This is a genomic window from Kitasatospora sp. NPDC023118 (assembly GCF_055560875.1).
The window spans coordinates 228,206-280,324 of record NZ_JBVHHW010000010.1; the positions used below are offsets into that span (position 1 = coordinate 228,206).

54 protein-coding genes and 1 pseudogene are annotated in these 52,119 nt (G+C 72.6%); 30 read left to right on the forward strand and 25 right to left on the reverse strand.

The window, feature by feature from the left end; all coding sequences use genetic code 11:
• Nucleotides 1–190 precede the first annotated feature (190 nt).
• Entirely contained in the window at nt 191–877 is a 687-nt protein-coding gene (locus ACZ3UD_RS15790) for a hypothetical protein (protein ID WP_465586832.1), read from the reverse strand.
• A 141-nt stretch (nt 878–1,018) separates the two neighbouring features.
• On the reverse strand, nt 1,019–2,179 hold the full coding sequence (locus ACZ3UD_RS15795; protein WP_465586835.1) for a hypothetical protein: 1,161 nt from the start codon (nt 2,177–2,179) through the stop codon (nt 1,019–1,021).
• Between the two features lie 495 nt (nt 2,180–2,674).
• Here ACZ3UD_RS15795 and ACZ3UD_RS15800 point away from each other — a divergent pair, with 495 nt between their 5' ends.
• Together ACZ3UD_RS15800 and ACZ3UD_RS15805 are read left to right on the forward strand one after the other, a co-directional pair.
• Nucleotides 2,675–3,844, forward strand: coding sequence for an exonuclease SbcCD subunit D (locus tag ACZ3UD_RS15800; RefSeq protein ID WP_465586838.1), 1,170 nt, complete (start codon nt 2,675–2,677; stop codon nt 3,842–3,844).
• Complete coding sequence (locus ACZ3UD_RS15805) at nt 3,841–6,963, forward strand: AAA family ATPase (RefSeq protein WP_465586840.1); 3,123 nt, start codon at nt 3,841–3,843, stop codon at nt 6,961–6,963. The genes ACZ3UD_RS15800 and ACZ3UD_RS15805 overlap by 4 nt, the downstream gene beginning before the upstream one ends.
• Before the next feature lie 59 nt (nt 6,964–7,022).
• Here the strand turns inward: ACZ3UD_RS15805 and ACZ3UD_RS15810 are convergent, their stop codons facing one another.
• Nucleotides 7,023–7,253 carry a hypothetical protein gene (locus tag ACZ3UD_RS15810; protein ID WP_465586843.1) on the reverse strand — a complete coding sequence of 77 codons (231 nt, stop codon included), beginning with the start codon at nt 7,251–7,253 and terminating at the stop codon, nt 7,023–7,025.
• A gap of 338 nt (nt 7,254–7,591) precedes the next feature.
• Here ACZ3UD_RS15810 and ACZ3UD_RS15815 point away from each other — a divergent pair, with 338 nt between their 5' ends.
• Entirely contained in the window at nt 7,592–8,149 is a 558-nt protein-coding gene (locus tag ACZ3UD_RS15815) for a DUF1990 family protein (protein ID WP_465586846.1), read from the forward strand.
• Here the strand turns inward: ACZ3UD_RS15815 and ACZ3UD_RS15820 are convergent.
• Together ACZ3UD_RS15820 and ACZ3UD_RS15825 are read right to left on the reverse strand one after the other, a co-directional pair.
• Nucleotides 8,146–8,601, reverse strand: a complete 456-nt coding sequence (locus ACZ3UD_RS15820; protein WP_465586853.1) for a YjbQ family protein — start codon at nt 8,599–8,601, stop codon at nt 8,146–8,148. The genes ACZ3UD_RS15815 and ACZ3UD_RS15820 overlap by 4 nt on opposite strands.
• Before the next feature lie 255 nt (nt 8,602–8,856).
• The gene (locus tag ACZ3UD_RS15825) at nt 8,857–9,126 is read right to left on the reverse strand and encodes a hypothetical protein (protein ID WP_380609447.1); all 270 of its coding nucleotides are present in this window, start codon (nt 9,124–9,126) and stop codon (nt 8,857–8,859) included.
• A gap of 740 nt (nt 9,127–9,866) precedes the next feature.
• Here ACZ3UD_RS15825 and ACZ3UD_RS15830 point away from each other — a divergent pair.
• Nucleotides 9,867–12,065 carry a bifunctional glycosyltransferase/CDP-glycerol:glycerophosphate glycerophosphotransferase gene (locus tag ACZ3UD_RS15830; RefSeq protein ID WP_465586855.1) on the forward strand — a complete coding sequence of 733 codons (2,199 nt, stop codon included), beginning with the start codon at nt 9,867–9,869 and terminating at the stop codon, nt 12,063–12,065.
• 118 nt (nt 12,066–12,183) lie between these two features.
• Here the strand turns inward: ACZ3UD_RS15830 and ACZ3UD_RS15835 are convergent, their stop codons facing one another.
• Nucleotides 12,184–12,396 (reverse strand): EF-hand domain-containing protein, encoded by a 213-nt coding sequence (locus ACZ3UD_RS15835; protein WP_387624548.1) that lies wholly within the window; start codon nt 12,394–12,396, stop codon nt 12,184–12,186.
• Between the two features lie 175 nt (nt 12,397–12,571).
• Between ACZ3UD_RS15835 and ACZ3UD_RS15840 the strand changes: the two genes are divergently transcribed.
• Complete coding sequence (locus ACZ3UD_RS15840) at nt 12,572–13,240, forward strand: lysophospholipid acyltransferase family protein (protein WP_465586858.1); 669 nt, start codon at nt 12,572–12,574, stop codon at nt 13,238–13,240.
• Between the two features lie 16 nt (nt 13,241–13,256).
• Here the strand turns inward: ACZ3UD_RS15840 and ACZ3UD_RS15845 are convergent, their stop codons facing one another.
• From ACZ3UD_RS15845 to ACZ3UD_RS15855, 3 genes are all read right to left on the reverse strand, one after another.
• The gene (locus ACZ3UD_RS15845; RefSeq protein ID WP_465586861.1) at nt 13,257–15,092 is read right to left on the reverse strand and encodes an ABC transporter ATP-binding protein; all 1,836 of its coding nucleotides are present in this window, start codon (nt 15,090–15,092) and stop codon (nt 13,257–13,259) included.
• A gap of 179 nt (nt 15,093–15,271) precedes the next feature.
• Nucleotides 15,272–16,045, reverse strand: a complete 774-nt coding sequence (locus ACZ3UD_RS15850) for an SDR family NAD(P)-dependent oxidoreductase (RefSeq protein ID WP_465586864.1) — start codon at nt 16,043–16,045, stop codon at nt 15,272–15,274.
• 239 nt (nt 16,046–16,284) lie between these two features.
• On the reverse strand, nt 16,285–16,956 hold the full coding sequence (locus tag ACZ3UD_RS15855) for a LysE family translocator (protein WP_465586867.1): 672 nt from the start codon (nt 16,954–16,956) through the stop codon (nt 16,285–16,287).
• Between the two features lie 93 nt (nt 16,957–17,049).
• On the opposite strand from ACZ3UD_RS15855, the gene ACZ3UD_RS15860 reads away from it, so the two are divergent.
• Nucleotides 17,050–18,393, forward strand: coding sequence for an aminotransferase-like domain-containing protein (locus tag ACZ3UD_RS15860; RefSeq protein ID WP_465586870.1), 1,344 nt, complete (start codon nt 17,050–17,052; stop codon nt 18,391–18,393).
• A gap of 72 nt (nt 18,394–18,465) precedes the next feature.
• Here ACZ3UD_RS15860 and ACZ3UD_RS15865 read toward each other — a convergent pair whose 3' ends face one another.
• From ACZ3UD_RS15865 to ACZ3UD_RS15875, 3 genes are read right to left on the reverse strand one after another with little or no spacing between them, the layout of a single operon-like run.
• Nucleotides 18,466–19,371: an SDR family oxidoreductase gene (locus ACZ3UD_RS15865; protein ID WP_465586873.1), complete on the reverse strand. Its 906-nt coding sequence runs from the start codon at nt 19,369–19,371 to the stop codon at nt 18,466–18,468.
• The gene (locus ACZ3UD_RS15870) at nt 19,368–20,369 is read right to left on the reverse strand and encodes an alpha/beta fold hydrolase (RefSeq protein WP_465586875.1); all 1,002 of its coding nucleotides are present in this window, start codon (nt 20,367–20,369) and stop codon (nt 19,368–19,370) included. The genes ACZ3UD_RS15865 and ACZ3UD_RS15870 overlap by 4 nt, the downstream gene beginning before the upstream one ends.
• Nucleotides 20,366–21,937, reverse strand: a complete 1,572-nt coding sequence (locus ACZ3UD_RS15875) for a flavin-containing monooxygenase (protein ID WP_465586877.1) — start codon at nt 21,935–21,937, stop codon at nt 20,366–20,368. Before ACZ3UD_RS15875 ends, ACZ3UD_RS15870 begins: the two co-directional genes overlap by 4 nt.
• A gap of 229 nt (nt 21,938–22,166) precedes the next feature.
• Between ACZ3UD_RS15875 and ACZ3UD_RS15880 the strand changes: the two genes are divergently transcribed.
• Nucleotides 22,167–22,943 carry a MerR family transcriptional regulator gene (locus tag ACZ3UD_RS15880; RefSeq protein WP_465586880.1) on the forward strand — a complete coding sequence of 259 codons (777 nt, stop codon included), beginning with the start codon at nt 22,167–22,169 and terminating at the stop codon, nt 22,941–22,943.
• A gap of 149 nt (nt 22,944–23,092) precedes the next feature.
• Here the strand turns inward: ACZ3UD_RS15880 and ACZ3UD_RS15885 are convergent, their stop codons facing one another.
• Nucleotides 23,093–23,758 (reverse strand): NADPH-dependent F420 reductase, encoded by a 666-nt coding sequence (locus tag ACZ3UD_RS15885; RefSeq protein WP_465586882.1) that lies wholly within the window; start codon nt 23,756–23,758, stop codon nt 23,093–23,095.
• A 120-nt stretch (nt 23,759–23,878) separates the two neighbouring features.
• On the opposite strand from ACZ3UD_RS15885, the gene ACZ3UD_RS15890 reads away from it, so the two are divergent.
• Nucleotides 23,879–24,283, forward strand: coding sequence for a winged helix-turn-helix transcriptional regulator (locus tag ACZ3UD_RS15890; RefSeq protein WP_465586884.1), 405 nt, complete (start codon nt 23,879–23,881; stop codon nt 24,281–24,283).
• Between the two features lie 247 nt (nt 24,284–24,530).
• Here ACZ3UD_RS15890 and ACZ3UD_RS15895 read toward each other — a convergent pair whose 3' ends face one another.
• From ACZ3UD_RS15895 to ACZ3UD_RS15910, 4 genes are all read right to left on the reverse strand, one after another.
• Nucleotides 24,531–26,129: a M4 family metallopeptidase gene (locus tag ACZ3UD_RS15895; RefSeq protein ID WP_465587002.1), complete on the reverse strand. Its 1,599-nt coding sequence runs from the start codon at nt 26,127–26,129 to the stop codon at nt 24,531–24,533.
• A gap of 616 nt (nt 26,130–26,745) precedes the next feature.
• Entirely contained in the window at nt 26,746–28,686 is a 1,941-nt protein-coding gene (locus ACZ3UD_RS15900; RefSeq protein ID WP_465586887.1) for a serine/threonine-protein kinase, read from the reverse strand.
• A gap of 114 nt (nt 28,687–28,800) precedes the next feature.
• Nucleotides 28,801–29,649, reverse strand: a complete 849-nt coding sequence (locus tag ACZ3UD_RS15905; RefSeq protein ID WP_465586890.1) for an alpha/beta fold hydrolase — start codon at nt 29,647–29,649, stop codon at nt 28,801–28,803.
• A gap of 208 nt (nt 29,650–29,857) precedes the next feature.
• On the reverse strand, nt 29,858–30,616 hold the full coding sequence (locus ACZ3UD_RS15910) for a dienelactone hydrolase family protein (RefSeq protein WP_465586893.1): 759 nt from the start codon (nt 30,614–30,616) through the stop codon (nt 29,858–29,860).
• Between the two features lie 116 nt (nt 30,617–30,732).
• On the opposite strand from ACZ3UD_RS15910, the gene ACZ3UD_RS15915 reads away from it, so the two are divergent.
• Entirely contained in the window at nt 30,733–31,053 is a 321-nt protein-coding gene (locus ACZ3UD_RS15915) for a DUF6191 domain-containing protein (protein WP_465586896.1), read from the forward strand.
• Between the two features lie 36 nt (nt 31,054–31,089).
• On the opposite strand, the gene ACZ3UD_RS15920 is transcribed toward ACZ3UD_RS15915, so the two are convergent.
• Nucleotides 31,090–32,049 carry a (2Fe-2S)-binding protein gene (locus ACZ3UD_RS15920; RefSeq protein WP_465586899.1) on the reverse strand — a complete coding sequence of 320 codons (960 nt, stop codon included), beginning with the start codon at nt 32,047–32,049 and terminating at the stop codon, nt 31,090–31,092.
• Between the two features lie 124 nt (nt 32,050–32,173).
• On the opposite strand from ACZ3UD_RS15920, the gene ACZ3UD_RS15925 reads away from it, so the two are divergent.
• A complete protein-coding gene (locus ACZ3UD_RS15925) occupies nt 32,174–32,497 on the forward strand; it encodes a hypothetical protein (RefSeq protein ID WP_465586902.1) in 324 nt (107 codons plus the stop codon).
• Nucleotides 32,498–32,629: 132 nt separating this feature from the next.
• Complete coding sequence (locus ACZ3UD_RS15930) at nt 32,630–33,427, forward strand: inositol monophosphatase family protein (protein ID WP_465587005.1); 798 nt, start codon at nt 32,630–32,632, stop codon at nt 33,425–33,427.
• Between the two features lie 31 nt (nt 33,428–33,458).
• Here ACZ3UD_RS15930 and ACZ3UD_RS15935 read toward each other — a convergent pair whose 3' ends face one another.
• The 7 genes from ACZ3UD_RS15935 to ACZ3UD_RS15965 form a co-directional block, all read right to left on the reverse strand.
• Nucleotides 33,459–34,961 (reverse strand): pyridoxal phosphate-dependent decarboxylase family protein, encoded by a 1,503-nt coding sequence (locus ACZ3UD_RS15935; RefSeq protein ID WP_465586905.1) that lies wholly within the window; start codon nt 34,959–34,961, stop codon nt 33,459–33,461.
• The gene (locus ACZ3UD_RS15940) at nt 34,958–36,358 is read right to left on the reverse strand and encodes a diaminobutyrate--2-oxoglutarate transaminase (RefSeq protein ID WP_465586908.1); all 1,401 of its coding nucleotides are present in this window, start codon (nt 36,356–36,358) and stop codon (nt 34,958–34,960) included. Before ACZ3UD_RS15940 ends, ACZ3UD_RS15935 begins: the two co-directional genes overlap by 4 nt.
• Nucleotides 36,359–36,512: 154 nt before the next feature.
• Complete coding sequence (locus tag ACZ3UD_RS15945; protein WP_465586910.1) at nt 36,513–37,235, reverse strand: response regulator; 723 nt, start codon at nt 37,233–37,235, stop codon at nt 36,513–36,515.
• Nucleotides 37,232–38,914, reverse strand: coding sequence for an ATP-binding protein (locus tag ACZ3UD_RS15950; protein WP_465586913.1), 1,683 nt, complete (start codon nt 38,912–38,914; stop codon nt 37,232–37,234). The genes ACZ3UD_RS15945 and ACZ3UD_RS15950 overlap by 4 nt, the downstream gene beginning before the upstream one ends.
• 234 nt (nt 38,915–39,148) lie before the next feature.
• Complete coding sequence (locus ACZ3UD_RS15955; protein WP_465586916.1) at nt 39,149–40,726, reverse strand: recombinase family protein; 1,578 nt, start codon at nt 40,724–40,726, stop codon at nt 39,149–39,151.
• 84 nt (nt 40,727–40,810) lie between these two features.
• On the reverse strand, nt 40,811–41,128 hold the full coding sequence (locus ACZ3UD_RS15960; protein ID WP_465586918.1) for a hypothetical protein: 318 nt from the start codon (nt 41,126–41,128) through the stop codon (nt 40,811–40,813).
• A gap of 49 nt (nt 41,129–41,177) precedes the next feature.
• Nucleotides 41,178–41,597 (reverse strand): XRE family transcriptional regulator, encoded by a 420-nt coding sequence (locus tag ACZ3UD_RS15965; RefSeq protein ID WP_465586921.1) that lies wholly within the window; start codon nt 41,595–41,597, stop codon nt 41,178–41,180.
• A 271-nt stretch (nt 41,598–41,868) separates the two neighbouring features.
• Between ACZ3UD_RS15965 and ACZ3UD_RS15970 the strand changes: the two genes are divergently transcribed.
• The 19 genes and pseudogenes from ACZ3UD_RS15970 to ACZ3UD_RS16060 all read left to right on the forward strand — a co-directional run bounded on the left by ACZ3UD_RS15970 (nt 41,869) and on the right by ACZ3UD_RS16060 (nt 51,805).
• Nucleotides 41,869–42,105 carry a helix-turn-helix domain-containing protein gene (locus ACZ3UD_RS15970; RefSeq protein WP_465586924.1) on the forward strand — a complete coding sequence of 79 codons (237 nt, stop codon included), beginning with the start codon at nt 41,869–41,871 and terminating at the stop codon, nt 42,103–42,105.
• A complete protein-coding gene (locus ACZ3UD_RS15975) occupies nt 42,102–42,380 on the forward strand; it encodes a hypothetical protein (protein ID WP_465586927.1) in 279 nt (92 codons plus the stop codon). The genes ACZ3UD_RS15970 and ACZ3UD_RS15975 overlap by 4 nt, the downstream gene beginning before the upstream one ends.
• Nucleotides 42,377–42,700: a GIY-YIG nuclease family protein gene (locus ACZ3UD_RS15980; RefSeq protein WP_465586930.1), complete on the forward strand. Its 324-nt coding sequence runs from the start codon at nt 42,377–42,379 to the stop codon at nt 42,698–42,700. The genes ACZ3UD_RS15975 and ACZ3UD_RS15980 overlap by 4 nt, the downstream gene beginning before the upstream one ends.
• An 83-nt stretch (nt 42,701–42,783) precedes the next feature.
• Complete coding sequence (locus ACZ3UD_RS15985; protein WP_465586932.1) at nt 42,784–43,074, forward strand: hypothetical protein; 291 nt, start codon at nt 42,784–42,786, stop codon at nt 43,072–43,074.
• Entirely contained in the window at nt 43,071–43,334 is a 264-nt protein-coding gene (locus ACZ3UD_RS15990; RefSeq protein WP_465586935.1) for a hypothetical protein, read from the forward strand. The genes ACZ3UD_RS15985 and ACZ3UD_RS15990 overlap by 4 nt, the downstream gene beginning before the upstream one ends.
• Nucleotides 43,334–43,777, forward strand: coding sequence for a hypothetical protein (locus tag ACZ3UD_RS15995; protein ID WP_465586938.1), 444 nt, complete (start codon nt 43,334–43,336; stop codon nt 43,775–43,777). The genes ACZ3UD_RS15990 and ACZ3UD_RS15995 overlap by 1 nt, the downstream gene beginning before the upstream one ends.
• Nucleotides 43,777–43,974: a hypothetical protein gene (locus tag ACZ3UD_RS16000; RefSeq protein ID WP_465586941.1), complete on the forward strand. Its 198-nt coding sequence runs from the start codon at nt 43,777–43,779 to the stop codon at nt 43,972–43,974. Before ACZ3UD_RS15995 ends, ACZ3UD_RS16000 begins: the two co-directional genes overlap by 1 nt.
• Nucleotides 43,974–44,234 (forward strand): hypothetical protein, encoded by a 261-nt coding sequence (locus tag ACZ3UD_RS16005; RefSeq protein ID WP_465586944.1) that lies wholly within the window; start codon nt 43,974–43,976, stop codon nt 44,232–44,234. The genes ACZ3UD_RS16000 and ACZ3UD_RS16005 overlap by 1 nt, the downstream gene beginning before the upstream one ends.
• On the forward strand, nt 44,231–44,371 hold the full coding sequence (locus ACZ3UD_RS16010; RefSeq protein WP_465586947.1) for a hypothetical protein: 141 nt from the start codon (nt 44,231–44,233) through the stop codon (nt 44,369–44,371). Before ACZ3UD_RS16005 ends, ACZ3UD_RS16010 begins: the two co-directional genes overlap by 4 nt.
• Entirely contained in the window at nt 44,371–45,369 is a 999-nt protein-coding gene (locus ACZ3UD_RS16015; protein ID WP_465586950.1) for a YqaJ viral recombinase family nuclease, read from the forward strand. The genes ACZ3UD_RS16010 and ACZ3UD_RS16015 overlap by 1 nt, the downstream gene beginning before the upstream one ends.
• Complete coding sequence (locus tag ACZ3UD_RS16020) at nt 45,366–46,238, forward strand: recombinase RecT (RefSeq protein WP_465586953.1); 873 nt, start codon at nt 45,366–45,368, stop codon at nt 46,236–46,238. Before ACZ3UD_RS16015 ends, ACZ3UD_RS16020 begins: the two co-directional genes overlap by 4 nt.
• An 86-nt stretch (nt 46,239–46,324) precedes the next feature.
• Nucleotides 46,325–46,795, forward strand: coding sequence for a LuxR C-terminal-related transcriptional regulator (locus tag ACZ3UD_RS16025; protein WP_465586956.1), 471 nt, complete (start codon nt 46,325–46,327; stop codon nt 46,793–46,795).
• Nucleotides 46,779–47,231: a hypothetical protein gene (locus ACZ3UD_RS16030; protein WP_465586958.1), complete on the forward strand. Its 453-nt coding sequence runs from the start codon at nt 46,779–46,781 to the stop codon at nt 47,229–47,231. Before ACZ3UD_RS16025 ends, ACZ3UD_RS16030 begins: the two co-directional genes overlap by 17 nt.
• Nucleotides 47,232–47,411: 180 nt before the next feature.
• A complete protein-coding gene (locus ACZ3UD_RS16035; protein WP_465586960.1) occupies nt 47,412–48,026 on the forward strand; it encodes a hypothetical protein in 615 nt (204 codons plus the stop codon).
• The gene (locus ACZ3UD_RS16040; protein ID WP_465586963.1) at nt 48,023–48,295 is read left to right on the forward strand and encodes a WhiB family transcriptional regulator; all 273 of its coding nucleotides are present in this window, start codon (nt 48,023–48,025) and stop codon (nt 48,293–48,295) included. The genes ACZ3UD_RS16035 and ACZ3UD_RS16040 overlap by 4 nt, the downstream gene beginning before the upstream one ends.
• Before the next feature lie 157 nt (nt 48,296–48,452).
• Nucleotides 48,453–48,911, forward strand: a pseudogene (locus ACZ3UD_RS16045) (single-stranded DNA-binding protein); the annotation flags it as partial.
• A 433-nt stretch (nt 48,912–49,344) separates the two neighbouring features.
• Nucleotides 49,345–50,322: a hypothetical protein gene (locus tag ACZ3UD_RS16050; RefSeq protein ID WP_465586965.1), complete on the forward strand. Its 978-nt coding sequence runs from the start codon at nt 49,345–49,347 to the stop codon at nt 50,320–50,322.
• Nucleotides 50,322–51,626 (forward strand): AAA family ATPase, encoded by a 1,305-nt coding sequence (locus tag ACZ3UD_RS16055; protein WP_465586968.1) that lies wholly within the window; start codon nt 50,322–50,324, stop codon nt 51,624–51,626. The genes ACZ3UD_RS16050 and ACZ3UD_RS16055 overlap by 1 nt, the downstream gene beginning before the upstream one ends.
• Nucleotides 51,623–51,805: a hypothetical protein gene (locus ACZ3UD_RS16060; protein ID WP_465586971.1), complete on the forward strand. Its 183-nt coding sequence runs from the start codon at nt 51,623–51,625 to the stop codon at nt 51,803–51,805. Before ACZ3UD_RS16055 ends, ACZ3UD_RS16060 begins: the two co-directional genes overlap by 4 nt.
• The last annotated feature ends 314 nt before the right edge of the window (nt 51,806–52,119 follow it).

Here is a 52,119-nt window from a genome sequence, read left to right on the forward strand (position 1 = left end):
GGCATCAGCCGCTGGTCAGCGTACGGCCACCGCCGCGCCAGTTCGGCGGCGAGGCCCCGTCACCCCTCCCCGCCCCGAGGTACGTCACAGCACCGGCACGCTGCCCGAGGGCGCGCCACGACCCCGTCGAACCCTGCCCACCCGAAGGCGCGCCACGGCCCCGTTGACCCACCCGTCCCAAGGGCGCGGCTCAGTTCCCCGCCAGCCGGTCGCCCCCCGCGTACACCGACCCCGGGAAGACTGCGCAGCCCTCGACCGGCAGCTCCTCGATCGTCTCGTTCGCGGCGGCGGGCACGCCGAGCCAGCGGACGGCCGTGGCGACCGCCGTCCGGGCCTGGCGCAGCCCGGGCGCGCCCCAGCCCAGCAGCTCGACCGCGAGCCCCGGCGCGACCAGCAGCCGCCGGTAGTGCCGGCCCGAGGCCGGGTCGGCCACGCTCGGGCCGACCGCTCGCAGCGCCGCCGCCATCCGGACCCGCGCGCACTCGTGCCCGCCGTTGGCCGAACCGACCCGGTCGTAGAGGTAGCCGAGGTAGTACGGGCGGCCGATCACGGCCTGGGCCTCCTCGCCCGCCTCCCGGGCCAGGGCCGCGGCCGGGTCCCCGTCGTCCTCCGGCTCCAGCGAGCCGCCGGGCAGCGAGCAGATCCCGTCCCGAGGGTTCACCAGGGTGAGCACCCGCCCGTCCGGGGCGAACAGCCAGCCCCAGGACTGCTTCACCGGCAACCCGTCCGGCACCTGCTCGCCCGGCCGCCACGGCCAGCCCGCCGTGGGACGCCGCCGCACCTTCCCGAGCAGCTCGGCGACTTCCGCCGTGAACTCGATCCGGCCCATGCCGTGCGTCCCCCTCTCGGTGTCGGGCTCGCCGGACCTGCGGTGCATGGTTCGGAGCGGAGCGGCCGGAGCGGCGGCGTGGGGTACCGCGCGCTCCTGCTGTTGATCTTCTCCGATCTTCCCCGAACAGGCGGTCGATGAACAGTCCCCAGCGCCGCATGGTGGATGCGGAGACCGCGAACGGCCCGATCACCCCAGCGGCCCGCCCCCTTCCCCGACCCTCGGGAAGCCGGCCCCCGGGAAGCCCGGCAGCGGGAACCCCGGCCGCGGGACCACCCCGGGCGGGAACGGCAGCCCGCGCGCCGCGTCGTCGGCCAGTTCGTCGAACACCTCGTGGGCGGTCATCGGCCGCAGCCGCCCGTCGGCCAGCGCCCATCCGCGCACCGTCGGCCCGGGCGGCCCGGGCGGCCGGTCGGCCGACGGCCCGCTCGAAGCCCCGTCCGGCGGCCCGCTCGACGGGTCGCCGTGCAGCAGCAGCGCCCCCTCCCCGCCCGAGGCCACGCCCGCCGCGAGCGTGACGCAGAACGCCTCCGTGTCCCGCCCGGAGGGGTGCAGGCGCCCCGCCGCCACGCAGACGTCCACCGCCGAGGTGAGCTCCTCGCCGTCCTCGGGGCCGTGGCAACGCAGCGTCAGGAGGTGGCAGCCCTCCCCCGCGCCCTCGGCCAGCGCCACATAGACCGAGGTCACGTACCGCATGACCGCCGCCATCCGTCGCTGCCCGGCCGGGTCGTCGCCGACCGCCTCCAGCAGCGCCGCACAGGCGACGGACATCCGCACCCGGGCCCGGTGGTCGTCCAGCAGCACCGGGAGCAGCTCGACCAACCGCTCCCCCGCGTAGACGAACGGCTCCCCGGCGAGCTCCGGATCGCCCGCGTACGCGACCCGGGCGGCGGGCGCCCGGGGATCGAGCCCGAGCGCCGCGCAGTAGTCCTCGAAGTCGCCCGCTTCGAGGACCCGCAGGTGCACCTCCAGCCCCTGCCCGTGCAGGCCCCTCAGCTGCTCCTCCGCCCGGCGCAGGTACTCCTGGTGCCCGAGGCCACCGAACAGCCCGTACTTCGCCAGCCCCGCGAAGTCGGCCGCCTCCGCGGCGAGCGCGACCGCCACCGGCTGCGGCGGCGCGCCCCGGGCCCGGCCGCCGCGCCGCCCGCGGGCCCCGGCTCCACCGGCCCGCCCGCCCGGCGGCCGTCCACCTCCCGGCGGCGGCGCCCCTCCGGGACCGCCGGCGGGCACCCCGCCGACCCCGGCCCCGGGCCTGCGCCCGCCGAGCACCAGCACCCGCCGGCCCCGCACCGGCCCGCCCCGCACCACCACGGTGCCCGACACCTCGTACGCCGAATCCCGCACAGTCATGGGTTTCCTCCTCCTCGCTCGCTCAGCAGCGGCCGGCACAGGGCAGCTCAGGGCAGCACCGGCCGGCACCGGCCACTCCGACGCTCGGAGTCGCCGACGCCACGGAACATACACAGAGCCACTGACACCCCACCCCAAGTAGTCGAACAAGGTCAGGCGACCCCGGCTCCACCGCCATTCATCGATCAGTCCTGGCGATTTCCGTCCATATTTCGGACGCTATCGATCGAATACGCCCGCCAACGACCCCGAACGACTCGATCCTGGCGCTCCTCCGATGGACAGGTCGCAGCAGCGACCACGGGTGGGAGGGGCTGGACGGACCCGGACGCGCCACGCGTCGGGGATGGCGAACGACGCCGCCCGGCACGCGAGCGTCATCCGGTGCGCCGGGGTCGCAAACGTGGTGACGGGCGACGACCCCCGGGCCCCTGGGACGCCCGTGACAACTGATCCAGGCGGGCTTGTCAGTGCCGGGCGCTATGGTCGGGGACCATGCGACTCCTGCATACCTCCGACTGGCATCTCGGGCGTTCGTTCCACCGGGAGAGCCTGCACGACGCCCAGCGCGCCTTCCTGGACCACCTGGTGGCGGTGGTCCGATCCGAGGGCGTGGACGCCGTGCTGGTCGCCGGGGATGTGTACGACCGGGCGCTGCCCGGCCTGGAGGCGGTCGCGCTGTTCGACGACGTGCTGCACCGGCTGGCGGACCTCGGGGTGCCGACGGTCTTCATCAGCGGGAACCACGACTCGGCCCGCCGCCTCGGGGTCGGCGCCAAGCTGATCGGGCAGGCCGGGATCCACCTGCGGACCGACCCGGGCGAGTGCGCCGAGCCGGTGCTGCTGGCGGACGAACACGGGCCGGTCGCGGTGTACGGGCTGCCATACCTGGAGCCCACGCTGGTGCGCGAGCGGTTCGGGCTGGCCAAGGGCGGGCACGCGGCGGTGCTCGGCGCGGCGATGGACCAGGTCCGGGCCGATCTGGCGGCTCGCCCCGAGGGGACCAGGGCCGTGGTACTGGCGCACGCCTTCGTCACCGGCGGCGCGCCGAGCGACAGCGAGCGGGACATCGCGGTCGGCGGGGTCGCCTCCGTCCCCGCCGCGGTGTTCGACGGGGTGCACTACGCCGCGCTCGGCCACCTGCACGGCTGCCAGACCCTCGCCCCGCACCTGCGCTACAGCGGCTCCCCGCTCGCCTACTCCTTCTCCGAGGTGCGCCAGCGCAAGACCATGTGGCTGGTCGACCTCGCGGCCGACGGCTCGGTGGCGGCCGAGCGGGTCGACTGCCCGCAGCCACGCCCGCTCGCCACCCTGCGCGACACGCTGGACGCGCTGCTCACCGACGAGAAGTACGCCGAGCACGAGCAGTCCTGGGTGCAGGCCACGCTCACCGACGCGGCCCGCCCCAGCGAGCCGATGGAGAAGCTGCGCCGCCGCTTCCCGCACACCCTCCAGCTGCTGTTCGACCCCGAGGAGAGCGAGGCCGGGCCGTCCGAGTCGTACGCGGCCAGGGTCAGCGGCCGGGACGACCTGGAGATCGCCGAGGGCTTCCTGCGGCACGTCCGCCCCGGCGCCGAGCCGGAGCCGGACGAGCTCGGCTGGCTGCGCGAGGGCTTCGAGCGTGTCCGGGAGACCACCGAGCAGAAGGCGGACCTGCCCCGATGAGGCTGCACAAGCTCACCGTCACCGCCTTCGGCCCGTTCGCGGGCAGCGAGACGGTGGACTTCGACGCGCTCGCCGCCGGCGGGCTGTTCCTGCTGCGCGGCGCGACGGGTGCGGGCAAGAGCAGCGTGCTGGACGCGGTCTGCTTCGCCCTCTACGGCGAGACGCCGAACGCCCGCCGAGCGAACCGGCTGCGCAGCGACCACGCCGACCCGAAGCGGCTGACCCAGGTGCAGCTGGAGCTGACGCTCGGCGGCCGGCGGCTGCAGATCACCCGGCTGCCCGAGCAGCGCCGACCGAAGAAGGTCGGCACCGGCACCACGGTCGAGCGGCCGCAGACCCTGCTGCGCGAGTGGACGGCCGACGCGGGCGACGGCTCGCCCGGCTGGCGGCCGCTCAGCAAGTCGCACCAGGAGGCCGGGGAGGAGATCCACCGGCTGATCGGTATGAGCCGGGAGCAGTTCTGCCAGGTGGTGCTGCTGCCGCAGGGCGACTTCGCCCGCTTCCTCAAGGGCGACTCGGAGGAGCGCGGCAAGCTGCTGCGGCGGCTGTTCGACACCGAGCGGTACGGGCTGGTCGAGACCTGGCTGGCCGACCAGCGGCGCGCCCAGGAGGCCGCCGTCCAGGCCGGTCGGCGCCGGCTGCGCGACCTCGCCAGCAAGGCCGAGCAGGCGGCCGGGCCCGACGCCGAGCCCGCCGACGGCTGGGTTCCGACCGAGGACGGCGACGCCGACCTGACCGCCGGGGTGCTCGGCTGGGCGGCGGTCCTGCGCAGCGGCGCCGCCGAACAGCTCGCCGTCGCCGAGGCCGCGCTCGCGGGCGCGCAGGCGGCGCAGCGCGAGGCCCAGCGGGACCGGGAGTCCGCCGAGGAGCTGGCCGGGCGGCAGCGCCGGCACCGGGAGGCGGTGGCCGAGGCCGAGCGGCTGGCCGAGTTCGAGCCGGCCGCGGCGCGGGACCGGCAGCGGCTGGCGGCCGCGCAGGAGGCCGTCGGGGTGGAGTCCGCGCTGCGGCTGCGGGAGAGCGCGGCCGAGGCGCTCGGGCGCGCACGGGAGGCGGAGCAGCGGCGCCGGGAGGCGCTGGCCCGCTCCGGCCCCGAGGGCCGCAGGCTCGCCCGAGCCGGGAGCGGGACCGAACCCGGAACCGGAACTGGAACCGGGGCCGGGAGCGGGACCGAGGCCGGAACCGAGGCCGGAACCGACACCGGCGCCGCCGAGCTGGCCGAGGCCGAGCTGCGGCTGCGCGCCGAGGTGGTCCGGCTGGAGGCGGCCCGGGCCGAGGAACGGCGCTGCGCCGAACTCGCCCGCGAGCAACTCTCCTTGACGCAGGAACGGAGCGCCGCCGAGGGGCTGGCCGAGGAGGCCGAGGACTGGCTGGCCGAATTCGACGGTGAGCTGGGCCGGTTGGAGGAGCAGCAGTCCCGGGCCCAGGCGGCGAGCGCCAGGGTCGAGCAACTGGACGGACAGCGCACCGAGTTGGCCGCCCGGCTGAGCGCGGCTCGGGAGCGCGACGACCTGCGGGCCGAGATCGCGGGCGCCGAGCCGCGGGTCGCCGAGCTGCGCACCGCCGCGCTGGACGCCCGGGAACACAGCCTGGACCTGCGGGACCGGCGGCTGGCGGGCATGGCCGCCGAGCTGGCCGAGCAGCTGCGGTTGGGCGAGGCCTGCCGGGTCTGCGGCTCGCCCGAGCACCCGGCGCCCGCCGAGGCCGCCGCGGGCAGCCGGGTAAGCGCCGAGGACGAGGAGCGGGCCCGGCAGACCCAGGCCGCCGCCGAGCAGGCTTGGACGGCGGCCGACCAGGCCCTGACCGCGCTGCGGGTGCGTGAGGCCACCGCCGCCGGGGCGGCCGGGCCGGACGGTACGGACGCGCTCGCGCAGTCCCTGGCCAGGCTGGAGCGCGAGCACCGCGAGGCGCTGCACGAGGCGGAGGCGCTCGGCCGGGTCGAGCGAGAGATCGGCCGGCTGGCGCAGGACCGCACCCGCCGACTGGACGAGCTGCACGAGGCCAAGGAGCGCGCCGCCGTCCTCACCGACCGGCTGCAGGCGCTGGACGCCGAGCAACGGGATCTCACCGCCAAAGTGGCGGCCGCCCGGGGAGAGGCGGCCTCGGTCGCCGACCGGACCGCTGCGCTGACCCGGCTCACCGAGGAGGTGGCCGCCGCCGCTTCCGCCGCCCGGGCCTGCGCGGAGGCGCGGGCCCGGCTGGGCGAGGCCGAGGAGGAGCTCGGCAAGGCCGCCGTCGCGGCGGGCTTCCCGGACGCCGCGGCGGCGCTCGCGGTACTGCTGCCGCGCGAGCAGCGCGAGCGGCTGGCGGCCCGGCTGGAGCGGCACCGCGCGGAGTCGGCGGCCGTGCGGCACGAGCTGGCGCTGCCCGAACTGGCCGAGGCCGCGGCCCGTCCACCGGTCGACCTGCCCACCGCCGCGGCCGCGCTCGGCACGGCCACCGACCGGCTCGGCCAGGCGCACGCCGCCCGGTCGGCGGCCCGGGAGCGCTGCGCGGCGCTGGCCGCGATCGGTCGGCAACTGACCGAACTGGCCCGGGACCTGGCCCCGGCGCTGGAGCGGTACGGGCGGATCAACCGCCTCGCCGCGCTGGCCGCCGGCACCTCCACCGAGAACCGGCTGCGGATGCGCCTGGAGTCGTACGTCCTGGCGGCCCGGCTGGAGCAGGTCGCGGCGGCGGCCAGCGACCGGCTGGTCCGGATGTCCGGCGGCCGCTACACCCTGGTGCACAGCGACGACCGCGGCACCGGCAACAAGCGCTCCGGCCTGGCCCTACGGGTGGTCGACGCCTGGACGGGCACCGAGCGGGACACCGCGACCCTCTCCGGTGGCGAGAGCTTCTTCGCCTCGCTCTCGCTCGCCCTCGGCCTGGCCGACGTGGTCACCGACGAGGCGGGCGGCATGCCGCTGGACACGCTGTTCATCGACGAGGGCTTCGGCACCCTGGACGAGCAGTCCCTGGAGGAGGTGATGGACGTCCTCGACGGCCTGCGCGAGCGGGACCGCGCGGTCGGCATCGTCAGCCACGTCGCCGACCTGCGCAGCCGCATCCCCGCCCAGCTCATGGTCCGCAAGGGCCGCCACGGCTCCACCCTCGCTCTGGCCACCCGGGAGGACGCCTGAGGCCCGTCTGACGATTCCCGCCGGGCGCTCATTGTCAGACATGGCCCAGCAGCGGCCTTTCAGCCCGAACACGCCACCCGCTGCGCCTGCTGCCAGGCACACACCGGGCACAGGGTGCTGCCCGGCCGGTCGGCCGGCAGTTCGGTCGGCTCCCCGCACAGCACACAGTCCGCCCGCGGGCCGGTCGCCTCCGGGTCGTGCCGCAGCGCGGCCTCCGCCGAGCCGTCCGACGCCGGCTCGCACACCGGCGCGCCCTCGGTCACCACCGCATCCGTCGCGCTGTCGCTCATGCCGCCTTCCTACTCCCCGCCCCCGCCCTGCGGCAAGATGCCCCCGCAGACGACCCCGGCCCGGGCCTCCTCGGTCATCTCCCCGACCCGTCGAGCATCGGCCCCGGTCGCGCGTCCGGGCCGTGTGCGTCCAGGCCCCGTGTGCGAACGGGCCGTATGCGTCCAGGCCATGTGCGTCCAGCGCGGCGAGCGCCCGCAGAGCGGATGACGACTGACAACCAACGGATGACAGATAACAGATTTCGAAAGCTGTCATCTGTCATCTGTCATCTGTCATCCGCTATCCGTCATTCGCCCCGCCGACGACCCGCCCCCGGCTCCCGACTACCGTGGCCGCCATGGTCGCCGATCTTCAGCAACGCCTGCAGGCCGCCCGGGCCGCCATGCCCACGTACCCCGAGGTGGGAGCCACCCGGGGAGGGCCGCTGCCGGACGGGTACGCGCAGCTGCGGCGGCGGGTCCACCTGGGCCACGGGCCGGAGGTGCTGGAGCGGGCCGGGCGGTATGTGCTCGGCTGGGGCAGCCAGTTGGGGACGGGCTTCGCCGTGTGGCCGGGCGAGCCGGCCCGGGAAGGGGCCACCGTGCTGCTGCGGCTGAGCCTGCCGGGCAGCCGGTGGCCGCGGCTGGCGATCCCCTGCCGGGTGGTGTGGACGGTGGCGGAGCCCGATCGGATCGGGTTCGCGTACGGGACGCTGCCCGGGCATCCGGAGTGCGGCGAGGAGTCGTTCCTGGTGTCGATGGACGCCGACGGCGAGGTGTGGTTCGAGGTCGCCGCGTTCTCCCGACTGTCCGCCTGGTACGCCCGGCTGGGCCGTCCGGTCGCGCTGCTCTGCCAGTACCTGGCGATCGAGCACTACCTCGCCGCCGTGGCCGAGCACGTCGCCCGGGCCCGCTAGCCGAGGAAGGACAGCCGGACGGTGCGGCGCGGGTTGTCCCCGTTGGTGTCGATCAGCACCACGGACTGCCAGACGCCGAGCGCCAGTTGCCCGCCGATCACCGGCAGGGTGGCGTGCGGGGCGACCAGGCCGGGGACCACGTGGTCGCGACCGTGGCCGGGGCTGCCGTGCCGGTGGCGCCAGCGGTCGTCGGCCGGGAGCAGGTCGCGCAAGGTGGCGAGGAAGTCCTCGTCGCTGCCGGAGCCGGTCTCCAGGACGGCGATCCCGGCGGTGGCGTGCGGAACGAAGACGTTGAGCAGGCCGTCACGCCCGGCGGCCCGGTCGTTGAGGAACACGGCGCAGCGGTCCGTGATGTCGAGCGCGACCTCACGGTTGCCGGTGGTGATCTCCAGCGTGACGGTCTGGAAGGAGCCGGTTGACCCGGTGGACGTGGAGTGGTTGTTGTCGGCCATGGCGCCATCCTGGCCCAGGTCAGCGGGCCGGACCTACTGCCTCGCCGTCTGCCCTTGCCAAGGAGGCAAACTCGAATAGGGTGAGAGGTTCAGACCAAAGCAGCGGGTGGATCCGCCGGCAGCGGAGCAACCCGTCAACGGACCTGCCCGTCGACGGAGCCGCCCGTCAACAGGCTTCCGGATACGACGAAGACCCGACGGGCCGGTTGGTCCGCCGGGTCGAGTCGGGGCCGGGCCGACCACGACCGGAGGCCGCTAGCCGCGCCCGCCGAAGAGGCTCCGCCGCAGCCGACGCAGCGGCGCCAGCAGCGAGACCCGGGTGTGGCGACGACGGGCCGCCGCCGGGGCGTCTGCGCCGCGCGGCGTCAGCTCCCTTATCAGCCCGAGCGCTTCGGCGGTGTCCACCGCCGAGAGTGCGGGCGCGCCGAGCACGGCCAGGTGTCGGTCGATCCTGCGGCCGGTCGCGCCGACACCGCACTGGATCGCCGGCACACGGGGCCGAGTCCGCACTTGCATGTGTTCCATCAGTTTTCCCACCCCTACGAGGCGCCAGGGCCGTGAGGCGAAGACTATCCGTGACAGACGGCCTTCGCGCAACCGTCCTTGGTGTTGTGCCACCGTACCGTGCGGCGTCAACTGACGATGCACCAGGGGCCTTGTGTGCGGTCACGACTGGGCATCAATGATGGTGCACGACCCGCCGTCCGTCAGGAGGGCCAGGAGGCACTGGCCCGGCGCCCGTTCGCGCGGTATGCGCCGGGCGCACGGGGGCGTCCGGCGGGTGCCACGGTGTTGTGGACGAATCGCCCCGGCTGTCGATGAGTCGCCCGCATGATGAGTCGCCCGCATATAGGGGACAGCCGTCAGGTCGATAAAACGATCACCGGTGGCGCGATTGGCGTCAGCGATCAGATTCATGAAGTGAACACACACGAGGGATTGACTCGCGTCGATCCTCCAAGCAATATCTGATGCACACGACAGTGCCCGCACCGCACTCAAGCGTGTGTTCGAGTGATGAAATGACTCGATCAAACTCCGGTTCCCGCGAGCCACTGCCCGGTCACCTCGACGCTGCGGTGGCCAGGCTCGCAGGGTGCCCGGACCGGCGGCCGGCCGTAGAGGGTCGGCCGGGCCGCCACCAGACTGCCGGTGCCGCCCCGCTCGGGGCCCGGCACCGGCGGTTCCGGGCCCGGCCCCCGCCTCCCACCGCCGACCGGACGTCCCCGCAGGTCGCGCCCGGTGGATCGGTAGACTCGGCCAGCGTGTCCCTCCTCCTCAGCATCGTGCTCCCGGTCCACGGCGTGGAGCGGTACCTCCCGCGCTGCCTCGACTCGATCCTCGGCGAAACCCACGCCGCGGAGACCCGCTTCGAGGTGATCGCGGTCGACGACCTCTCCCCCGACGGCTCCGGCGCGATCCTGGACGCCTACGCGGCCCGCGACCCCCGGCTACGGGTCCTGCACCTCACCGAGAACCAGGGCCTCGGCGGCGCCCGGACCGCCGCCCTGCCGCTGGTGCGCGGCGAGTACGTCTGGTTCGTGGACAGCGACGACTGGGTGCCCGAGCGGACCGTCGGCGTGATCCTGGACGAGCTGGAGCAGGAGCTCCGCCGGGAGACCCCCGCCGACGTGCTGCTCACCGACTTCACCCACGTCTACCCGGACGGCGAGACCGAGCCCAACCCCTGGCGGCACGTCCTGGTCGGCTCCCCGCTGGTCGAGGGCTGCACCCTGGCCGAGCACCCGGCGCTGTTCCAGACCGTGATGTCGGTGTGGAACAAGGTCTTCCGCCGTGCCTTCCTGGAGGGCCTGGACGTCGCCTTCGGCCGCGGCTACTACGAGGACATCTCGGTCACCTACCCCGCGCTGCTGGCCGCCGAGCGGCTGCGCTACCTCGACCGCCCCTGCTACTTCTACCGGCGCGGCCGGGACGGTGCGATCACCGCCACCGCCTCCCCCAAGCACGCCGACGTGTTCGCCCAGTACGACGCGATCTTCACCTTCCTGGACCGCCCGGACCGTCCCGGCCGGCCCGTCCCGGAGTCGCTGCGCACCCTGGTCTTCGACCGGACGCTGCGCCAGGCGCTGAACGTCTACGACACCCCGGGGCTCGTCCCCACCGACCGGCGCAAGGACTTCTTCCACCGGATCTCCGACCACTTCGAGCGCCACCGCCCGGCCGGCTACCGCTTCCCCGGCGGGGTGCGCGGCGTGCAGTACCGGCTGGCCGCCCGCGGCGCCCGGATCGCGTACGCGGAGCTGCGCCGCACCGGCCGGCTGCCGCGCGGACTCAAGCGCGGGGCGCGGGCGGTGGCGCCCGCGGTGAAGAAGGGCGTGCGCAGCGGCGCCCGGTTCACCGCGTACAACGCGTTCCGCCGCCTCCCGCTGGACGAGCACCTGGCGGTCTACGCCGCGTACTGGCACCGGGGTTACGCCTGCAGCCCGGCGGCGATCTACGAGAAGGCGAAGGAACTCGCCCCGCAGATCCGGGGCGTGTGGGTGGTGGAGAGCCGCACGCAGGCCGCCACCATGCCGCCCGGGGTGCCGTACGTGATCGTCAACACCCCCGCCTACCTCAGGGCGATGGCGACCGCCAAGTACTTCGTCAACAACGTCAACTTCCCGCGGACGATGGTGAAGCGGCCGGGGACGGTGCACGTCCAGACCCAGCACGGAACCCCGCTCAAGGCGATGGGCATGGACCTGCGCGACCGCCCGGAGGCGGCCGAGGGGATGGACTTCGACCGGCTCCAGGAGGCCGTCGACCGCTGGGACTTCCTGGTCTCCTCGAACCCGCACACCAGCGAGCACTTCGCCCGGGCCTTCCCCGGCCGGTACGAGATGCTGGACACCGGCTACCCGCGCAACGACCGGCTGGCCAACACCACCCCGGAGGAGGTCCGGGCGATGCGCGAGCGGTTCGGGCTGCGGCCCGGCACCACGGCCGTGCTGTACGCACCGACCCACCGCGGCGGCAAGGGCGGCTACGTGCCGCTGGTGGACGTGGCGGACCTGGCCCGGCGCCTGGGCCCGCGGTTCACGCTGCTGGTGCGCACCCACTACTTCCACATCGGCGGCCCGGGCGACCTGACGGCCGGTGAGGACGCGGCGGAGATCGTGGACGTCTCGGCGCACCCGACGGTGGAGGACCTCTACCTGGCGGCGGACGCGCTGGTGACGGACTACTCGTCGATGATGTTCGACTACGCGGTGCTGGACCGGCCGGTGGTCGTCTTCGCGCCGGACTGGGAGGAGTACCGGCGCGAGCGCGGCGTGTACTTCGACCTGTTCGAGGAGCCGCCGGGCGCGGTCACGGTGGACGCGGAAGGGCTGGCGAGGGCGCTGCGGGCGGGCGATCCGGAGCCGGCGGCGCGGGCGCGGTTCCGGGCCAAGTTCTGCGTCTGGGACGACGGCGGGGCGGCGGAGCGGGTGGTGCGCCGGGTGTTCCCGGTCAAGGGCTGACCCAGGGGGAGCCGGCCCGCCTGGGGCTGATCCCCAAGGAGTCGGCCGGGGAAGGGCCGCCGGAGCTCCGGGCGGGGCCGGTGCCGCCGGTACGACGACCGGCCCCGTCGGTGCGACTTCAGCGCTGGCGGGCGGCCAGGAACTCCTCGAAGTCCAGGTAGCCCTGGTGCCGGGTGTCCATCGCGTGGATCAGCGCCTCCGCCATCGAGAGCGTGACGCCGTGGTCGCCCATCTCGTTGGCGGCCAGCGCGTACTCGGCCGGGGTGATCTTGCCATCGCCGTTCTGGTCGATACGGTCGAACATCTCCTTGATGGCCTCGATGCTCTCCATCGTTCCCTCCTGGGTACTGCGGGGTTGTGCTCGGTTCGGACGGCCGTACACTACCCGGCCGTGGTGGGCGCCACGGTGGCCGGGAGTGGACGGGCGCGGGGGTGGGTGTCGTAGTCTGCGGGTCTGATTGCTGGCCCGGGCTCCTCCCGGGCGGTCGTTCGTCCAGGGAGGGAACATGCTCGATCTCGTCACCAGGCTGGTGCTGAAACCCGTGTCACGGGGGATCTGGCGCCCGGTCATCGAGGGTGTCGAGAACGTGCCGCGCAAGGGCGGGGTGATCCTGGCCAGCAACCACCTGTCCTTCATCGACAGCGTGGTGATCCCGCTCACGGCCCCGCGCCGGGTCCACTTCCTCGCCAAGGCCGAGTACTTCACCGGTACCGGGCTCAAGGGCCGCCTCTCCAAGGGCTTCTTCGAGTCGATCGGCGCGGTGCCGGTAGAGCGCGGCACCTACCGCTCCGCTCAGGCCTCGCTGGAGTCGGCGCTGGAGATCCTGGAGTCGGGCAAGGCCTTCGGCATCTACCCCGAGGGGACCCGGTCGCTGGACGGCCGGCTCTACCGGGGCAAGACGGGCGTCGCCTGGCTCGCGCTGACCGCGGGCGTGCCGGTCGTGCCGGTGGCCCTGGAGGGACCGGAGCAGATCCTGCCGGTGGGCAAGCGGGTCCCGCGGATCAAGAAGGTGACGGTCCGCTTCGGCGAGCCGCTGCACTTCGACGAGCTGCACGGGCAGGCCCGCTCGCTGAAGGCCCGTCGGCAGGTGACCGACGAGGTGATGGCGGCGATCCAGCGGCTGTCCGGCCAGGAGGTCGTGGAGAGCTACAACGAGGTGCCGAAGGCGGCCTGACCGCCGCCAACTCGCCTCACGCGTGCCCGAGGGCGGCGTCCGACAGGGCCGCCGCCTCCGGCGCCTCCCGGCGCAGCAGCGCCGCGTACCGGCCGTCCAGCTCCACCAGCTCCTCGTGGCTGCCGAGTTCGACCACCTCGCCGTGGTCGAGCACGGCGATCTGGTCGGCGGAACGGACGGTGGAGAGCCGGTGCGCGATGGTGATGGTGGTGCGGCCGGCGGCCAGGGTGTCGACGGCCTGCTGGACGGCACGTTCGGTGCGGTTGTCGAGCGCGCTGGTGGCCTCGTCCAGGATCAGCACCGGCGGGTTGCGCAGGATGGTGCGGGCGAGCGCGAGGCGCTGCTTCTCGCCGCCGGAGAAGCGGTAGCCGCGTTCACCGACCAGGGTGTCGTAGCCGTCCGGGAGGGCGGCGATGGTCTCGTGGATCTGCGCGGCCCGGGCGGCCTCGACCAGTTCGGCGTCGCTGGCACCGGGCTTGGCGAAGCGCAGGTTCTCGGCGACCGAGGCGTGGAAGAGGTAGGTCTCCTGGGAGACCACGCCGACCGCGCGGGCCAGGGTGTCGAAGGACAGCTCGCGCACGTCCACGCCGTCCAGGGTGACCCGGCCGCCGGTGACGTCGTACAGCCGCGGCACGAGATAGCTGAGGGTGGTCTTGCCCGAGCCGGTCTCGCCGACCACGGCCAGTGAGCTTCCGGCCGGGACCTTGAGCTCGACGCCGTCCAGGGTCGGGCGCTCCTGCCCGGGGTCGTAGCGGAAGTCGACGGCCTCGAAGCGGACCTCGCCGCGGATGTCGGTCAGGGTGACCGGGTGCGCCGGCTCGTCGATCTCCACCGGCAGGTCGAGGTATTCGAAGATGCGCTGGAAGAGCGCGAGCGAGGTCTGCACGTCCACGCTGGTGGAGAGCAGGCTGACGGTCGGGCGGAACAGGCCCTGCTGGAGGGTGACGAAGGCGACCAGGGTGCCGACCGAGACGATCGGCGCACCGGCGGCGGAGGTCAGTCCGGCCGCCCAGTAGATCAGCGCGGGCATCGCGGCCATCACGATCTGGATGGTGTTCATCCGCCAGCGCCCGGCCATGCTGGCCCGCACCTCCAGGTCGGCGAGCTGGTCGGACTGCCCGGTGAACTCCCGGGCGAGCGAGTCGGAACGGCCCATGGTGCGGCCGAGCAGGATGCCGCTGACCGACAGCGACTCCTGGACCGCCGAGCTCATCGCGGCCAGCTGCTTCTGCCGCTCGGTGGTGATCTTCTTGCGCTCCTGGCCGACCCGCCGGCTGATCCAGACGAACAGCGGGAGCAGGAGCAGCGAGACGACGGTCAGCCGCCAGTCCAGGGCGACCATGGCAACGATCGAGGCGATCACCGCGGTGAGGTTGGAGACCAGGCTGGTCGCGGTGGAGGTCACCGTGGACTGCATGCCGCCGATGTCGTTGGCGATCCGGGACTGCACCTCGCCGGTGCGGGTGCGGGTGAAGAAGGCGAGCGACTGCCGCTGCAGGTGGCCGTAGACGGAGGTGCGCAGGTCGTGCATGACGCGTTGGCCGACGGTGGTGGAGATCAGGGTCTGCAGCACGTTGAAGATGCTGTTCACGACGGCCGTGAGGATCATCCCGAGCGCGAGCAGGCTGAGCAGCCCGGTGCGGCCCTGCGGGATGGCGGTGTCCAGGACGGCCTTGAGCAGGAACGGCGAGACGACGGAGACCACGGCGGAGGCGGCCACCAGCAGCCCGACGGCGGCGAGGCGGCCGCGGTACGGGCGGAACAGCGCGAGGATCCGCCGCCACTCGGCGGGCGGGCGGGACTCGCCCTCGGCGCGCTCGGGCGGGGTCCAGTCGATGGTGGCGGGTCTCAAGGACGGGCCTCCCTGGGTCGGACGCGCGACGGGCGCGGCGGCGGGCATGACTGCGGGCATGGCGGGCGGTGGATGCCAGCATAGCGAGAGTAGCTCATAGTTAGGCAAGCTAATAGTGAGGCTGGCTCTATTCCCGGCCCGTCGACCCGCCGCCGCACCCCGCCCGACCGCCGCGCGCCTCAGTTCGTCCGGTAGATGCGCGCCGCCTTCGAGGACAGGCCGCCGAGCTTGCCGGAGGGCAGCATCCTGGCGATGGCCACCGCCACCTTGTAGCGCTTGCCCGGCACGGACAACGACTTGCCGCGCGCCAGGTCGCGCATCGCCTCCTCCACCACCCGCTCGGCCGAGAGCCAGGACCAGGACGGGATGTTGCCGGTGCCCATGCCGGCCCGCTCGTGGAACTCGGTCCGGGTGAAGCCCGGGCACAGCGCCATCATCCGCACGCCCGTACCGCCGAGGTCGCGCAGCACGCCCTGGGTGAAGCTCACCACCCACGCCTTGCTCGCCCCGTACGTGCCGCGCGGCAGGAAGGCCGCCACCGAGGCGACGTTGACGATCGCGCCCCGGCCGCGCTCGCGCATCCCCGGCAGGGCCGCCGTGGTCAGCCGCAGGATCGCCTCGATGTGCACCTTCACCATGTCCAGTTCGGCCTGGAGCGGGACGGTCCCGAAGGCGCCCTTGTTGCCGAATCCGGCGTTGTTGATCAGCAGGTCGACCGGACGCGCGGCATCGCCGAGCCGGGCCTCGACGGCGGCGATGCCCTCGTCGGTCGCGAGGTCGGCGCGCAGCACCTCCGCCTCAATGCCGTACTCGGCGTGCAGGTCGGCGCTCGCGCGCTCCAGTCGCTCGGCGTCCCGGGCCACCAGGACGAGCCGGTAGCCGCTGCGGGCGAGCCGGCGGGCGAAGGCGGCTCCGATGCCGGCTGTCGCGCCGGTGATCAAGGCTGTTGTCATACCCCGACCGTACCGACTCGCCGCAGCCGATCCCACACCCAGGGCAACGGCCCTGCTCGGCGGGCCGCGGATGCAGGCAGTCGGTCGCACCCGCGGCGCCGGACAGTGACTTCGCCCGACCGGGTGATGAAATCCAGGCGAGGAGGCGCATCTGATGATCACTCGGCTCCGGGCCGAAAGCGCTCCGGCGGCGCGCAGCGCGGCGCTCGCCGGGGCCGAGACACTCGCGAGCCTGACGGTCAGGCCGCGACGGCCTTGGCGCGGTCGGCGGCGATGTGGACGGCGAGGCCGCCGAGGACGGTGCCCATGGCGTAGCGCTGGACCCGCAGCCAGGTCGGACGGCGGTTGAGGAAGTCGGCGATGCTGCCCGCGCTCATCGCGATCAGGCCGTTGACGGTGATGGCGATCGCGATCTGGGTCAGGCCCAGCACCAGGCTCTGCAGCGCCACGTGGCCGCGCTCGGGCGCCACGAACTGGGGCAGCAGCGAGATGTACATGATGGCGATCTTGGGGTTGAGCAGGCAGGTCAGGAAGCCCATCGCGAACAGGCGGCGCGGCGGGTCCGGGGGCAGCTGCTGCGGGGCGAAGACCGCCGTGCCGCCCGGCTTGACCGCTTTCCAGGCCAGCCAGAGCAGGTAGCCGGCGCCGGCCAGCTTGATCGCGGTGTACAGCGCGGGCACCACCGAGAAGACAGCGGCCACCCCGGCCGTCACCGCGACCAGGTAGACCAGGAAGCCGGTCGCGACGCCGGCCAGCGACACCAGCCCGGCGCGGCGGCCCTGCGCGATCGAGCGCGAGACCAGGTAGATCATGTTCGGCCCCGGCGACAGCACCATGCCCAGCGCCACGGCGGCGATCCCGAGCACCGCGTGGCCGTCCACGGCGGATATCAACGCGTCCAACTCGCTCATGGGAGGAGGCTAGGGTGCGGAGCGACCTCGATGCAATGATGACTTTGCGCTCGGTGCAATGTGCCGCGCCCTGGAACGAAGGGCTGGACGCCGATGGACGACTACCGCCTGATCGCGGACGGGATCGCCGCCGAGATCGCGGACGGACGGCTGCGGCCCGGCCAGCAGCTGGCCACCCAGCGCGCCTTCGCCCGCGACCGCGGCATCGCCAACTCGACGGCGACCCGGGTCTACCGCGAGCTGGTCCGGCGCGGGCTGACCGTCGGGGAGGTCGGCCGGGGCACCTTCGTACGGGCCGGGCGGGGTGCGGACGGCGGACGGGTCGCGCTCGCCGAGCCCGCCGCCGCGCCCGTCGACCTGGAACTCAACTACCCCACCGCGCCCGGGCAGACCGAGCTGCTGGCCGAGGGGCTGGCGCCGCTGCTGCGGGTGGACGCGCTGGGCGAGGCGCTGCGGCCGGTCGGCGCGGCCGGGACGGGCGCGGCGCGGCGGGCCTTCGCGGGGCTGCTGACGTCGGGCGCCCGGGAGGTTGACCCGGAGCACCTGCTGTTCGCGGGCAACGGGCGGCAGGTCATAGCGGGGGCGCTGTCCGCCCTGGTGCCGCCGGGGCAGCGGCTGGGCGTGGAGGCGCTGACCTATCCGGTGGTCAAGGCGGTGGCGGAGCGGCTGGGCATCCGGCTGGTACCGCTGGCGGTGGACGAGCACGGGCTGCTGCCCGACGCCGTGGCAGCCGCCCACCGTACGACGCCGCTGCGCGCGGTGTACGTCCAGCCGCGGCTGCAGAACCCGACCGGGGCGAGCCTGCCGCACGAGCGGGCGGTCACGCTGGCCGGGGAGCTGCGCCGGCTGGACCTGCCGGTGGTGGAGGACTCGATCTGGTCCTTCCTGCGGCCCGAGCTGGCGCCGCTCGCCGCGCTGGCTCCGGAGCGGACCGTCCTGGTCGACAGCCTGTCAAAGCGGCTCGCTCCGGGACTGACCAGCGGGTTCGCGGTCGTCCCAGACGGGCTGCGCGAGCGGGTGGCGGGCGCGTTGCGGACGGGCGGCTGGACGCCGAGCGGCTTCGCGCTGGAGGCGGCGGTGCGGTGGATCGGGGACGGGACGCTGACGGCGGTCGAGGCGGCGAAGCGCGCGGACGCGGCCGCGCGGCAGGAGCTGGCGCGGGAGGTGCTCGCGGGGCAGAGGCTGCGGGCGGACCCGTGCTCGTACTACCTGTGGTGGGAGCTGCCCGGGGCCTGGCGGGCGGAGACCTTCGTCGCAGCGGCGGCGAGGGCCGGGATCTCGGTGACGCCCGCGGCCGCGTTCGCGGTCGACCCGCGGAGCACGCCGTCGGCGGTCCGGGTCGGGCTGGCCTCGCCGCCGCTGCCGGTGCTGGCGCGGGCGTTGGGGGTGATGGCGGGGATTGCGGCGAACGGACGACAGATGGCAGATGACAGATGACAGGTAACAGGTAACAGCCGACAGATTTTGAAATCTGTCGGCTGTCACCTGTTATCCGTCAGCCGTCAGCGGTCAACCGTCCGCCCGCGCCCGGTTCCCCCGCGCCGCCGTGTCCGCGGCGCCGCCGGCCCCGACGGCGCGCAGGCGGGAGGCGGCGGTGGCGGCGAGCTGCGGGGCGAGCTTGGCCACGTCGCGGGAGCCGACCACCGCGATCAGGCTCGGCAGCAGCCAGCGCACCGGCTGCATGCCGCGCAGCCAGGCCTGGGCGTAGACGTGGGCGGAGCGGCGGGCGATCCCGGCGACGATCCGGTCCACCGCGGGCTCCAGCGGGTACGTCTTGTTGACCGGCCACGGCAGTTGGCCGCGCATCTGCTTCAGCACGGCGTCCTGGTCGGCGCCGCGCACCATGTCGGTATCGGTCCAACTCAAATACCCCACACCCACCTTGACTCCCTGGTAGGCGACCTCGGCGCGGAGCGAGTGGGCGAAGGCCTCCACCCCGGACTTGCTGGCGCAGTACGCGCTCATCAGCGGCGCGGGCGTCAGCGCGGCGAGCGAGGCGATCTGCAACAGGTAGCCGCGGCTCTCGGTCAGCGCAGGCAGGAAGGCCCGCGCGGTGGCGACGCTGCCGAGCAGGTTGACCTCGATGACCCGACTGAAGGCCCGGTGGTCGCTGTCGGCCAGCGGTCCGCCGATGGCGATACCGGCGTTGGCCACCACGGTGTCGATCCGCCCGTAGTGCTCCTTGATCCGGCGGGCGGCGTCGTTGAGCGCCTCCAGATCGGTGACGTCCACCTCCCACGAGGTGGCAGCCGGGCCGCACTGCGCCGCGACGGCCTTCAGCTCCTCCGGCTCCAGCCCGAGCAGCGCGACCTTGGCGCCGCGCCGGGCGAGCTTGCGGGCCAGCGAGGCGCCGACCCCGCGGGCGGCTCCGGTGACCACCACGACCTGCGCGGACAACGGCGGAATGGCGTTCATGCGACGGTGCTCCTCTCAGCGGCGGAAGCGGCCGAAGTACCGGAAGCAGCGGTGGCAACGGCAGCGGAAACAGCAGCGGGGGCCTCGGCGGCCAGATGTGCGGCGGCCATCCGGTGGATCTCGGCGGCGACCTCCACCGGCCGCTCCAGCGGCGACATGTGCCCGACCCCGGGAAGCAGCAACAGCCCCTGAGGGTCGGCGAGTTCGGCGATCATCCGATGGGCGTGCACCGGCGGGGTCAGCCGGTCCGCGGTGCCGACCACCACGGCGGTGGGCGCGGCGACCCGGCCGAGCCCGGCGCGCACGTCCAGCCGGCCGAGTACCCCGGCCCAGTTGGCGCGGACCGTGGTCGGGCAGGCGTGCACGATCCGGGCCGTCGCCTCGGCCTGCCCGGCCGGCGAACCCGGCCCCATGGTGGCGTACTTGAGCGCGGCGCGGCTGACCGGCGTGACCGGTCCGAGCGGCATCCGGGAGAGCAGCAGCCGCCGGTGCAGGAAGCGCCGCAGGCCCGGGGAGCGTACGGCCCCCGGCAGGACGGTGAGTTCGGCGACCAGTTCGGCCGGGCCGGTGGAGATCAGCACGTTGGCGGCGGTGCGCTCGGCGACGTCGGGGCGACCGCCGGCGGCCATGATGGTCATCCCGCCCATGCTGTGCCCGGCCACCACCGCCCGCTGCCCCGCCGGAACGGCCCGCGCGAGCACAGCGGCGAGGTCCTCGGCGAGCGCCCGGGTGGAGTAGCGGACCCGGCTCGGCGGGATCTCGCTGCGCCCGTGGCCGCGTTGGTCGTAGGCCACCACCCGGTAGCGGCCCGAGAGTTCGCGGATCACCGGGGCCCAGAAGGCGGTCGAGCAGGTCCAGCCGTGGGCGAGCACCACGGTGGGCGCGCCCGGCTGGCCGTGCACCTCGACGTGCAGCCGGATGCCGTCGGCCGAGCGGACGCTCAGCTCCTCGACGGGCACGGGCGGCACGTACTCGGCGGGCAACTCGACGGAGCTCATGCGGAAACCTCCTGGGCGGTCAGGGCGTCGGCGGGCGCGGCGCGCATGATCAGCTCGTACTCGCCGAGGTCGACCTTGCGGGTGGCGCGGCGGAAGGACGTCGTAGAGCCGGGCCAGAGCACGGTGTTCTTGCCGCTCGGGTCCAGGTACCAGCTGCGGCAACCGCCGGTGGTCCAGACCGTGCGGTCCATCCGGTGCTGCAGTTCGAGGTTCCACTGCCGCTGGGCCCGGACGGTGGGCTGCATCGCGGTGGCGCCGACCGACTTGAGCGTGGTCAACGCATCGATCAGGTAGTTCAGTTGGGACTCGATCATGAGGATCATCGAGCTGTTGCCGAGACCGGTGTTGGGGCCGATCACGAAGAACAGGTTGGGGAAGCCGCGCACGGTGGAGCCGCGCAGCGCCTCCATGCCGTCCTTCCACTCCTCCGCGAGGCTGGTCCCGTTCACGCCGAACACGCGGGAGCCGATGGGCATGTCGGTGACGTGGAACCCGGTGCCGAAGACGATCGTGTCCACCTCGTGCTCGCTGCCGTCGGCGGCCACCAGGGTGGAGCCGCGCACTTCGCGCAGGCCGGAGGAGACGACCTCGGTGTTGGCGGCGGCGAGCGCCGGGTAGTAGGTGTTGCTCAGCAGGATGCGCTTGCAGCCGATCCGGTAGTCCGGGGTGAGCCTGGCGCGCAGCGCCGGGTCGGCGACGCCCTGGGCGATGTGGCGTTCGGCGAGCTGCTGGACCACGCGCAGCAGTCCGGGGCGGCGCACGAAGGCGTCCACCTGGAGCTCGCGCAGGGCGAAGAGCGTGCCCCGGCGGATCTTGGCGGTGACCGGCAGGCGGCCGTGCAGCCACTTCTCCAGCTGGCTGATCTCCCGGTCCCGGCGCGGCAGCACCCAGGCCGGGGTGCGCTGGAAGACGGTGAGCCTGCCGACCTCGGGCTGGATCGACGGGATGATCTGGGCGGCCGAGGCGCCGGTGCCGACCATCGCGACGCGCTTGCCGGTCAGGTCGTAGTCGTGGTCCCAGCGGGAGGAGTGGAACACCTTGCCGGGGAAGCCGCTGAGGCCGGGCAGGTCGGGGATCCGCGGGTCGGCGAGCGGTCCGGCGGCGGAGACGACGGCGTCGGCGGTCCACTGCCCGGCCGAGGTGGTGATCCGCCAGCGGGTCTGCTCGCTCTCCCAACGCGCCTCCATCACCTCGGTGTTGAAGCGCAGGTGCGGGCGGAGGCCGAAGACGGTGGCGACCTTCTCCAGGTAGACGCGGATGTCCGGCTGGCCGGAGAAGCTGCGCGGCCAGTCGGGGTTGGGCGCGAAGGAGAAGGAGTAGAGGTGCGAGGGCACGTCGCAGGCGCAGCCGGGGTAGCTGTTGTCACGCCAGGTGCCGCCGACGGAGTCCGCGCGCTCCAGGATGACGAAATCGGTGATCCCGGCGCGGCGCAGCCGGACCGCGGCACCGAGGCCGCCGAATCCGGAGCCGATCACCGCCACCCGGACGTGCGGGACGGTCTCCCGCGCAGCAGTGGTGTCGGTCGCTGCGGACGTGCCGGAGCGGGGGCGTTTGCTGCTGGATGCCATGCGGCAACCTCCTGGGGGTGGGGCGGTGATCGTCGCGCTTTCCCGGGGCCGTCCGCCCCGGAACCTCCCGGGGGCTCACCTCCGGGACCCTGCCAATCGCGCCAGTAATCACTGGCACGGTTGGCAGGGTAGTCCTTGCTGACACCGGATGGAAGAAGCACGACGGCCCCGATTCACCGGAAGTTCCCGAAGGCACCCCAGCCGACGCCACGGACCTATGCTGATCGCCGTGGACAAGGTCAGAGCTGCTGCGGACGACAAAAAGCGCGAGTACCGGGTGGAGGAACTGGCCGAGGCGGCCGGGATCACCACCCGCACCCTGCGCTTCTACCGCGAGCGCAAACTGCTCCAACCGCCCCGCAAGGAGGGCCGGATCGCCTGGTACGGCGAGGAGCACCTGGCCCGGCTGCGGATGATCGGCGAACTGCTCGACCGCGGCCACACCCTGGGCGGGATCGCCGAACTGATCGGCGCCGGGGAGAGCGGGCAGGACGTCGCGGAGCTGATCGGGCTGGAGGCGGCGATCGTCGCGCCCTGGTCGGACGAGACCCCGGTGCGGCTGGACTGGGACGAGCTGAAGGCCGCCTTCGGGGACCAGCTCACCGAGGAGAACACCGCCGAGTCCATCGCCCAGGGCTACATCACGGTCGAGGAGGGCGGGATCACCCACGTCAGCCGTCGACTGATGGACGCCACCACCGAACTGGTCGCCGAGGGCGTGCCGCTCTCGGCGGTACTGGACGCCAGCCGGCGCACCCAGGAGCACATCGACGCCATCGCCGAGATCTTCATCGAGGTGGTCAGCGACCACCTGCTCAGCGCGCTCTCCGGCGAGACACCACTGGCGCCCGGCGAGGCGGCCCGGCTCACCGAGCGCATCCTGCGGGTCCGGCCGCTCGCCCGTACCGTCGCCGACGCGCAGTTCACGCTCGCGATGGACCGCCGGGTGCGGGCCGAGTACGCCGAACTGCTGCGCCAGCGACGGGAGTACGGCTCCGAGGCGTAACGGGCCTGCCGGACGGGCAGAGATGCCCGCGCCCCTAGCTGTTCGCTGTCATCTGTTAGCTGTTTGCTGATAGCTGTTTGCTGTTTGCTGTTAGCTGTGCGCCGCCAACCGCTCGCTGTCGCCCGCCCCGGCCGCCTGCCTGCCTGCCACTACTCGGCATCGTCCAGCGCCCCCGGCGCCAGAGCCGGCGACGGGAAGACGTGCCGCACCTCGCCGCCGGCCCACCAGACGCCGACCGCGAACACGGCCGCCGCCTCCAGCAGTCCGGCCCGGTCCAACCCGCCGCAGTCCACCGGCGTACACCCCATCGAGGCCACCAGCCCGGCCACCACCGCACCGGCCTCCGGACCGTCCGCGCAGTACGGAACGCCGAGTGGCACACCCTCGAAGCCCGGCCGCGGCATCGTCCAGATGCTCTCGTGGCAGATCCCGAAGACCTTGGCCACCCGGGCGTCCGGCGCCACCGCGGCCAGCCGCCGGGCCACCGAGTCGCCGGCCCCCGCCGTGGTCAGCGCCGGCCCGTACGCTCCGGGGGCCATCGGCACCGTGCAGTCCAGCAGAGTCCGTCCGGCCAGTTCGCCCGCCAGCGGCGCGACCACCGACACCGTCGCCTCCGCCGGCACCGCGACCAGCACGGCCTGCCCGAACCGCGCCGCCTCCGCAGGCCCGCCACCGCCCGACGCCCCGATCGAAGCAGCGACGTGCCGAGCCACCACCGCGTCCCGCCCGCCCACCAGAACCTCGTGTCCGGCCCGCACCCAGGCCCCGCCCAGCGCCGTCGCCATGGCGCCCGTACCGAGAATGCCGATCCGCATGGTCCACTCCTCGCTCGCCCTACCCGTCACCGGCGGCCGCCTCCGCGCACCGCCCTGCCCGGACGCTAGCCGGGCCGATGCACACCGCGCGGTACGCAACGGGTCGGGCAGGATGAGCACATGAGGAGCGAAGGGGATACCGGGGACGGGGCGGTCGACGACCTCGGCGGCGGCGTGTTCGCCGCGGACTGCCGAGCGCGGCTGGCCTTCGAGGTGATCGCCAATCGCTGGGACAGCGTGGTGGTGTACGTCCTCGGTGAGCGCGGGCCGACGCGCCCCCGGGCCCTGCTCGACCGGATCGGCGGGATCAGCCCCAAGGTGCTCAACGAGACGCTGCGCCGGCTGGAGTACAACGGTCTGGTGGAGCACCGCCGTTACGCGGAGGCCCCGCCCCGCGTCGACTACACGCTCACCGAGGCGGGCGCCGCCCTGATCGGCCCGATCCGCGCCCTCGGCGCCTGGGCCGCCGACCACGGCGACGCCGTCCTCGCCGCCCAGGAGCGACACACCGGCGCGACGAGCTGACGCACTGACACACCCATGGACACGGAACTGGACGAACTGGAAGTCATCACGCTCTTCGTGGCGGACGTCCCCGCCGCGAAGGCCTGTACCTGAGCACCTGAAGACGCGACGGCGGGGACGACGGTGGTCCGCACACCGTCGCCCCCGCCGTCAACCCGGCCGGCAGGCACCCACCCGCGACCGGGCCGCTCGGACGTGTCCCGGGCCGGTCCTGCCCAACTCAGGCCCGACCCGGGTCAGGCCCGAGCTAGTTGACGTTGACCGCGGTCCAGGTGGCCGCGACCGCGTTGTACTCCGTGCTGTTCGCGCCGTACAGGTCCGAGGCCGCGCTGAGGGTCGCCGCACGCGCGCCCGCGTAGTCCGTGGTGGACGTGAAGTACGTGGTCAGCGCGCGGTACCAGATCTGCGCGGCCTTGTCCCGGCCGATGCCCGCGAGCGTCGAACCGTCGGCCGTCGGGCTGTTGTAGTCGAACCCGTTGATCGTCTTCGCGCCGCTGCCCTCGGACAGCAGGTAGAAGAAGTGGTTCGCCACACCGGACGAGTAGTGCACGTCCAGGTTGCCGACGTTCGGGTCCCAGTTGTCGGCGGACTGGCCGTCCTTGCTCGGCTGGTCCATGTAGCGCAGCGGGCTGCCGTCGCCGCGCAGGTTGATCAGCTCGCCGATCCAGTAGTTCGGCGGGTTCGAGGGCAGGTTGGCGTACCACTCGACCATGGTGCCCATGATGTCCGAGGTGGCCTCGTTGAGGCCGCCGGACTCACCCGAGTAGTTCAGGTTGGCCGTCGCGGCGGTGACGCCGTGGGTCATCTCGTGGCCGGCCACGTCGATCTCGGTCAGCGGGGCGGCGTCGCCGTTGCCGTCACCGTACGACATGCAGAAGCAGTCGTCGCTCCAGAACGCGTTCACGTAGTTGGAGCCGTAGTGCACCCGGCTGAGGGCGCCGACGCCGTCGTTGCGGATGCCGTTGCGGCTGAAGGTGTTCTTGTAGAAGTCCCAGGTGGTGGCGGCACCGAACTGGGCGTCCACAGCGGCGGATTCACGGTTGGACGCGGTACCGTCACCGAAGCTGTTGCTGGTGTTGGCGAACAACGAGCCGCTGCCCGTGGTCCCGTTGCTCATGTCGGTGGTGGACTGGCCGCCGCGGCTGGTGTCCTTGAGCTCGAACTGCGAGCCGTTCTGGTTGGTGTTGAGCTGGACCTGGCCGACGAAGACGCCGTTGCCGGTGCCGGCCGCGGTCTCGATCTTCTCGTGCGTGGAGAGGACCTGACCGCTGGCGGCGTCGGTGATCAGGATCTGGCTGCTCGGGGTGCCGTCCGAGCGCATGCCCTCGACCGTGGTCCGGTACGCCAGGCGCGGGTGGCCGTCGGTGGCCCAGACGACCAGCTCGGGCTTGCCGGTCTGGTGGACGTCGGAGATCGGGGCCTCGTCGGAGTCGACGGTGACGCCGACGGTGGCCCTGACCGCGCCGGTGGCCTGGTCGGCGGCCTTGTCCGCGGGGATCTGCGGGGTCAGGCTCGGCAGCGCGATCTGGGCGGAGACCGCCTTGTTCACCGACTTCACGGCACCGTCGGCCTTCTGGTGGACGATCAGGTCGCCGCCGATCACCGGCAGGCCGGCGTAAGTGCGCTCGAAGCGCAGGTGCCGGGTGCCGTCCTTGTCGACGATGGCGTCCTTCGCGACCAGCTTCTCCTGGTCGCCGAGCGCGAGCGCCTTGGCGATCGGGCCGGACTGGCCGTTCGCCACCGCGAGGACGGCGGCGTGCTGCTGGGCAGCCTGGGCCTGGAGCGACGGGGCAGCCGGCGACGCCTGGGCGACGGAGGTGCTCACCTGGATCACACCGGTCAGCATGGCCGTGGCCGACAGAACGGCGACAGCTGCGAGCTTTCGGTTCACGTACGAGTCCTTCCGGGAAACCGCGTGTGGGCGCGGTCGCACCGCGTCCCGGGGGCCGGGGTCGGCACCTGTGGGGCGGAACGGGCGCTGACGTGCTGAAACCCCGTGCGGTCGAGCGGCTCGCCACCGAGGGGTGGGGGTGGGGGCTACCGCTGGGGGATGACCAGAAGCATGACAATCCAGCAGGTGAAATGACAGGTCTGACTCAACTATTGGCCAGGTCCCGCCAGTTGGTAAAGCAGGTCAAGTGGCAGTCAAATCGGGGCAACTCGCCCCACTGAGTGATGGGTTCCGACCCGAACAACGGCCGACCGCCTGCACCGAAAGCCAATCAATCGTCAGGCGCGAGCAAAGTGATCATTTTCGATCACCAATCGTTCACTTTTTACAGGTGTGTAGATGTTTCCATACACATCCTTGACCGCCGGGTGGCGAGGTCTCGCCACCGGTGCCCCTTGCCCCGGCAAGCGGGCGCCTGCTAGTGCGGGCCCCACCCCTCAGACGAAAGCCGAGTAATCGCCCGACTACCGTACGGTGTACCGCAGTTGGCGCACGACGGCGCGGTCCTGCGTCACTGCTGGAACCGCCACTCCTGCGCCGGGTTGTCGGGCGTGCAGGCGACCATGGTGATCTCGTTGCCCGGGCCGTTGTTGGTCATGCAGGCCTGGTTCATGTAGTCGCCCAGGGTGTACGAGCCCGCTGAACTGCCGTTGCGGACCGTCCACCTGGTGAGGAAGCTGAACCCGTTGTTCAGCACCACCTTGCCGTCCGTGGTCTGGACGAGCATCGGACCACCGTTGTTGCAGGCGTTGAACACGATCCAGGTGCCGGGGTCGGTGGAGCGCACCCAGCCGTACTGCGCGGCGCCGCCGAGCACGATCGGGTTGTCGCCGCTCAGGCTGTCGTTGCGCAGCCCGATCGGGCGGCCGTCCTTGGCGCTGACGATGGTGCTCCAGTCGCGGCCGCCGCAGGACGCGGGCCGGGTCGGGGTCTGCGGGGCGGGCGGATTGCCGCCGCTGGTGGTCTGGCTCCCTGGTTGCGGCTTGGGATCGGCGGGCGGGTTGGCCGGGCCTCCCCCGTTGCCTCCCCCGTTGCCGGAGCCGGCGGGCGGGTTGACCTGGCCACCCGAGGAGCCGCCGGACGCCGAACCGCCGCCGGAGCCGGAGTTGGAGCCGCCTGCAGCGGAGTTGGCGCCCCCGCCGCCGCCCCGGCCCGGCTGGACGCCCCCTCCCCCGCTCACCGCGCCGCCGTTCCCACCCTGGGCCGGGGCCGGGACGGGAACGTTCGGCTGTCCACCGGGCGGCGGCTGGTCGGCGGCCGGGGTGGCAGACGGGGTGTCGGTCGGCTGCGGGGTGGCGGGCGCGGTGGTGCCGGCCGCGGGAGAAGTGGTGGTCTGGGCCGCTGGGACGGTCACCACCACGGTCGGCTGGGCGGCGGGCGGCACGGCCGTGTTGGAGGCGCCGGGGCCGCGGTCGATCAGCAGGGCGGTCGCCGTGCCCATCGAGATGACGACCGGAATGATGATCGGCACCAGCAGGGTGCGCCGCGAACGGCGCTTGCCCGGTTCGGTCTCCGCCTGCGGATCGACCTTCACCACCTGATCCGCCCCGGCGACCGCGGCCCCGGCCCGCGCCGCCCGCAGGTCGATCGTCCCGCTGTCCGCCGCCTTCCACGGCGCCGCGGGCGCGCCGATCGCCGCCCGGGCCGCGGCCGCCATCTCGGCGGCGCTCGCGTACCGGTCCTCGGGGTTCTTGGCCAGCGCGGTGGCGACCAGCTCCCGCACGGCCGACGGGAAGGTCTCCGGCAGCTCGGGCACCGGCTGGTTGACGTGCTTGAGCGCGACCTGCAGCGGCCCCTCGCCCAGGTACGGCACCTGACCGACCAGCAGCTCGTAGCAGACCACGCCGATCGAGTAGAGGTCCGAGGCCGGCCCGGTGACGGCCGACGCCGCCTGTTCGGGGGACATGTACGCCGCCGTGCCGATGATCGCGTACGGGGCGGTGAGCTTGGTGCTGGCGATCGCGCGGGCGATGCCGAAGTCGGTGATCACCACCCGGTCGTCGTCGCGCAGCATCAGGTTGGAGGGCTTGACGTCCCGGTGCACGATCCCCCGCCGGTGGGCGGCGTGCAGCGCGTCCAGGGCGTCGGCGAGCAGGCCGAGGGCGCGCTCGGCGCCCATCGGCCCGCTCTCCGTGAGCGCCTGGTTGAGCGGGCGGCCCTCGATCAGGTCCATCACGATGTAGGCGCAGCGCTCGTCGCCGTCCCCGTCGCTCTCCCCGTAGTCGTGGACGCCCACGATGCCCGGGTGGTCGATCGCGGCGACCAGCTGGGCCTCCCGGCGGAAGCGTTGGACGGCGGTGCCGTCCTCGAACAGCTCGGCGCGCAGGATCTTGATCGCGACCTGCCGTGCCAGGACCTGGTCGTCGGCCCGCCAGACCGCGCCCATGCCCCCGCCGCCGAGCTTCTCGACGAGCGTGTACCGACCGCCGAGCACGGTGCCCGCGCCAATCATCGGCACTGTCCCCCCAGGTGTCGTGACCCGCCCCAACGGGTCGTCGGCACACAGTGTGCCAGAGGGTGCCGCGGGCCCAGCAGGCGCTGCACGTACGAAGATTGGACAGATCTATCAGGCGTACCGGATGTTTCGGGCGTGGTCGGACACCTCCAGGACGGCCGCGGTGACGGCGCGCGGTTTGTCGGCGTGGACGGCGTGCCCGGCGCCGCGCACCACGATGTGGCTGCCCCGGACGGCATTAGCCGCGATTCGGGACTGCAGGGCGGTCCAGCGGGCGCGCAGGGCGCGGGGCAGCCCCTCGGTCGCGCTCAGCACGGCCACCGGCACCTCGGGCAGCCGTCCGGCGGAGCGCCGTCGGCGCAGCTCGGGGGCGGCGAGACCGGTCAGCCGGTTCTCGGCGAGGACGGTGCGCCGCTGGTGCGGGTGGGCGACGACGGCCGCCTCGGCCCGGGCGAGCGCGCCCTCGCCGCCCGGCCCGGCGGGGATGAGCGCCGCCCGGAGCAGCCAGAGCCGGTTCAGCACCGCCTCGGCGGCGCCGATGGCCGGCGGCCGGAACTCTTCGTGGGCCGGGTCCACCAGTACCAGGCCGGCCACCAGCTCCGGCCGCTGCCAGGCGAGGAGTTGGGCCAGCTGACCGCCCCAGCTGTGCCCGACCAGCACGGCCGGTCCGGCGTCCAGGTGCCGCACCAGGGCGGCCAGGTCCCCGGTCTGCGCCTCCAGGGTCAGGCCGAGGGCGCGGTCGGGCTCGCTGGCGCCGAGCCCGGGCCGGTCGTACGCGACGACCCGGACGTGCTCGGCGAGTTCGGGCAGCACCGGGGCCCAGGTGAGCGAGGAGGTGCCGCAGCCGGCGATCAGCACCACCGGCGCGCCGGCGCCCGTACCGGCTTCCACCCAGCGCAACGCCCGTCCGTCGCGGTCGAGTTCGCCCGGCCGCAGTTCGACCGGGGTGCGCTCGGCCATGGCTCGGACGATGGCTTCCTGGACGTCCCGCAGGCCCCCCGGCCCGGCTGGCGTTTGCCACTTGGTCTGCACGTTCGGTTCCCCCTGGATCCGTCGGTGTCGCTCCCGCCGTCGCATGGCGGGAACCCGACGCTGGCTGCCCGATGGCACCGGCATCCAAACCCCACCTGGACGACGGGCGAACGGAGGACCAACAAACCGGCGGACGTCAGGCGGGCAGGGTGCGCTTCAGCAGGGAGAGCAGCGCCTTCCAGTGCCGGGCGTCGGCGGCCGCGTCGTAGCGGGTGGTGTCGGCCTGGGTGTAGCCGTGCGGGGCGCCCGCGTAGACCTCCGTCGTGTGGCGCACCCCGGCGGCGGTGAGGGCCTGGTCGAGCCGGGAGATCTGCTCGGGCGGCAGCGACTCGTCCTGGTCGGCGTGGCCGAAGTACAGCTCGGCGGTGATCCGGTGGGCGCCCAGGTGGGGACTGTCCGGGCGCTCGGTGGCGAGGTTGCCGCCGTGGAAACCGGCCGCGACGGCGATCCGGTCCGGGTGGCTGGCGGCCGTGCGCAGCGCCAGCAGGGCGCCGCGACAGTAGCCGGTGAGGCCGATCGGGCCGTCCTGGACCAGCGGGGACTCGGCGAACCAGCGCAGGAAGGCGTCGGCGTCGCGGGCGGTCGCCTCCGGGGTGAGGGTGGCCAGCAGTGGGACGATCTGGTCGAAGATCTCGTCGCACTGCTCGATGTCGATCAGCTCCGGCAGCTCGACCAGTGGCGCGCGGCCGTTGCGGTAGAAGGCGTTGGGGAGGAGGACGGTGTACCCGGCCGCGGCGAGCCGGTCGGCCATGCCCTTCAGGTGCGGGCGGAGCCCGAAGGCGTCCATGTGGAGCAGGACTCCGGGGTGGGGCCGGTCGTCGTCGGGGTGGGCGAGGTAGGCGTCGGCGGTGCCGTCCGCCGTCGGGATGTCCACGAGGGTTCCGCGCACGGTCATGGTGAGGGCTCTCCTTAGGGTTCGCGGGCAGCGTATCCGGTGCGCCCTTCGGGAGGCCGACGTCGCCCGGCCGGCCGCTCGGGAACGCCCGTACGGCGGTGCGGCGTTGAGGGGGCATGGGGTGGATCGTGAGCGTGGCGTGCGTGGTGGCCGTGACGGTCGGGCTGGTGGTGCTCTCGGCCTGTCAGATGTGGGACGAGTCCTCGCGGCGCCGTCGGCCGCGCGCGCCCGGGGTGGGGGTGGGCGGCGGCGGTGGCCTGGAGGAGCTGCACGCGCTGTTCAGCCCGGGCAAGCGGATACAGATCGAGCAGCGGCGGGAGCAGCTGGCGCTCCGGGACGACGCGGAGGCGGGGGCGCCGCCGCACTTCGGGGTGGACCTGGAGCGGGGTGTGGCGGTGCTGCCTCGCGCCAAGGGCGACGAAGGGGACGGGCGGTAGGGCCGCACACCTGGCTGCGGGCCCGCGGACGGACCGTCAGAGCCGGCGCAGCCGCTCCTCGTCGCTGGTGCGCGGGCAGGTCAGGCAGGCGACGGCCTCGGGCTTGACCGCGTAGTAGAGGCAGCAGCCGAGCCGGGTTCGGGTGTGGTGTTCGCGGCCGTCGGGGGTGCGCAGCCGACGGAAGTCGGCGGCGCCCGGGAGCGGCAGGGTGCTGCCGGGCAGCAGGGCCCCGGCGGCGACGACGGCGTCGTCCTCCGCGGTCGCGTCCCGGGCGGTCGCGTCGCGGGCGGTCGTGTCCCGGGCAGTCGCGTCGCGGGCGGTGGCGTCCCCGGCGGTGGTGTCCCGGGCGCCGAGCATCCGGCCGAGGTACCAGACGGCCGAGGCGAGGTCGTCGGTGACCATGCCCCAGAGCGCGCGGTCGCGGCGGCGGGTCGGTCCGGCGAAGGCGGCGAGCACCGGTTCGAGGTGGGCGACCACGGCGGCTCGCAGTTCGGCGCGCAGTTCATCGTCGCCGGGGAGGTCGCCGGGGAGGTCTCCAAAGAGGTTTGCGCGGAGGTCTCCTACGAGGCCTCCCGCGAGGCCGACATGTCCGCCCGGGCGCAGCGCGAGCCGGCCGGTGGGGGCGTGCAGCCAGAGGTCGGCGGGGTCGACGGCGGGGACCCGCCGGGCGAGGTGCCAGGGGCCGGCGATGAGCAGGCAGGCCGACCAGACGTAGTGGTGGAGCAGCCGGGAGGCGGTGACGTGCGGGCGGGGGGCGCGGCCGTGCTCGGCGGCGATGCGGTCCTCCGCTCCGGCCAGAACGGCGGCCAGCGCCCGTTCGTCGGTGGCGAGTTGGGCCCCGGAGTACCAGCCGTCGGCGGCCGAGGGGTCGGGCTCGACGGGGGCGAGTAGGCGCAGCTCCAGCACCGGGCAGAGCTCGCGCAGCCGCTCGTAGTCTCCGACCAGGGCGGAGGGCCGCGCCTGAGCGAGTACGGGCAGGGGTGTTCCGGGAACCATCGGCACTCCCGAGATCGATTTCGAAAGATCGATTAAGGTGAGCCTCACCTTACATCGCCTCAGTGGGCCCACCCGACCACCTCGCGTCACGGTCGAGCGGTCCACCCGGGCAGGCGACTCGACCTTGACGAAGTTAGGTAGCGAGCAGGAGCTGCACCGGCTCGCCGCCGTGCTCGCCGACCGGCCGGAGACGGTCGTGGACGTGCCGCTCCGGGTCAACCTGCCGGTGGTCACCGACGCCCTGGCCGCGGTGCCGCTCGCGATGGGCGGACGCCCGACGCCGTTCGGGCTCGACCCGGACCGGGTGGAGGAGTGCGTCCGGCTGCTCACCGGCGGCGGACCGCTTGGACGCCGGCTGCGCCTGCGCGGGGTGCACGCCCATCTGGCCAGCGGGCTGGCGGCGGCGGAGCAGCTGTCGGTCGCCGAGCAGATGACGGCTGACGGCTGACAGAGTTCAGATGACAGATTTCAACATCTGTCATCTGAACTCCGTCAGCTGTTCGCCGCCCCCGTCCGCCGCATCCCCCCTCCGCCCACTCGTGCGACAGTGGTAAGCAGCGAAGGGAGCGCGAACGTGCTGATGGACAAGGTGGCGGAGATACTCGCCGAGGCGTCGGCCGAGGCGGTGGAGCCACGCTTCCGGGCACTGGCCGCCGGCGAGGTGATGGAGAAGGCGCCCGGCGAGGTCGTCACGATCGCCGACCGCGAGGCCGAGGCGATCATCGCCCGCCGCCTGAGCGAGCTGCTCCCCGTCCCGGTCGTCGGCGAGGAGGCGGTCGCCGCCGACCCCTCGCTCGCCCAGGCCATCCACGACGAGCCCGCCGTCTGGCTCGTCGACCCGGTGGACGGCACCTCCAACTTCGTCGCCGGCTGCCCCGACTACGCCGTGATGTGCTCCCTCGTCCGCTCCGGCCTGGCCGTCGCCTCCTGGATCTGGCAGCCCGCCACCGCCACCGCCTACCGCGCCGAACTCGGCGCCGGTGCCTGGCGCGACGGCGAACGCCTGACCCGCACTCCGGCACCGGCCGACACCGCCAAGCTGGCCGGTGTCCTGAAGAGCCGCTTCCTCGATCCGGAGCGGCGCCGCCACCTGGAAGCCAACTGCTCGGCCTTCGGCGAGATCTCCCCGGGCCGGAGCGCCGCCGGGGTCGAGTACCCGGACGTCGCCGAGGGCCGGTTCGACTTCATCTTCTACTGGCGCACCCTCCCCTGGGACCACGCCCCCGGCTCCCTGCTGCTCACCGAGGCCGGCGGCGTCGCCGCCCGCCTGGACGGCGGCCCCTACCGCCCCGAGGCCCCCGGCTGCGAGGACGGCCTCCTGGTCGCCGCCGACCCCCACACCTGGGAACTCACCCGCGGCATCCTGCTGAGCGACTGACCCCACCGGGACGGGCCCGCTACCCCGCCCGCTACCCCGCGACCTTGCGCCCCGCGCCGACCACCTCCCGCAGCAGCGCGCCCACCTCCCCCACCGTCGTGTGCGGGTTGAGCAGGGTGAGCTTCAGCCGCAGCCGCCCCGGCCCCTCGCCCGGCAGCTCGGTGCGCCCGACCACCGCCCGCCCGGTGCGCAGCAGCAGCCGGCGCAGCTGCCCGTTCAGCTCGTCGACGGCCGCCTCGTCCGTCATCCCAGGCGGCCGGTAGCGGAACAGCAGCACGGTGAGCACCGGCTCGGCGTGGAGTTCGAGCGAGGGCTCGGCGCGGACCGCCGAGGCGGCGGCGAGCGCCAGTTCGTGGCAGGCGTCCACCAGCCGGCCGAGCCCCTCGCGGCCGAGGACGCGCAGGGTGACGGCCAGTTTGAAGGCGTCGGCCCGACGTGTGGTGCGCAGCGAGCGGCCGAGCAGGCTGGGGTAGCCGGCCTGTTCGTCGTCCACCGGGTTGAGGTACTCGGCGCGCCGGGCGAGCGACACGTAGGTCTCCGCCCGGCGGACCAGGAAGATCCCGGCGGCGGCCGGCTGCCAGCCGAGCTTGTGCCAGTCGAGGGAGAGCGAGTCGGCACGGGCGATGCCGTTCAGCAGCGGGGCGAGCCGGTCGGAGAGCAGCGCGCCGCCGCCGTACGCGGCGTCGACGTGCAGCCAGGCGCCGTAGCGGCCGGCCAGGTCGGCGGCGGCGGCCAGTGGGTCGATCGCGCCGGTGTCGGTGGTGCCTGCGGTGGCGACGACGGCGATCGGGGTCCGTCCGGCCCAGCTGGCCTCGGCCAGGGCGCGTTCCAACTCATCGGGCAGCATCCGGAGTTGGCGGTCGACCGGGACGCTGACCACGGCCCGTTCGCCGAGCCCGAGCAGGGCGGCGGAGCGCTGGACGGAGAAGTGCGCGGCCTCGGAGGCGAGGATGCAGGGGCGTACGCCGGCCGGGACACCGTCCAACTCGACGATGCCGTCGAGCTTCTGGTCGCGCGCCAGCATGAGCCCCATCAGGTTGGACTCGGTGCCGCCCGAGGTGAGGACGCCCGCCGAGCGCGCCGGGTCGTAGCCGACCAGCGCGGCGAGTTCGGCGAGCAGCGCGGTTTCGAGGGCCGTCGCGGCGGGGGCCTGGTCCCAGGAGTCCTGCGAGGGGTTGAGCGCACTGACGGCGAGGTCGGCGGCGGTGGCCACGGCGAGCGGCGGGCAGTGCAGGTGGGCGGCGCAGGCGGGGTCGGCCGGGTCGGCGGCGCCGTAGGCGAGCAGTTCGGTGAGCCGGGCCAGTGCGCCGCGCCCGCCGGGCCCGGCCAGACCGTCGGCGACCAGGGCGGCGATCTCGGCGGGGCTGCCCGCGGGCAGCGGGCCGGAGCGCAGCGCGGTGCCGGTGTCGAGCGCGTCGAGGACGGTGGCCAGCAGCGGCCCGAGCGCGCCTGGCCCGCCGGCCCCGCCCGCGAGCGCGTCCAACGAAACGTCCTCGCCCGGCAGTTCGGGGTCCGCGCCGGGTCCGGTGGTCACGCGCCACCCCGGGGGGATGCGGCGGCCGCGATCGCCTCCGCCAGCCGGTCGAGCACCGCGGCCACCTGCTCGTCGGTGACGGTGAGCGGGGGCAGCAGCCGCAGCACCGCGTCGTGCCGTCCGCCGAGTTCCACGATCAGGCCCCGTGCCAGGCACGCCTCCCGTACCCGCACGGCGAGCGCCGGATCCGCCGGATGCGCCCCGCAGGCGTCGGCCTCGGCCGCCGGGTCGACCAGCTCGACGCCGAGCATCAGCCCGCGCCCGCGCACATCGCCGATCACCGGCAGTTCGGCGGAGAGCTCCCGCAGCCGGGAGACCATCCGCGCGCCGACCACGGCGGCCCGCTCGGCCAGCCCGTGCTCGGCGACGTACCGCAGGGTGGCGGCCCCGGCGGCCATGGCAAGGGTGTTGCCGCGGAAGGTGCCGGTGTGGGCGCCGGGCCGCCAGCCGTCGTAGTCCTCGCGGTAGACGACGACGGCGAGCGGCAGGCTGCCGCCGATGGCCTTGGAGAGCACCATGGCGTCCGGGACGATGCCGCTGTGCTCGACCGCCCACATCGCGCCGGTGCGCCCGACGCCGGTCTGCACCTCGTCGACGATCAGTGGGATGCCGCGTTCGGCGGTGATCCGGCGCATCTCGCGCAGCCAGCCGTCGGGCGCGGGGACGACCCCGCCCTCGCCCTGGACGGCCTCCAGGATCATCGCGGCGGGCGGCACGACCCCGCCCGAGGGGTCGTCCAGCAGCCGTTCCACATAGGTCGCGGCGAGTTCGGTGCCCGTCTCCCCGCCGACCCCGAACGGGCAGCGGTAGCCGTACGGGTAGGGCAGCCGGACAACTTCGCCGCCGCTCGGCAGCGGCTCCTTGACGGTGACGTTGCCGGTGAGCGCGAGGGCTCCGGCGGTCATGCCGTGGTAGGCACCGGTGAAGGCGAGGGCGCCGGGGCGGCCGGTGGCGGTCTGCATCAGTTTGAGCGCGGCCTCGACGGCGTCCGTCCCGGCCGGTCCGCAGAAGTGCACCCGGGCGCGGGCGGCGAACTCGGTGGGCAGGCTCTCGAACAGCGCGCTGGTGAAGTCGTCCTTCTCGGCGGTGGCGAGGTCGAGCAGGTGCAGCGGGGCGCCGCTGTCGAGGGTGCGGCGGATCGCCTCCAGCACCACGGGGTGGTTGTGACCGAGGGCGAGCGTGCCGGCGCCGGAGAGGCAGTCGAGGTAGCGCCGCCCGTCGGCGCCCTCGACGGTCATGCCGTTGGCCCGGACCGGGACGATCGGGAAGGAGCGGGCGTACGTCCGGGCGGCGGACTCGCGGACGCGCTGGCGGCGCAGGATGGCCTCACCGGTGGGCTGGGCCCCGGCGGCGGTGGCCCCGGAGGCGGCCTGGGCGGGTACGGCGGCGAGCGACAAGGCGAACCCCCAGAAGAAGTTAGGTAAGCCTAACCTTATCGCTCGTGACCTGGTGAACTACCCCGGGGACACCCAGAACCACCCGAGCGGGTGAACCTCCCCCGGCGTGACTGCCGCCGCCCCCGACCAGCCCAACGAGCGCCGCGCCGAAGGGTCACGCCCGGCCCATCCACCGGTAGCACAGCTCCGGCCGCCCGACGTTCCCGTACTGCGGCTCCCGCACCGCCCGCCCGGTGTCCACCAGGTGTTCGAGGTAGCGCCGCGCGGTGATCCGGGAGACCCCGGCGGCCGCGCCCGCGGCGGCCGCCGAGAGCCCGGTCGCGGCCTCGCGCAGGACGGATGCGACGGTGTCCAGGGTGGGCGCGCTCAGCCCCTTGGGCAGGGTGCTGCGCTCGGGCGTGCGGAGCAGCGCGAACGCCTGGTCGACCTCGTCCTGCCCGGTCGCCTCGCCCGCTCGCCCGAGGCTGTCCCGGTAGCGGGCGTAGCGCTCCAGCCGGTCGTGCAGGGCCGCCGCGCTGAACGGTTTCAGCAGGTACTGCACGACCCCCGCCGAGACCGCCTGCCGCACCATGGCGAGGTCGCGGGCCGAGGTGACGGCGATGACGTCGGTGCCGTGCCCGGCGGCGCGCAGCGTACGGCACAGCCGGAGGCCGTGGCCGTCCGGCAGGTAGAGGTCGAGCAGGGTGAGGTCGACGGGCGTCCCGGCGGCGCGCGCCTTCTCCAGGAAGCGCAGCGCGTCGGCGCAGCTGTGCACCGTCCCGGCGGCATGGAAGCCGGGCTCGCGCTCGACGTAGAGGGTGTGCGCGGCGGCGGCCACCGGGTCGTCCTCGACCACCAGTACGGAGATCCCCGCCCGGGCGCCTTCGGTCGCCGTCATGCCAGGGCCCCTTGCCGCTCCCGGGCCCGGCCGGCCAGTGGCAGCCGTACGGTGAGCACCGCGCCGCGCTCCCGCCCGACCTCGACGGTGCCGCCGTTGCGCCGCGCGGCCTGGGCGACCAACGCCAGCCCGAGGCCGTGCCCGCGGCCGTCCTGCTTGGTGCTCCAGCCGCGCCGGAAGACGTCCTGGACGGCGGACGGGTCGATACCCGCCCCGGTGTCGGCGACCCGCAGCAGCAGACAGGCGTCCGGGGAGTCCTCGCCGTCGATCCGGGCGGTGACGGTGACCTCCGGCGAGGCCGGGCTCTGTGCGGCCCCGGCGATCGCGGCGTCCACCGCGTTGTCGATCAGGTTGCCGAGCACGGTGATCAGGTCCCGGGCGGAGAGACCGGGCGGGAGCACCCCGTCGTCGATCCGGCTGTCCTCGGTGAGGGTCAACTCCACGCCCCGTTCGGCGGCTTGGGCCGCCTTGCCGAGCAGCAGCGCGGCCAGTACCGGCTCGCTGACCGCCGCGACCACCCGGTCGGTGAGCTGCTGGGCGAGTTCGAGTTCGGCGGTGGCGAACTCCACCGCCTGTTCGTGGCGGCCGAGTTCGATCAGCGAGACGACCGCGTGCAGCCGGTTGGCGGCCTCGTGCGCCTGCGCCCCGAGCGCCTCGGTGAAGCCGCGCACGGAGTCCAACTCACCGCTGAGTGACTGCAGTTCGGTGTGGTCACGGAGGGTCACCACCCGGCCGAGGCCGGTGCCGATGACGGAGGTGTTGAGCACCACGACCCGCTCGACGGTCAGGTGCACCTCGTCCCGCACCGGCGCCTCGCCGAGCACGGCCGCCACCAGCGCCTCGGGCAGGCCCAGCCCCGCCACCGGCCGTCCGTCCAACTCGCCGGTCAGGCCGAGCAGTTCGCGGGCGGCATCGTTGCACAGCACCACCCGGTGCGAGCGGTCGAGCAGGATCAACCCTTCCCGCACCGAGTGCAGGGTGGCCTGGTGGTACTCGTAGAGGTGGCTGAGCTCGTCCGGCCCCATGCCGTGGGTGTGCCGCCGCAGCCGGGAGTTGGCGAGGTAGGTACCCACTCCGCCGAGCGCGAGCGCGGCCACCGCGACCCCGACCAGAGCCAGCAGCGGGCCGCTCAGCTGGGCCGAGATCGACTCCAGCGTCAGGCCGACGCTGACCAGCGCGACCACCCGGTGCCGGCTGTCCCACACCGGGGTGACCACCCGCACGGACGGGCCGAGCGTGCCGGTGTAGGTCTCGCTGCGGGTCTGGCCGGCGAGTGCCCAGTCGATGTGCCCGAGGTAGCGCTTGCCGATCTGCTCGGGCAGCGGGTGGGTCCAGCGCACCCCGCCGGTGTCCATGACGGTGATGAACGAGACCCCGGTGTCCTGACGCACCTGCTCGACGTACGGCTGGAGCACCGCGGTCGGGTCGGACCCGGCGACGGCGGACCGGACGGCCGGCGAGTCGGCGACGGCATGGGCGACCGAGGTGACCTCGCGGCGGGCCGCGTCCTCGGTGCGCTCGGCGGTGAACAGGTACGCGAGTACCGCGCCGCCCGCGACCACGGCGGCCACGATGACCACCTGGACGACGAACAGCTGCCCGGCCAGGCTGCGGACCAGCCGGCCCGGCGGGGGGAGCCACCGGCGGCGCGGGCGGGCGGGGGCGGTGCGCACGGACATGCCTGCCAGTGTGCACCACGCCCTCCGGGCCCCCCAGGGGCCGGAGGGCGCCGGTCGGCCGCGAAGTCCGCTGAGACCGCGAAGTCCGTGACCGCGCGACTCGGAGCCAGCAACGCCAGGGCGAAGGCGATCGGCCCGCGCCCCGTGACCGCGCGACCGGGAACCGCGTGAGCGTGCGGCCCGGAACCCCGTGACCGCGCAACCGTGAACTCTATGAATGAAAACATCTCCAAGCTAGGGAGCGTCGAGGCTATCGCGGTACGCCTCCCAGACTGGAACCACGTCCACGATGCCACCTGGCCGCAGCTCGATCTGGTCGATCAGTCGCCTGAGCATGGCATTCGTGCGCTCGGGCGGCATGGAGTCCCACTCTGCCACGAGCCCAGCCGCGACTGGCGCTGCGGCGGCCTTCATGGAGGCCACCCGCGTTTCGCCAGGGACTTCATCTAGCGCGGCCAGCCGCGCGGATGCGGCTGCCTTCTCAGCGCGAAGATCACTCAGTGTCGCGAGGTATTCACGCTCCAGCGTCCCATCGGGGTCTTCTTCTTCGCTCATGGCGTAGACCCGCATGTGTTTCGCCACGGCCCGCTCTAGCCTCTCGACCTCACTCTTAGCGGCAGCGCGCTTCTCCTCCAAGGTCGAGCTCAGTCGGCGCAGTCGCGACTCGGCGGCCGGCTCGCTGCCTGGATCGGCGTCCATTTCTTCGGCGAATCGGATCAGCCACTTCAGCACGCCGGCCTCCACGTCTGCCGCAGGCGTCCGAACACCCTGACATACTGCGGCGCCCTTCTGGTGCCTCGTGGTGCAGGAATAGGCTGCGTAGGGTCGCTGGCCGGCCACACGGAGCGCGGCGGCCTGGCAGAGTCCGCACCGGGTGAGCGCGCTGAGGGGGTACTTGGCTTTACGGGAGTGAGGGGCTGCGGTCTTGGTGAAACCCCGCCTGGCCTGATACATCTCCCAGAGCTCGTCGCTGATGATGGCAGGGTGCTGCTTGGTGGGGTGCCTGATGAGCTTGTGGGCCGGGCAGTTACTCCGGTAGGGGAGCTTGCAGGCTGGATCGTGGATGCGGAGGTAGCCGGCGGCGAAGCCGGAGTCCATGTAGAGGCAGACTGTCCGGTTGCTCCAGAGCGAGCCGAGCGCGTTGGGAATCCCGGCTTCATTGAGGAGGGCCGCGAGATTTCCGAAACCGGTCCCGGCGACGTAGCGCTCGTAGAGGTCCTTCACGATGTCCTGCAGATCCGGGTCCGGTTCGTACCGCTCCTGTTGGATCGTGATCGTGCCATCCGGAGCGTAGACCTTCCGAGGGTGCCAGATGTAGCCGAAGCGGCGGCCTCCCTTATGCGGGAGTCCCTCGTCTCGCCGTAGCTGATGGGTTTCCTTCCACTGTTCGCCGGCGCGGTCGGATTCGAAGGCGTTGAACTCCATGATCATGCCGCGCTGGAAACGGCCGATCGCGGTGCGCGCGTCGACCTCCTCGGTCGCCGAGAGGAGCTGGCCACCGGCCTTTTCCACACGGGCGAGGTTGGCAGGGACGCCGGTACGGGTTCGTCCGAAGCGCGAGAACTTCCAGACGGCGATCACGCGCGCTTCGCCCGACTCAATGCGTTCGATCGCCCGCATGATCTTTCGCTTGAAGTTGCGCCCGGTCTTGTCCGGATCCTCGACCCAGTCGATGATGCGATGGTTGGTTCGCCGGGCCCAGTCCTGGATGGCCCTTCTCTGGATTTCCGGGGAGATCATCTCCTCGCGGGCCATGCTGACGCGGGTGTATCCGATGGCGGGGGTTGGCTCGTTGAGGTCGTGATCACTCATAGGGCTCTCCGAGGAAGTGCGAACGCCGCCCGGCAGCCGGCCGTCCAGGTCTGCTGCGAGCCATCTCTGATGCAGCTACAGATGCTACGAGCGGTCTCGGACGGCAGAGTTGGATTCCTCGTCTGAGCTGGACGTCTCGGTGAGCCGGCCTTCGCGCCACAACTCGATGGCCATGGCGAAGGCTTCGGCCTGGGTTTGTTCCCGAAGGGCTATGGCCTCGGTGCGGCCCAGCCATCCGCGTGCCACGGAGGAGAGGAGCGGCACCAGCGTAGCGGTCAGGAGGGCCAGGCTGGCGAGCTCGACCGGCCGGTCGCGTTCGAGGGCGCCGCACAGGGTTGCGGTCAGCCCGATGGCCGTCGCGAAGGCGAGCGCGGGGCGCCACTTCGGGAGGGTTGACGGCACGGCATACCACCTCTATCGCACATGGGTGCCCACCCGTTTGCGATCAGGCCTACTCTAGCGGTTTCTTGTCGTCCGCGAACGTGTTTGCGACCGCTTCAACGCTTTTGACGAAGAGGTGGGCGCGCTCCGGGGGGATTCCGTACTTGGCGGCGACGGCGTAGAGGTCGATGTCGGTGGCCGGCGGCGGGGGTTGCTCGTCGGGCTGGGGCAGGTCCTCTTCGAGGAGTGTGCCGGAGCGGATGAGCATGTCCCGAAGGGTGACGGGGACGCCGCGGCGGTTAAGGACCTCGACGAGGCGGCGTTGGGTCTCGATGGCGGGGGCGGTGCCGCTGAGGGCCTTGCCGATGACGGAGGGGTCGACGCCCATGTCGGTGGCGAGTGCGCGTCGGCCACCGCGGTGCGGGGTGGTGTCGTAGCCGGCGGCGAGGGCGAGGTCGGCGAGCCAGGTGGCGAAGCTGGCGGTTGTCATGGGGGCCTCCGTCGTGATGTTGCTCGCTCGGCATCGCCAGGATAGCGATACCGCGAGTCTGATCTACGCGCGTCTTACGGGCTGCCCCTGTTCAGGTGGCCCCCGGGCCGGCCACGACTCGCGCGACCACGGTCAAACGCTAGCAGTGGCACCCCGGCGAGATAAGTCGAAACTTTGGCTTGCAAGCCAAATCGGCCAGGCGTAGTTTGGTTGACGAGCCAGCGACTTGGCTTAGGAGACAAAGCCCCCTGTACAGCAACGGAGGTGAACTATGTCCAGTTTTAAGCTCAACGTCACCGAACTACGCCGCGCCGCGGAAGCCCGAGGTGACCGGCGCCAGAGCGACATCAGCAGGCGCACCGGCCTCCACAAGAGCGTCGTGTCGCGGCTCATGAATGGCCGAGACCTGTCGCTGTTCGCCCTCATGAGACTCTCCACCACCTACGGCGTCAACGCCACCCTCCTCGCACAGGAGAACACGGACGTATGCGACGAGGCGGCGGCGTGACAAGCCAGCGGGAAGACGTCCGGCGGGAGGCCATATCAGCCGCCGCGCTGATCTTCGCGCAGGCTCGCGCCGAGCGTGACGCCCGCACCCCCCGCGAGGCCGCGGAGGCCGCCTACTACCCGGGGCACCGTCTCGGGTCCGTCAAGGCGATCGAGGCGCTGATCATCAAGCAGCGCGCCGAGGCCGAGGAGCAGTGGCGCAACGGCACCCACCCCTACCAGCGCCGGCGCCAGGCCCGAGCCGTTGAAGGGCTTCCCGACCAGGCTGCTGCGTGACGGTCCGGTACATCTACATCCTCAAGTTCGGCAACAGCATTGTGAAAGTCGGCCAGACCGGCGACTTTCATCAACGGTTGAAGGCCCACCGGTACTGGGGCCGTCGCAACGGGCTCAAGGTCGACGAGTTCGATGTCAGTTTCCGGTACGACACGGCGCTGCCGGACGAACGGAAGCTGGTCGCTTTCTGTGCGGCCCGTTGGGCGCCCCTGAGCGGTCACCGGGAGGCCTTCGTCAACGCGGACTTCGACGACCTTTACGGCTACTTCCGCCAGCTCGAACGCACAGCTGCCGATGCCGGCTGGTTCTGCACCACATGACAGGCACGGAGCGGGCCGCCCCTCTGGCGCCAACCAGGGACGGCCCCGGCCCACCGATCAACACTTCAAGAAGGAGGCAGGCCGTGATCACACAGCCTACCAACATCGCAAACCTGGCCGAGGTGACCGGCGTCGCGGACGTCGTGATCGACGGCACGGCCCTGGGGGTGACGCCCGGTGTCACGCCGGGCGGCCGCTTCTGGGTGCTGCTCACCCCGGACACCCGGACTGCCGGGCTCGTCGTCGAGCACGACGGCGGCCTGTTCGAGGCCGTCATCGGCAAGACCATCGCGCACGCCGCCACCGCCCAGGACGCCGCGCTGCTGATCGTCGCCGCGCTCCACGCCCCCACCCCGAAGGACGGTGCCCGATGAGCGTCCCGCAGGTGATGACGCTGCAGGAGGCGGAGGCCGCCGGCCTGCTGGAGGGCACGCTGTCGGAGCGGGCTCTGGCCGTCGTGGCTCGGGCGGAGGCTCTGCGAAAGCAGCCGGGTCGGTTCATGGACACGCTGGAAGCCGCACGATTGTTCGGCAGCATGACCGCGACGATCGAGGGTCTCGTGCACGAGCTGTACGTGACCGGCCGATACGCACAGGGGCTGCGGCAGTTGCTGCTGGGCGAGGTGGCCGAGTGATGGCCGACTTCCCGAACCCCACATCCCGGCGAGCCGCCCGTTTGCTGGCGCACACCTACGGCGCCGCGATGGCCCGTACGGTCGTCACCCTGCTGGACCGCGAGGGCCTGCTGGCCCGGGCGGCGGACCGGATCAACGCCGCGTTCCCGGTGACGATCAGGCGCCGGCCGATCGGCGTCGAGCTGGACGTGACGCCGCTGGTGTCCGCGCTCATGCTGTCGCTGGCGGCGGAGGCCTCGGGGGATCCGGAGGGCGTCGGCCAGGAGCTGGCGGACCTGCATGAGGCGTCCGGCCCGGAGCGTGACGAGCTGGTGCAGAAGCTACTGGGCCGCTTGGGTGGCGCGAACATGCTGCTGGCGAGCGTCGATGCGCGGAAGCTGGCGGAGCGGCTGTTGGTCGCTTCCGGTGGCCACGTCCCGCAGCAGCGCGAGGAGGCGGCGTGATGGACGACGTCGCTGACCTGCAGGCCCGCATCGACGCGCTGGAGGAGGAGCGGGACTCGCTCCAGGACCAGCTCACCGAGGCCACCGAGGAGCTGGCCGCCGCGAACGCCCAGCTCGACGCCTTGAGGCAACTCGCCGACATGGCCCGTGACTTGGTCCGTGAGGCCGCCGCTCAGCTGGAGAAGGGGGACTTCTGATGCCGTGGATTTCCCGCCGCGCGCAGGCCGAGCAGGCCGCCGCGATGACCCGACTGCGCGAGCGTGCCGTCCGCGCCGAGCAAGCGCTCCGCACCGCCGAAGTGGACGCCCTGGTCGCCGCCAGCGCCGCGATCGAGGCGGCCGTCACCCGGGTCCTCACCGAGCACCCCGATGAGCCTTCCATGTCGATTCGAGTCCTCGGGATGCGGGCCGCTCAGCGGATCGTCGCGGGCCGGATGGACGAGGAGGACGGCCGGTGATCCGCCGCCTCCGCTCCCTCGCCGCCCTGCGTTTCCGCCGCTGTGACTGGCCCTTCCCGGCTCTGGAGCTCGTCCGGCCCGACGGTCGGGGCTGGCTGCTCTTCCCCCTCACCCTCGACTTCAACTCGGAGGACTGATGACCGTCACCGAGCTGCCGGGGCCGAGCGCCCCGGTCGCCGGTCCCACTGTGGTCGGCTACTTCGAGCCCGGTTCGCCCGAATGGCACGCGGCCAGGAAGAACGGCGTCGGCGGTTCCGAGATCGCCGCGGTTATGGGCCTGTCCCCGTACGAGTCCCGGTTCTCCCTGTGGCACCGCAAGCAGGGCATGGTTGGCCCGGTCGACGAGAACCCGCAGATGTACTGGGGTAAGCGGCTGGAGCCCGCAGTGTGCGAGGAATTCGGCCTTCGTCACCCTGAGTTCGAGGTCACGACCGCACCGACCTTTCACGCGCCCGGCCGACCGTGGCACATCGCGAACCCGGACCGTCTCGCCCATAACCCGTGCGGATGCGGACTGCACTCTCCCATCCGGTGCTGTGACCCGTTCGACTGCGGCCCGTGCTGCCCCGAGTGCCCGACCTGTCCCACCGTGTTGAAGACCCCTGCCGCGATCGTCGAAGCGAAGACCGCGCGCGACGATCTCGGGTGGGGGGAAGAAGGCACCGACGAGATCCCGGTCCACTACCGCGCCCAGTGCATCTGGTACATGGACGCCCTCGGCGTGGCTCGCTGCTACGTGGCCGTGTTGATCGCGGGATCCGAGTACCGCGAGTACGTGATCGAGTACGACCCGGCCGAGGCCGAGCTGCTCAGGACGGCAGGCGCCGAGTTCGTCTTCTCCCTCACCTCTGGCGCCCGGCCCGACATCGACGGCCACATGGCCACCTACCAGACCGTTCGCCAGCTTCCCGACGGCATGGACGACGTCGACGTGGACGTGGATACCGATCTGCGTGACCGGTACTTCGCAGCACTCGCCAAGTCCAAGGACGCCGATTGGGAGAAGCGCGAGGCGTCCGCGCTGCTTCTCGACCGTATCGGCACCGGCCGGCGAGCCCGCTGCCTCGGCGAGACGGTCGCCACCCGAACCGTGCGCAATACCCTCCAGCCCGCTCGTTCGAGGAGCGCAGCATGACCACCGAGACCGTCTCCAGTGCCGTTGCCGTTGTCGACAACAGCCCCCAGGGATTGATCCAGAAGTACCGGGGTGACTTCGCAACTGTCCTGCCGTCGCACATCAAGCCCGAGCAGTGGGTTCGCCTCGCACAGGGCGCGCTCCGGCGGGACCAGAATCTGCTGCGCGCCGCCACCAACGACCCGGGCTCTCTGCTCTCGGTTCTCCTCGACGCGGCACGGCAGGGCTTGGAGCCCGGCACCGAGCAGTACTACCTGGTGCCGTTCAAGGGCCGTGTGCAGGGCATCCGTGGGTTCCAGGGCGAGGTGGAGCTGATGTATCGGGCCGGTGCGATCTCGTCGGTCATCGTCGAAGTCGTCCGCGAACTGGACCACTTCGAGTACTCGCCGGGCCGGCACGAGCGGCCGGTCCACGAGATCGACTGGAAGCTGCCGGACCGCGGCGACTTGGTGCTGGTTTACGCGTACGCGGTGATGAAGGACGGCGCAACGTCGAAGGTCGTCGTGCTGAACCGGTCGGACGTTCAGCGGGCCCGGTCGATGTCGCAATCGGCCGGCTCGGCTGCTTCGCCATGGCAGAAGCATGAGGAGGCGATGTGGCTGAAGACGGCCGCGCACCGTCTCACGAAGTGGGTTCCAACGTCGGCGGAGTACATGCGGGAGCAGTTGCGAGCCAAGGCCGAGGTGGCCGCTGAGGCTTCGGATCGGCAGGCGGTCTTCCACCGCATCGAACAGCCCGGGATGCCCTCGGCCGCGCCGGTCGCGGAGCCATCGGACGCCGACGACGGCGAGGAGCCGCTGGAGGGCGAGCTGGTGGACGCCGAGCCAGTCGAGTGGCCGTCTGTGGCGCAGCCCGGTTCACGCGCCTGACGCGCATTGGCGGGGCTGTGCCTGCCCAAATCAGGCGCAGCCCCGCCCCAATCATCCCCATCCTCACCCGATCTCGGGAGACCCCTATGTCTGATCCGCGCTTGCAGCCCGCTCTATGTGAGGCCGACGTCATGCGCCGGGTGATCGCCGACCACATCGTCACCGGCCTCAACCACCCCATCGAGACCGCCCGCAACCAGGCCCGCGCCCTGGCAACCGAGATGGACGCCGCCGGCGTCAACGTCGACCACGACGTCAGGGCCCGCACGCAGACCCAAGCCGTCCGCCAGCCGTGCCAGCGCCTGATCGAGCTCGACCACCAGGAGACCAGCGTTCTCACCCGAGTCGCCTGCGGTTGGGACATGCCCAAGATCTCCAACGATCTCGGGATCAGCGTGAACACGGCCCGCACGGTCAACCAGTCCGTCCACCGCAAGCTCGGCGCCGGCAACGCCGCAAACGCCGTCGCGTTGGCGATCGGCCTCGGGCTGCTCCCGGCCGATGTCGCCACCAACCCCACCACTCAGCTCGGAGGACACGATGGACCTGTTCGGTAGACGTCGGATAGCTGAGAAGGACGAGCGCATCGCCTGGCTGGAGAGCCGGGTCCGGCAGCTCAACATAGCGCTCGGCGCCACCCGCAACGAGGCGACCATCAGCTTCGACCGCTCCGAGCGGTCCGCCGACGACCTCAACGCCGCGCAAAAGAAGCTGACCACCGAACGTCTCAAGGCCGCCGAACTGATCCTCCGCAACGAGGCGCTGGGCCGGGCATCCGCCAGCTACGCCACCCGCCTCAGCCGGGCCCTCCGAGGCTGCGCCCGCTACAGGGCCGAGAATCAGCAGCTCCGCCGGGAACTCCGCGCTGCGCGCCGCGACTTCGCCGAACGGCAGATCGCCCTCGAAGACCGGCTCCACGCACTCCAAGACGCCAACGAGAACCACTACCGGGCGTCGACTGCCGCCGACCCCGCTCCGCAGATCGCGGCGTGACCCCCGCCGCCTGCCTGGCACTGCTGTGGTGCACCCACACCGGAGTCAGCACCGTGCAGGCCTAGCACCACCTCACCCAGAAAAGGCCCGTGCTCACCCGATACGCGCTCGCACTGGCCCTCCTGGCCGGCACCGCCCTCGCCCTCATCGCCTTCGCCATCACCGCATGGAGCACCCGAGATGACTGACACCGCCCTCCTCCCGCCCCCGGGAGGCACCCTCACCCACGGCCCGACCGTCATCGGCCTCGACACCAGCCTCACCGCCACCGGTATCGCCTCCTCCCTCGGCTGGTGCGAATCCGTCGGATACAAGCCGCACCACAAGAACGACTCGATCACCAAGCAGCCGCACCCCCAGCGGCTCCAGTCCCTCCTCGGCCTCCTCGGCGACATCGTCCTCGCCGTCGGCCGGCCCGACCTCGTCGTCCTGGAGAGCCCTTCGCTGGCATCCCTCGGTGGCGGCGGCCACGAACGCGCCTGGCTGTGGTGGGAGCTCTACCGCAGCCTCACCAACCGGGACATCCCCGTCGCCCTGATGGCCCCCTCCCAGCGGATGCTGTACGCCACCGGCAAGGGCTCAGCCACCAAGTCCGCCGTCGTCGACGCCGTCGCCCGACGCTGGCCCGCTTGGACGACCGGCGGCGACGACAACCAGGCCGACGCCGTCGTCCTGATGGCCGCTGGCCGCGACTACCTCGACCACCCGATCACCGTGATGCCGGCCGCGAACCGGGCCGCGCTGACGAAAGCCGTGTGGCCCGATGGGATCCGTCTCGGGGGTGCGGTGCGATGAGGTGGGAAGCGTTCGCACTCTGCCGCATCGAGCGGCCCGACCCTGAACTTTTCTACCCCACCTCGTACAGCAGCCCGGTCGGGCAACAGCAGGTCGAATTGGCCCGCGGTTACTGCCATCGCTGCCCCGTCGCCGACAGCTGCCTGCGCGACGCCCTCGACGAGGAAGGCTCCCGCGACGCCAAGAACCGCTTCGGTATCCGTGCTGGCCGCACGCCCTACCAGCGCGCCGCACTCAGTAAGAAGAACCGTCTCGCCGCGGCGGCATGACCGCGGTCCTGGCCTGGGGCGACCGCTCCCATTGGGCAACCCAGGCCAAGCCGTGCAGGTACTGCGGCGGCCTCACGCATCTCCGTGACGAAGGCCGTCGACCCGCCCCGCAAGGCCTGCACCAAGCAGGCGCCCACCCTCAACTCGAAGGACCGCCATGGCCGGAGAAACCCTGATCACCCTCGTCGGCAATCTCGTCGACGACCCCGAGCTGCGCTTCACCCTGTCAGGTGCGGCGGTCGCGAAGTTCCGCATCGCATCCACCCCCCGCACCTTCTACCGCCAGACCAGCGAGTGGAAGGACGGCGAGAGCCTCTTCCTCACCTGCAACGTCTGGCGTCAGCCGGCTGAGAACGTGGCTGAGTCACTGCAGCGCGGCATGCGCGTCATCGTGCAGGGCCGGCTCAACCAACGCTCGTACGAGAAGGACGGCCAGAAGCGGACCGTCTTCGAGGTCGAGGTCGACGAGGTCGGGCCCTCTCTGCGGAATGCCACGGCGAAGGTGACCCGGGCGAACCGCGGGCAGGACCAGGCGCAGCAGGCCCGGGGTGGCGACGGCCCATGGTCCCAGTCCAAGCCGCCGACACAGGGCGGCAGTTGGGGAGCGCCTCGGGGCCATGCCGAGGCCCCCTTCTGATCCCGCCCACGCCAAGAGCCAACTCGACGTTCCCAGGAGAAACCTCATGCCGCCGCTACGTGCCTTCCCGGTCCGGCCGTTCGACCGGACGGCCCCTGGCCCTCGTCTCTCAATGCCCGCCGAGGAGCCCGGCTACTACCCGGAGACAGCCCTATACCGGTTCTTCGACTCTCGGAAGCGGCTGCTGTACGTGGGGGTTTCGGGTCAGCTTCGCGAACGTTGGCCACAGCACCGCAGGAAGGCCCCTTGGTGGCCGGCGGCCGACTTTGTATCCATCGAGCACTGGTCAACCGACGTTGATGCCCTCGCCGCCGAGCGTGCCGCGATCGCCGTCGAGCAACCGCTGTTCAACAAGCGAAGCGCCCGTCGGCCGCCCGCCCCCGCCTCTACCTCATCTTGATCGGAAACCGACATGGCACGTGGTCACGGACGGGTCCTCACCCGCATCTGGGACGACCCTGACTTCACCGCTCTGCCCGGGGAGATCCAGCGGCTCTACCTGTTCCTCATCAGCCAGCCGAACCTTAACCACGCAGGCCTGCTGCCGCTGACGCTGAAGCGCTGGAGCTTCAAGGCCTACGGGCTGAGTCCGGCGGTCCTGCGGACCCAGCTTGCGGTCTTGGCCGAGCGCAGGTTCGTCGTCGTGGACGAGGACAGCGAGGAGCTGCTGGTGCGCTCGTTCGTCCGCAATGACGGGGTGTGGAAGCAGCCGCAGGTGATGGGCGCGATGGTGTCGGGCGCTCTGGAGATCTCGTCGCGTCGGCTGCGGGCCGCGCTGCTCGCGGAGGTCGAGCGGATCCCGCTGGACGAGCTGAGTGACGAGCCGGGCCGCAGGGGGTTGTCGCCTCTGCAGGAGGTGTCGAGGCACATCGCGGCGCTGCGGGCGGCGTTCCACGAGCCGGGCCCGAAGCCCCCGGCGGCGGCCCTTCACGAAGGGGTTGAGGAAGGGGTTGCGGAACCCCTTCCGGAAGGGGTGGAGGCAGGCTCAACGCGCGCGCGCGGGCGTTTTCCCCTACCCCTACCCCATTCCCCTTCTCTTCTCGTCGCGGATGTCGTCGACATCCGGTCCGCCCGCCAGGAGCGGCCGGACGTGGAGGAGGCCTGCACGCTCCTCGCGGACCTGATCGCCGCGAACGGCACCAAGCGCCCGAACATCACCAAGCGGTGGCGCGACGCCGCCCGCCTCATGATCGACGCCGACAAGGTCGCCCTCTCCGACGTCCTCGGCGCCATCCGCTGGTCCCAGGCAGACGAGTTCTGGCGCAGCAACATCCTCTCGATGCCAAAGCTGCGCCAGAAGTACCCCCAACTGCGCCTTCGCGCCCACTCCCAACAGCAGCGCCGCCAACCCACCGACTACCAGACCTACGCAGACCAGGGGGTCTTCTAGTGACCGCCGATGCCGACTTCGCCCGAACTGAGCCCAACGACCTGGCCGCCGAACAAGCCTTCCTCGGCACCATCACGCTCAGCCGCGACGCCCGCCGTGCCCTACGGGACACCACCGTCACCGCCGAGGACTACTACCGGCCCGCCCACGCCCTCATGCACCGGGCCATCACGGCGATCGCCGAAACCAGCGACCCCATCGACCCGATCACCATCGTCGCCACCCTGGAGGCCCGCGGCGAACTCGCCCGGTGCGGCGGCCGCGACTACATCAACACGTGCATAGACGCCGCCCAGCACGGGCCCAGCCTCGACTGGCTCAACCATCGGATCCGAAGCCTCGCCCTGCGCCGCGCCCTCGTCCACGCCGGCACCGAGATCCGTGAACTCGGCTACGCCGCCGAGGGCGAGCCCAGCGAACTCGCCGAGCACGCCGTCACCCGGCTGCGAGAAGTCCGCGACGCCGGGCGGGCCGCCGAGGACTCCCCCGTCCAGGACATCCACGACTTCCTCGCCGGCGAGGACCCCGACTACGACTGGACGCTGCCCGGCTACCTGGAGCGCACCGACCGCATCGTGTGGACCGCCGGAGAGGGCGGCGGCAAATCGTTCCTCCAGCGCCAGCTCGGCGTCACCGCGTCCGCCGGGCTGCTGCCGTTCGGCGATGCCAACCCGATGGGCCCGCAGAAGACGCTGATCCTGGACTGCGAGAACTCGCAGCGTCAGTCCCGCCGGCACTACCGGGGCCTGGTCCAGGTCGCCGAGCGCATGGGCGCACCGGTGGCTCGCGGGCAGCTGCACATCGACCTGCGGCCCGAAGGCGTCGATCTGACCCGCGGTGATGGCAGGGCGTGGCTGATGCGCCGCGTCGAGGCCGTCATGCCGGACCTGCTGATCGTCGGCCCGATCTACCGGCTGCACAACGGCGACCCGAACTCAGAGGAACTCGCCCGAAAGATCACCGTCGTCCTCGACGAAGCCCGAGCCACCGCCGGCTGCGCGCTCTCGATGGAGGCGCACTCCCCGCAGGGCGGGCCGATGGGTCCGCGGACACTACGGCCCGTCGGCAGCTCCCTGTGGCTGCGCTGGCCCGAGTTCGGGCTCGGCCTGCGCCCGGTCGAGGACACCCGCTCCGCGCAGGACGACCGCGCCCGCCGTGTCCTGCCCTGGCGGGGGGCTCGCGACGAACGCCAATGGCCCCGGTTCATCTGCCAGGGCCACGAGGGCTCCTGGCCGTGGCGAACCTACAAGCCCGTCGACGCAGACCCGTTCACCGGCCACTCCCCCACTGGAGCGCTTTCATGACCCTCACCGAGCACTGCCCTGCCTGCCTGTCCCGCGCCCGGATCGTCGCCCAGTCCGATGACGGCGTCCGCACGCTCACGGCGTGGCGCTGTTCCAGTTGCTTCCGGCAGTGGGAGACGGAGTACCTGACCGAGGCGTACGCGGACGAGGGGTTCGACGGTGAGCTTCGTGACTGTTGAGCCGTCGGTCGGACGGTCATGACGTTCCGGTGTCGCGGTGTCCGGTGGCGGATCCGTACCGCCCGAAGGCCCTCAGGGCGCATCAGAGGCGCCGCGAGGCCCGCTTAGGCAATGACTCTACCCTCTCCCCGTTGGGCGCTTCTTGCCCCGTTACCTTTTTCACGGCCCCGCAACGGGGCTCCCGGCCTCCGGGCCCGGCATGACTTGTGGCCCCAGTCGATCATGATCGAAAAGGTGCTGTCACCGGGTACCGGAGGCATTGGCAGACCGCTGATTAGGGGCACGAGCGCCGATCCCGTCCCGGGTGACGCAGG

Bases quoted from the DNA above. Each gene is read 5' to 3' on its own strand.
- ACZ3UD_RS15970 (WP_465586924.1), top strand. From the start codon at position 41,869: ATGTCCAGTTTTAAGCTCAACGTCACCGAACTACGCCGCGCCGCGGAA.
- ACZ3UD_RS15790 (WP_465586832.1), bottom strand. From the start codon at position 877: ATGCACCGCAGGTCCGGCGAGCCCGACACCGAGAGGGGGACGCACGGC.
- ACZ3UD_RS15795 (WP_465586835.1), bottom strand. From the start codon at position 2,179: ATGACTGTGCGGGATTCGGCGTACGAGGTGTCGGGCACCGTGGTGGTG.
- ACZ3UD_RS15955 (WP_465586916.1), bottom strand. From the start codon at position 40,726: ATGAGTGATCACGACCTCAACGAGCCAACCCCCGCCATCGGATACACC.
- ACZ3UD_RS15840 (WP_465586858.1), top strand. From the start codon at position 12,572: ATGCTCGATCTCGTCACCAGGCTGGTGCTGAAACCCGTGTCACGGGGG.
- ACZ3UD_RS15890 (WP_465586884.1), top strand. From the start codon at position 23,879: ATGAGGAGCGAAGGGGATACCGGGGACGGGGCGGTCGACGACCTCGGC.
- ACZ3UD_RS16020 (WP_465586953.1), top strand. From the start codon at position 45,366: ATGACCACCGAGACCGTCTCCAGTGCCGTTGCCGTTGTCGACAACAGC.
- ACZ3UD_RS15995 (WP_465586938.1), top strand. From the start codon at position 43,334: ATGGCCGACTTCCCGAACCCCACATCCCGGCGAGCCGCCCGTTTGCTG.
- ACZ3UD_RS16030 (WP_465586958.1), top strand. From the start codon at position 46,779: ATGGACCTGTTCGGTAGACGTCGGATAGCTGAGAAGGACGAGCGCATC.
- ACZ3UD_RS15905 (WP_465586890.1), bottom strand. From the start codon at position 29,649: ATGGCCGAGCGCACCCCGGTCGAACTGCGGCCGGGCGAACTCGACCGC.
- ACZ3UD_RS15855 (WP_465586867.1), bottom strand. From the start codon at position 16,956: ATGAGCGAGTTGGACGCGTTGATATCCGCCGTGGACGGCCACGCGGTG.
- ACZ3UD_RS15865 (WP_465586873.1), bottom strand. From the start codon at position 19,371: ATGAACGCCATTCCGCCGTTGTCCGCGCAGGTCGTGGTGGTCACCGGA.
- ACZ3UD_RS15885 (WP_465586882.1), bottom strand. From the start codon at position 23,758: ATGCGGATCGGCATTCTCGGTACGGGCGCCATGGCGACGGCGCTGGGC.
- ACZ3UD_RS15895 (WP_465587002.1), bottom strand. From the start codon at position 26,129: ATGCTGACCGGTGTGATCCAGGTGAGCACCTCCGTCGCCCAGGCGTCG.
- ACZ3UD_RS15875 (WP_465586877.1), bottom strand. From the start codon at position 21,937: ATGGCATCCAGCAGCAAACGCCCCCGCTCCGGCACGTCCGCAGCGACC.
- ACZ3UD_RS16005 (WP_465586944.1), top strand. From the start codon at position 43,974: ATGCCGTGGATTTCCCGCCGCGCGCAGGCCGAGCAGGCCGCCGCGATG.
- ACZ3UD_RS15805 (WP_465586840.1), top strand. From the start codon at position 3,841: ATGAGGCTGCACAAGCTCACCGTCACCGCCTTCGGCCCGTTCGCGGGC.
- ACZ3UD_RS15965 (WP_465586921.1), bottom strand. From the start codon at position 41,597: ATGACAACCGCCAGCTTCGCCACCTGGCTCGCCGACCTCGCCCTCGCC.
- ACZ3UD_RS15990 (WP_465586935.1), top strand. From the start codon at position 43,071: ATGAGCGTCCCGCAGGTGATGACGCTGCAGGAGGCGGAGGCCGCCGGC.
- ACZ3UD_RS15945 (WP_465586910.1), bottom strand. From the start codon at position 37,235: ATGACGGCGACCGAAGGCGCCCGGGCGGGGATCTCCGTACTGGTGGTC.
- ACZ3UD_RS15815 (WP_465586846.1), top strand. From the start codon at position 7,592: ATGGTCGCCGATCTTCAGCAACGCCTGCAGGCCGCCCGGGCCGCCATG.
- ACZ3UD_RS15800 (WP_465586838.1), top strand. From the start codon at position 2,675: ATGCGACTCCTGCATACCTCCGACTGGCATCTCGGGCGTTCGTTCCAC.
- ACZ3UD_RS15900 (WP_465586887.1), bottom strand. From the start codon at position 28,686: ATGATTGGCGCGGGCACCGTGCTCGGCGGTCGGTACACGCTCGTCGAG.
- ACZ3UD_RS15950 (WP_465586913.1), bottom strand. From the start codon at position 38,914: ATGTCCGTGCGCACCGCCCCCGCCCGCCCGCGCCGCCGGTGGCTCCCC.
- ACZ3UD_RS16000 (WP_465586941.1), top strand. From the start codon at position 43,777: ATGGACGACGTCGCTGACCTGCAGGCCCGCATCGACGCGCTGGAGGAG.
- ACZ3UD_RS16050 (WP_465586965.1), top strand. From the start codon at position 49,345: ATGGCACGTGGTCACGGACGGGTCCTCACCCGCATCTGGGACGACCCT.
- ACZ3UD_RS15870 (WP_465586875.1), bottom strand. From the start codon at position 20,369: ATGAGCTCCGTCGAGTTGCCCGCCGAGTACGTGCCGCCCGTGCCCGTC.
- ACZ3UD_RS15825 (WP_380609447.1), bottom strand. From the start codon at position 9,126: ATGGAACACATGCAAGTGCGGACTCGGCCCCGTGTGCCGGCGATCCAG.
- ACZ3UD_RS16015 (WP_465586950.1), top strand. From the start codon at position 44,371: ATGACCGTCACCGAGCTGCCGGGGCCGAGCGCCCCGGTCGCCGGTCCC.
- ACZ3UD_RS15820 (WP_465586853.1), bottom strand. From the start codon at position 8,601: ATGGCCGACAACAACCACTCCACGTCCACCGGGTCAACCGGCTCCTTC.
- ACZ3UD_RS16060 (WP_465586971.1), top strand. From the start codon at position 51,623: ATGACCCTCACCGAGCACTGCCCTGCCTGCCTGTCCCGCGCCCGGATC.
- ACZ3UD_RS15930 (WP_465587005.1), top strand. From the start codon at position 32,630: ATGGACAAGGTGGCGGAGATACTCGCCGAGGCGTCGGCCGAGGCGGTG.
- ACZ3UD_RS15920 (WP_465586899.1), bottom strand. From the start codon at position 32,049: ATGGTTCCCGGAACACCCCTGCCCGTACTCGCTCAGGCGCGGCCCTCC.
- ACZ3UD_RS15910 (WP_465586893.1), bottom strand. From the start codon at position 30,616: ATGACCGTGCGCGGAACCCTCGTGGACATCCCGACGGCGGACGGCACC.
- ACZ3UD_RS16040 (WP_465586963.1), top strand. From the start codon at position 48,023: ATGAGGTGGGAAGCGTTCGCACTCTGCCGCATCGAGCGGCCCGACCCT.
- ACZ3UD_RS15850 (WP_465586864.1), bottom strand. From the start codon at position 16,045: ATGACAACAGCCTTGATCACCGGCGCGACAGCCGGCATCGGAGCCGCC.
- ACZ3UD_RS15915 (WP_465586896.1), top strand. From the start codon at position 30,733: ATGGGGTGGATCGTGAGCGTGGCGTGCGTGGTGGCCGTGACGGTCGGG.
- ACZ3UD_RS15860 (WP_465586870.1), top strand. From the start codon at position 17,050: ATGGACGACTACCGCCTGATCGCGGACGGGATCGCCGCCGAGATCGCG.
- ACZ3UD_RS15810 (WP_465586843.1), bottom strand. From the start codon at position 7,253: ATGAGCGACAGCGCGACGGATGCGGTGGTGACCGAGGGCGCGCCGGTG.
- ACZ3UD_RS16035 (WP_465586960.1), top strand. From the start codon at position 47,412: ATGACTGACACCGCCCTCCTCCCGCCCCCGGGAGGCACCCTCACCCAC.
- ACZ3UD_RS15835 (WP_387624548.1), bottom strand. From the start codon at position 12,396: ATGGAGAGCATCGAGGCCATCAAGGAGATGTTCGACCGTATCGACCAG.
- ACZ3UD_RS16025 (WP_465586956.1), top strand. From the start codon at position 46,325: ATGTCTGATCCGCGCTTGCAGCCCGCTCTATGTGAGGCCGACGTCATG.